Genomic DNA, 54,872 nt, shown 5'->3' on the forward strand with positions numbered 1-54,872 from the left:
CACCTGATCGAGAACTTCCTTGCCAAACTCAAGCAATTCCGCGCCATTGCAACGCGCTACGACAAAACCGCCAGAAACTTCCTCGCAGGCGTCCACCTCACCGCCACCGCTATCTGGCTTAATTGACACCACACCCTAGTCTTGGCTGCGCAGACATTTTTGGTAACTATCTGGTAGCCCGGTTCGGCGGAAATAACCCGCCGCTCCGTGTTCGCGTCAGAACGGCACCAGATCGTCGAGAACCTGCTGGCCGACGCGCGGGGATTGCTCGGCGCTGATCAGGCCGCGCCCGCCATAGGATATCCGCGCCTCGGCGAGCTGATCGGCCTGAATCGTATTGTTGCTCGCGATATCCTGCGGCCGGCAGATTCCCGCAACGGTCATGACGCGCAATTCGTCGTTCACCCGCATTTCCTGGCGCGCCATCACCACAAGGTTTCCGTCGGGAAGAACCTGGGTGATCTCGCCGGCGAGCGACAGGGTGACGGCTTCATTGCGCTGAATCTGGCCGGTGCCCGTCGAGTTCCCGGCACCCGAGACCGAAACGAGGCTCGATGGATTGACCGCCTTGCCCAGTACGCGCGGAATCAGCCCCTCAAGCCCGAACAGATTGGGAATGCCCATGGATTCCGAGCCGGTGCGGCCCAGCGTCGTCTGATCCTTCAGCGTTGCATCGTCATTGATATTGACCAGGATCGTGATGATATCGCCGGCGCGCGACGCCCGCTGGTCCTTGAAGAAGGCGCGCGCCCCCCGTCGCCACAGGCTATCGGCGGCCGTCGGCGCCCGGTGCAGCGCCGGCATCGGCATACTGACCGGCCGCCAGTTCGGCGCCTGTGTCGGGTTTTCGATCGGCGACATCGACGGCGCATGGCCGACATAGGCGAGATTGGAAAATACCCCGCATCCGCCGAGCATCGCCGTTATCGACAGGGTCGCGATGCGGAGAACGATCCACGCCACTTCGGCAGGGGCAGGCCGGCCGGTCACGGCCGATCGCCGGTCAGGCCGTAATAGGGGATGGCGTTGCGCGCCCGCGCCGGCGTGCTTCCCGGCACCACATGCGCGTGATCGGGACCGTCGATGACCGCCTGGACGATTTCATGCGAGGACGGATTGAGCACCGGGATCACCGCGCCGCCGCCGCCCGCCGCCAATGCCACACCCCGCGCCGTAACCTCCAGCCCAGGCATCTCGACGGCGAGGCCGACTGTCGCGCCGCGCGCGATCAGTTCCGGGGTGCCGACCATGCGCCCGGATAGCGGCGTGCCGGCGGCGATGGCACGGTCGATCTGCATGCCGACCGCATGGGCGGGGTCGGTGATCGCGCCCGGCGGCACGTCGCTGCGCGGAATCCATGCCAGCCTGACATCGCCGCTGCCGAGCACCGCTCCGGGCAACAGCCCGTGAGCGGCAACGACAGCCTGGACCGCAGGCTCGGCCAGCCCGGCGATCCGCGCGCTCGCGGCGCTCATGCCCGGTGCATCGACGAGCAGTCGTGCTCGAAAATTCCCGCTCATCCGGTGATAGGCGATGCGGTTCACCAGAATCGCCGGCTGCGCGGCGGGGGGAATCATCGGCAGATTGTTATCGCCGATCTGGATCGCGACATGATCCGGCGCACCGGCAAGCCGCAGCGCCCGCCGCAGCGCCGCGACAAGCCGCGCGCGGCCGATCGGCGTGCCCGGCCGCTCGATCACGACCGATGCCGCCGCGTTCCCCGGCGCCCAGCGGACCCCGAACTGCACCGCGATCGCCGCGAGTTGCCGCGTGGCGATCAGGATGCGCGTGCCGGGCATCGGAGCCGGACCAAGCACCGCATCGGCTTGCCGGCCGGCGTTGCGGAACAGGTCCTTGAGCTTCACCACCGGCCGGTCGATCGACACCAGCCCGCGTGGAACGGGCGCCGCCGTTACCTCGGCACAAGCCACCGCATTCACCGTCAGAACAGCGGCGAACAGAACCAGGGCCGGAAACCGCTTGCGCATCATGCGATCACAGATGGGTGAGGGTGGACATCATCTGATTCGCGGCCGTGATGACCTGGCTGTTCATTTCGTAGGCGCGCTGCGCGGTGATCAGATCGGTGATCTCGCTGACCACGTTGACATTCGAATTTTCGACGAATCCCTGCAGCACCGTGCCGAAACCGGGAGCGCCCGGCACGCCGTTGACCGGATCACCGGAAGCCGCGGTCTGCACGAACAGATTGCCGCCCTGCGCCGACAGCCCGGCATCGTTGGGAAACGCCGCGAGTTGCAGTTGCCCCACGGTTTGCGGCGCGGTTTGCCCGGACAGGCTGGCCTGTACCTGGCCGGAGGCATTGATCGTCACATTGGTCGCATTGGCCGGCACCTGGATGCCGGGCTGCACCACATAGCCGTCGGCGGTGACGATCGTGCCGTCGGGGGCAAGGCCGAACGTGCCGTCCCGCGTATAGGCGGTCTGACCCGAGGGCAGGGTAACCTGGAACCAGCCATTGCCGGATATCGCGAGATCGAGCGTATTGCCGGTCTGCTGCAGATTGCCCTGTTGATCGATCCGGTAGATTCCGGCGGTCTTGACGCCGAGGCCGATCTGGGTTCCCGACGGCACGATGGTGCCGGCATCGGAACTGTTCGATCCGGCGCGCCTGAGATCCTGATAGAGCAGGTCCTGAAACTCGACGCGCTGGCGCTTGAATCCCGTGGTCGTCATATTGGCGATGTTGTTCGCGATGACTTCCACATTGGTCTGCTGAGCCTGCATGCCGGTGGCCGCGACATCGAGTGCGCGCATCCGTGATTTCCTAATTTTAGTGGTGATCGATCAACTCGTTGTCGCGCCAAGCAATTGGCTCATCGCCGTCTGATCGCGCGCCTGCTCGGCCGAGACGAATTGCGCGATCATCTGGAAATTCTGGCTCGCTTCCATCATCCGGGTGATTTCGACGATCGGCTTGACGTTCGAGCCTTCCAGCGCGCCTTGCACGATCCGCGGGTCCGGCGCGGGAAGTGGCGCGGTCGTCGCCCGGAACAGATTGCCGCCCTCCGCCTTCAGCGATTGCGGATTGGTGACGGTGACGACGCCGACCTGACCGATGATCCCCCGCGCCGTGCTGATCGTGCCGTCCGCCGCGATGGTCAGGGCGCCGCTTTGCGGCGGAACGGTGATCTTCTGTCCTCCGGTGTCGAGCAGGGGATTGCCGGCGGTGTCGGCAATCGTGCCGTTCGGCAGCAGGCCGAATTTCCCGTCGCGGGTAAGGCGCGGGCCATTCGGCGTCTGAACCGTGAAATATCCGCCGCCTGAAATCGCGAGGTCGAGCGGATTGCCGGTGCGATGAATCGGACCGGGGCGCGCATCGCGCCAGGTGCCGAGCGCCTGGGTATAGGCGAGGCTATGGCCGCCGGGCGGTGCGCTGATCCCGCGCATCCGGTCGATCCACGCGCCGGACTCGATATGCGTCGCCTCATAGCCAGGGGTCGAGACATTGGCGATGTTGTTCGCGATCACGTCCAGCGTGCGGGACGCCGTGATCATGCGCGAAAGAATGATGCTGGTGGTGTTGTTCATTCCTGTCCTGTCGCCGTTTTGGGACGAATCCTGCCTCTGCTGGCCGAAATGGAATGACATCAAAATCTTAACGATCGACTAAATTTTACAAACATAATTTGATGGCTCCGTGTCCTGCGCCCGGCGATTTTTCGCGAAAGAACACACTCATCGTAATCAAACATTAACCAATGGCTCCGATACTCCGCGTGACGAACGAGAGAGCGAGCGATGGCGAAAACCGCAACGAGGTCCAAACCGAATCAGGAAACGGCCAACCCGCAAACCGAGGGTGCGGCCGAACCCGCGCCGCCGCGCCGCCGCAGCACTCCTCTGCTGTTCGGAGCGCCTGCCCTCGTTCTGCTGCTTGTCGGCGGAGGGTTGTTTTTCAGCGGAATCATTCCGCACCTGTTCTACCATCATAAGCCGGCGCTGTTTTCTGGCCCGGTCTTCGTCAAGGTCCCGGAAATCGTCGCCAATCTGAACGTCCAGGCCGGTCAGGATTCCTATGCGAAACTGAAGGCGACCCTGGAATTGCCGAACGGTGCCTCCGCCCAGGCGGTGATGCACGACATGCCGCGCATCGTCGATGTGTTCCAGACCTATTTGCGCGCGATGCATCCCAGCGAATTGCGCGGCGCATCCGGCACCTATCGGCTGCGCGAAGCGCTGATCGACCGGGTTCGAATTGCCGCTGCGCCAAACATCGTCCGCGACGTTCTGTTCGAGGAGTTGATCGTGCAATGAGCGAACGTCCCGAGTCCGAACCGCCTGCAGCAATGCCGCTGCTCGGGCGCGACGAGATCGACGCCATTCTCGAAGCCGGCCGCGACTCCGGTGCCGGCGCACCGATCACCGTCGACCGGCTGATCCATGGCAACGCGGTGAGCTATGAGCGTCTGCCGATGGCTGATATCGTGTTCGAGCATCTCGCGCGAATCCTTGGCGGCAGCCTACGCAATTTCATCCAGGACAATGTCGAGGTCAGGCTTGCCAGCCTTGCTTCGCAGCGTCTCGCCGACAGTTTCGCCGCGATCGCGAATCCCGCGCTTCTCGCGGTCTTTCGTGCCCGCGAGTGGGACAATCTCGGCGTTATCGTCATCGAATCGGACATGATCTACAGTCTGGTCGAGATCATGCTCGGCGGCCGGCGTGCCGGGGCCGGGGAACCGGCATCCCGCAAACCGTTGACGTCGATCGAACGCAACGTCGCCGAGCGTCTGGTCCGTCTCATTCTGCACGATCTGGCCGCGAGTTTCGCGCCGCTCTGCACGGTATCTTTCGATTTCGAGCGGACCGAGACAGACCCGCGCTTCGCGACGATCGGCCGCGCCTCGGGTGCCACGCTCACGGCGCGGATATCGCTGTCCCTCGCCAATCGCAGTGGCTCGATCGGTATCATCCTGCCCTACGCCACGCTTGAGCCGGTGCGCGAGTTGCTGCTTCAGCAATTCATGGGCGAAAAATTCGGCCGCGATTCGATTTGGGAATCGCATCTCGCCGAAGAGCTCTGGCACACCGATGTCGAACTCGAAGCGATGCTCGATGAACAAACGATGTCGCTGGGCGCCGTGATGGCGATGCGGGAGGGGGATGTGATGCCGATCGGCCGTCCGAAAGGCTCGGCGATCCTGCTTCGCTGCGGCGATGTCGGCCTGTTTACCGCTTATGCCGGCGTCCGCAACGGGCGAATCGCCGCCGAGATCGATCACAGGCTCGACCGGGTGGTACGATGACCGGCGAAATTCTTGGCGCAGCGGAATGGATTTTCGAATGCGTGCTGCTCGCGGTCATGATCGCGACCATCATTTACGCGAAGCGGCTCGATCGCCTGTTGCGGCAGATTCGTGGCGATCGGGCCGCCTTGCAAACATTGCTCGAACAGATCGGCGTGTCGATTGCCGCCGCCGTTGCCGCGACCGACCGCTTGAAGATCCAGTCCGGCGAAACATCCGCCAGAATCGCGTCCGCCTGCGCCGCTGCCGACCGAACCAGTGAAATGCTCGAACAACTTATCGATCGCGCAGTCCAAGTCGGAAAGCCGCAATCGCGGGAGAGGAGCCGTTCGCCCTCCGCGTCATGCACGACAGAACAATCGGCTGCCGGGTTGAAGAGCCGGACCGAGCGCGATCTCGCCCGGATGCTGGCCGATGTCTCGTTATCCTAGTGTGGTGGTTCTGAAGGTCCTGCGCACGCGCGGCGACGATTTCAGGAATTTCAAAACCAAAAACCACACTGGAATCATATATTTTCTGGCGCCCTCTCGATTCGGAAGTTCGCATTGTGCCGGGTTTTGATGATAACGAACTTTCGGATCGGGACACTAGCCGCATGAAAGAATGGCTAGGGCGCGGAACCGGAGCCGGCCGGTTCCGATTGTTGCCGATTGCGATTTTCTGCCTTGGAGCCGCCATCGTTTTGAAGTCGGCAGGCCTGGTGCGCGCGGCGGTGGCGCAGAATGTACCCGATAAGCCGGCGGCCATGGCCGCGTTGCCGAGCGCTCCCGCGCAAGGCGTATCGCCGCCGTCGATGCGCGTGACCAACTGGACCGACCGGCCGCCACCGCCGCCAATATGCAAGCCGAATCCGTTGGCCGAAACCGGAGAACGCAAGATCCTGCTCGATCTGAAGCGTCGGGAAGCGGCACTCGATGCGTGGGCCGCCGCGCTTGACCGGCAGGAGCAGGAACTTGCGGCGACGAAGGCGGCATTGCGCCGGCAGATCGCTTCGCTGAAACCGCTCGCCGCCAAACTCGCGGCGACCAAGGCACAGCACCGATCGGTCGATACTGCGCGCTGGAATGCCCTGGTCGCGACCTACGCGGCGATGGAGCCGCGCAGCGCCGCGCGTATTTTCGACGGGCTCGATCCCGCGGTGGTCCTCAATGTGCTTCGCCGAATGAATAGCCGCAAATCCGCATCGATTCTGGCCGTCATGGTGCCTCGGAAAGCCCGCGTCATCACCGAAAAAATGGCCGGCATGTCCCCGGCAACGACCACGATGAAAGCCGCCGTCCTGCTCCCCGATGGCGCACCGTGACATCCCGGCGCCTCTCTCGATCATGGCGTGCACGGGTCGCTTTCGCCTTCTTGCTGGTCGCGACCGGATTCGCTCATGCTCGAACGGTCCAGCCGGTCTGGTTCAGGATTCTGCTCCCGGCCGATCAGTCCCCCGCGACCATCGGGCGGGCCGCGTTTCGCCTTGGGCCGGATGCGGTGCTGGTATTTGCCGCGAAACTGCCGGTCGGTCGGTCGGCATTGCGACAGGCCGCCAAATCGCCGGACGCCGAAGTAATTCATCTCCCCGACGCCACTGTGTTGCGCCTGCCGCTCGCACGCGGGCAGAGAATCGGTATCGAAGCAGGCAAAAGATCGTTTCGTATTCTGATCGACGCATCGGCTCGGACCGCCCTTATCGCGCCCTCGATCAGTCATGGGCAGATCGGTTTGCCGGCCACGGCGGCGGGTCCAACGATCGTGCTCGCAAATCCGCGCACCGGCACGCCAATTCTTGTCGGCACCGTGACCGATCGCGGGGCCCTCCGCCGCCGATTGCAAGGGCCAGGCTACGCGGTCATTCCGGCATGGCGTGGCGTTGTCGTCGCCGCCGCGTCCGATGAATTGCGTCTTGTCAGGGGGCAAGCCGGGTTCGTGCTGCGCGCCGCCGCATCGGCGCCACCTCTGCCGATCGGCACGCCGCCGGTCCCCGCGTCGCTGCTCGACAGCGTGCCCGCGGCGACAGGCGGTCTCGGTTTGCCGCGCGCTACCGTGGTTGCCCTGCGCCGGCGGATGGAATCGGCGCAGCGGCGTCTGGCGGCGGCGCCCCCGCTCGATCGTCTCGCGGCGGCGCTGCGCCTCGCGCGCATTCTCCTGGCACTCGGGCTCGGGCCCGAAGCGCATGGCGTGCTCACCGATCTGCTGCGGCACGATCCGGCGGCGATCGACGATCCGCATCGCCGCGCTCTGCTTGCCGTCGCCGATGTTCTGTCGTTCCGGCCGGTCGCGGCACTGGCCGCATGGCCCAAGGATCAGCCGACTATCGATCGGACGGATCTCTGGCGCGGCCTGGCGGAAGCCGAGCGCGGCAAGACGAATCGCGCGGCCCGGTTGCTCTCTCGCGCGGTGTCTCGATTGCTCGACCAACCACCATTGCCGCGCGCGCAAATCGCGCCGCTCGCGGCGGAGGCGCTGGTCGCCGGCGGCAGGCTTGCCGCGGCGCAGTCGCTGTTCGCGGCCTTGCCGCACGAACGCAGGCTCGCGCTGGCACGCGCCGAAGCGCTTCAGGCGGCGCAGCATCCCCGCGCCGCGCTCGCCGCCTTCGATGTGCTGATCCACGGGCCGGATCAGCGCACAGCCGGGATCGCGCGATCGCGGTCGATCCTGCTGCGCTACCGCCTGCACCAGATCGGCGCGCATGATGCCGCGGCGTCGCTCGCCCGTCACATCTATGACTGGCGCGGCACCCGTCATGAACTCGACATGCGCATCGCCCTGGCACGATTGCGCGCCAAGGCGGCCGAATGGCCGCGTGCCCTGATGGGGTTGCGCCGGGCCGAGCGGTTGTTTCCGGCCGGTCGGTCCCGCATCCAGCACGTTCGCCGCGCCCTGTTCGGCGAACTGGTCACCACCGGCGCGCTGGATCGGCTGGAACCGCTCGCCGCGATCGCGGTGATCCAGAACGATACCGGCCTGATCCCGCAAGGCAGCGCCGGCTCCGCGATCCTGCGCATCCTGTCCCGCCATCTGGTCGCGCTCGACCTGCCCGATACCGCGGCGCCGGTCATGCGCCAGTTGATCGCCCGCGCATCCGGCGATGCGAACCGTGCCCGTCTCGGCCTCGCCCTCGCACGGATCGAGATCGACGCGGGGCATCTGAAACAAGCCCAAACCGCGCTCGATTCGACTAACGCCAGCGATATCGACCCCAAGCTGGTTGCGGCGCGCCGTTTGGTCGCCGACGAGATCGCCGCGCGGCAGGGCGGATCGGCTTCGCTCGCGTTCCTGGTCAAATCGGGCAACCCCCGCGCGCTCGCGCTTTCCGCGCGGATCGCCGCCGCGCGGCATGACTGGAAAGCGGCGCAGGCCGCCTTGCGGCGGCTTGCCGCCATCGAGATACCGCCGGCCGGACCGCTCGATACCCATACGTCCCGCATCGTGACCCAATGGGCCAGCGCCGCGTCCCAGGCCGACGATGCACGGACGCTGGCACGGTTGCGCGCGGCCTATCAGTCACGTCTGCCACCGGGGCGAGACGCCGCCTTGTTCGATACGATCACGGCGCCGCCGCTCGTGCGGGGAATCGCCTTGTCGGCGGCACTGCACCAGATCGCCGCGATCGAGCGCGCCGGCGCGGCGCTCGCCCCGGTGCCGGCGAAACCGCCGAAGCATTGACCCTCCCGCAGGGGCAATCTTTATGCCCATATCCCGGTGGATTGAAAGGAGACCGTGCCGGCATGGCGCATCATCTCGCACTCGCCGTCCTCCGGGCGCTCGGTGACGCCTTGTCGATGGGCTGGGACATTCTTTGGGCCCTGATCCTGGGGTTTTTCCTGTCGGGCGTGGTCCAGGCGGTGGTGACCAAGGGCGAAATGAGCCGGTTGCTGCCCGATTCGCGGCCGCGCACCGTCGTGATCGCCTCGCTCCTCGGCGCCGCCTCGTCATCCTGTTCCTATGCCGCGGTGGCCCTCGCGCGCTCGATTTTCCGCAAGGGCGGCGATTTCAACGCGGCGATGGCGTTCCAGTTCGCCTCGACCAATCTGGTCATCGAACTCGGCATCATCCTCGCGGTGCTGATCGGCTGGCAATTCACCCTCGCCGAATTCATCGGCGGCCCGGTCATGATCGCGCTCATGGTCTTTCTGCTGCGCCGGGTCATGACCGCGCGCCGGATCGAGATGGCCCGCGCCGAGGCCGAGCACGGCCGGCAGGGCCGCATGGAGGGTCACGCGGCGATGGACATGTCGGTCGGCGGCGACCTATCGATTCTGGCAAGGGCGGTTTCGCCCAAGGGCTTCACCGCGATCAGCCATTTCTACGTGATGGATTGGGCGAGCGTGTGGGTCGATATCGCGGCCGGACTGCTCATCGCGGGCGCGCTCGCGGCGTGGGTTCCGCACCACGCCTGGCAATCGCTGTTTCTGGTCCACGATCCGATCGCTTCCAAGCTGATCGGTCCCCTGGCCGGCCCGCTGGTCGCGGTGATTTCCTTCGTCTGCTCGGTCGGCAACGTGCCGCTCGCCGCCGTGCTGTGGAATGGCGGCATCAGCTTCGGCGGCGTGGTCGCCTTCCTGTTCGCCGATCTGCTGATCCTGCCGATCCTCGACATCTACCGCAAATATTACGGCCTGAAGGTCGCCGCCCTGCTTGCCGCGGTGTTCTACGCCGTCATGGTCGCGACCGGCTATATCGTCGAACTCGGCTTCGGCGCCGCCGGGCTGATCCCCGCCGGGCGGCACACCCGGTTCGGCGCGGGCCATATCGGCTGGAACTACACGACGATTCTGGACATTCTGTTTCTGCTCCTGTCTTGCATCCTGACCCTGCGGTTTCTCCGCACCGGCGGGCCCGGCATGCTGCGCATGATGTCCGCGCCCGCCGAAGGGCAGAATCACGGCCATCACCACCATCACCATCACGGCTGAGGACGATCCGCATGAACCTGCCCACCTCCCGTCGCTGGCTTCTGGCATCCGGCGCCGCTCTCGGCGCGGTGCCGCTTCTCCCTGCAACCGTCCGCGCCGAGACCGCGCCAAAACGCCTCGTCGCCGGAACCGGCAGCCTTGAGGTGGATGGAAAACCCGCCCGCGTGTTTCGCCTCACCGGGCCAGATGGACGCCCCGGCATCACCCTCGAACCGGGCGAGCGTTTCGCCGTCGATCTGGTCAATCAGGCCGGGGGCCGCACCATCATCCACTGGCACGGCCAGTTGCCGCCCTGGACCGACGATGGTTTCCCCTGGCCGCAAACCCCGCCGATCGCGCCGGGTGCCACCAAAAGTTACGATTTCGCGCCGATCCCCGGCACGTTCTGGATGCATTCGCATCAGGGATTGCAGGAGCAGGGCCTGATGGCCGCGCCACTGATCGTCCGCGATGCGGCGGAATTGCGCGAGGACCGGCAGGACATCGTGCTGCTGCTGCACGATTTCAGCTTCCGCGCGCCGGATGAACTGCTTGCCGGCCTGATCCGAACCACACCGGAACAGGCGCACGCAATGGCGCGGCAAATCGAAAACCTGTCCTCGCCGCAACCGCCGTCACGATCGGCCGGCCAATCCGGCATGACGGCCATGCCCATGAACGGCATGCACATGGGCTCCGGCATGGCGATGGACCTGAACGACATCGCCTACGACGCCTATCTCGCCAACGACCGCACATTGTCGGACCCCGAGATCGTCCGGGTGGGGAAGGGCGGCCGGCTCCGGCTCAGGATCATCAACGGCGCTTCGGCGAGTCAGTTCTGGATCGATCTCGGCAGCCTCGCGGGCAGGGTGGTCGCCGCCGACGGCCATCCGGTTCACCCGGTGCCCGGCTCACGCTTCCCGATCGCGATCGCCCAGCGGCTCGATATCCTGATCGATTTGCCGCGTCACGGGGCATTCCCGGTTCTGGCCCAGGTCGAGGGCAGGCGGGACCGCGCCGGCATCGTCCTCGCAACCCAGGGCGCGCGGATCGGGCGCATTGCCGCGCTCGCGCCGCACCCGGCCAAGCCGGTCGATAACACGCTGGAAGCACGGCTTTCGGCCATGCGCCCGATCCGGCCGCGCCGGCCCGATCGCGTGCACCGCATCGTGCTGTCGGGCCGCATGACGCCCTTCGCCTGGGCGCTGAACGGGCAATACTGGCCGAAGATCGAACCGCTGATGCTGACCAAAGGCCAGCGGGTGGAAATCGAACTGGTCAACCGCTCGATGATGGCGCACCCGATGCATCTGCACGGCCACGCTTTCCAGGTGATCGCGCTCGACGGTAAACCGATCGCCGGCGCGGTGCGCGACACGGTTCTGGTGCAACCGAGGATGGGCAGCGTGCGGATCGCGTTCGATGCCGACAATCCCGGCCGATGGGCGTTCCACTGCCACAATCTCTATCACATGATGACGGGAATGATGATGGAGTTCCGCTATCACGGCATCGTCTGATCTGGGCCGGCATTACAGCACCAGCGCCGTGCCGTCGCGTAAAATCGCCTCGGCTTCCCCCGTGTAGCCCGTTGCTCCATGCAGAATCAGGCCGGGCAGCAGCGCGTCCGGCCCGCGCGCGCCTTTGCGCGCCTGGACGATGACCAGCTTCGCCGCTCGTCCGGCGCGCGGCCAGAGCGGCAGAACGCGGCAGGCGCCGCAGCCCGCGTCCCGCAGAACCGCGTAGGTATCGCTCAGCGATGAAGCCGGCAGGATCAGGGTGATGCTCCCGCGCGCACGCAGAACGGCGGCGAGTGCGCCAACCCAGGCGGCGAGCAGCCCCGCCGGCGCGCGATGAGCGAGCCGGCGGCCCGGATCGGGCGAGGCGGTATCGGCGACATCGCGCCAGGGCGGGTTGGCGAAGGCGTGGTGGAACCCGACGGCGAGCGGCAGTCGCGCGATATCGGCGGCGACGGCGCCGATCCCGTCAAGCCCGTTGGCATGGAAATTCGCCGCCGCGAGACCGGCAAGCGCGGGATCGCGCTCGACTCCCACGCCGGCAAGCCCCGCCACCCGATGGCCGAGGCAGAGCAGACCGGCGCCGGCGCCGGTTCCGGCCTCGATCACCCGCTCGCCCGGCCGGGCCGGTATCGCGGCGGCGAGCAGCACCGGTTCGATCCCGGTTCGGTGGCCCGACGCGCTCTGGCGATAGCGCAGCCTGCCACCGAGCAGCGTCCCTTCGGTGACGATCACTCTTCGCCGGCTTCGCGCAGCACCCGGCGCGCCCGCTCGGCATCGGCGGCACTCACCGCGATCCGGCGCGGAAACATGCCGATATTGCCCTCCACCGCCGCGATGTTCTGATCGAGCAGAACCGGCGCCAGCCCGGCGTCGCGCAGCAGCGCCATCAGGAAACTCAGGCGGATCGTATCGGTCGAGGCGACGATGACTTCCATGCGCGGCTTGCTCCCTCTCGCCTTGACCCTCGTCGCGGCAGGCCGATATGCTGTATCCGTCGCAACAATATGACAAGGTTGAACCCGGCTGTGGATGGCTTGCTGACGTCGGAGCACGATGCCGTAACCGTGATCGCGCCTGCCGGCGGGGATGCCCTGCACCGGCTCGCCGCCTTGCTCGATGCCGATCTCGCCGCCACCAACGACACGATCGTGGCGCGCATGGCCAGCGAGGTCGATCTGATCCCGCAACTGGCCGCCCATCTCATCGCCGCCGGCGGCAAGCGGCTGCGCCCGCTACTCACCCTGGCCGCGGCCCGGCTCTGCGGCTATCAGGGCGACCGCCATATCCGCCTCGCCGCCTGCGTCGAATTCATCCACACCGCGACCCTGCTGCACGACGACGTGGTGGACGAGAGCGATCTGCGCCGCGGCCTCGCCAGCGCGAATGCGGTGTTCGGCAACAAGGCGTCGGTGCTGGTGGGCGATTTCCTGTTCGCCCGCGCCTTCGAGCTGATGGTCGCCGACGGTTCGCTGGAGGTGCTGCGCATCCTGAGCAGCGCCTCGGCCACGATCGCCGAGGGCGAAGTGCTGCAACTCTCGACCCAGAACGACCTCGGCACCGATATCCCGCGCTATTTCAGGGTGATCGAGGGCAAGACGGCAGCCCTGTTCGCCGCCGCGTGCGAGGTCGGGGCGGTGGTCGCGCAGCGCGATCCGGCGCTTTGCGCCGCCCTTGCCGCCTATGGCTCGGCGCTCGGCATGGCGTTCCAACTGGTCGACGATGCGCTCGATTACGCCGCCGACCAGGGCGAACTCGGCAAGACGGTCGGCGACGATTTCCGCGAGGGCAAGCTGACCTACCCGGTGCTCACCGCTTACGCCGCTGGCGACGCGGCTGAACGCGCCTTCTGGCACCGCACGATCGAGCTTGGCGAGCAGACCGGCGCCGATCTCGCGACCGCCCTCGACCTGATCGGCCGGCATGATGCGATCGGCCGGACGATCGACCGCGCCCACGGCTTCGCGAACGCGGCCAAGGCCGCCCTGGCGATCTTCCCCGACGATCCGGTACGGAGTTTGATGATGGACGCGGCGGACTACGCCGTCTCCCGCCGGCACTGACGCAAATCCCGCTGCCCAAAGCCTCCGCCAACCGCGGCACGCTCGGCCCCTTGCCGGGCCGCCCGTGCCGCTGCGTCCATGTCGTCCTCCTCTCAATGCAGATTTGCAGGGAAAGAAAGTTAGGAGAACGCCTCTTTTGTTCGATTTGGGAGGATCAATAGCGGCCACCGTAGCAACTCGGTTGGGACGACGTTCGAGGATACCGGTCCAACCTCGTCAGCGAAGGCGGTGCGAGGTTTGGTCGTGGCTTATTCAGTATGGTTTTCGCGAAACGATGTGCTATATTTGTATAGCGCACGATCTTCAGGAGAGGTGCCATGCTCGCTATCCGATTGCCGGAAGATATCGAAAAGCGGCTGGACGCACTGGCTAAGGCGACCGGTCGTTCCAAGACCTTCTATGCCCGCGAAGCGATCCTTGAGCACTTGGCCGATCTGGAAGACCTCTATTTGGCCGAACAGCGCTTGATCGACATCCGGGCCGGGCGAACCAAAACCATTCCGCTGGCCGATGTGATGAAGCAATATGGCCTGGAGGATTGAGTTCGATCCGGCTGCAAAGAAAGAACTGGATAAACTTGACCGCCAGGCCGCCCGACGGATCGTGAAATTTCTGTTCGAGCGACTATCCGCGATCGACGATCCAAGGAGCCTCGGCGAAGCTCTGAAAGGCTCGAAGCTTGGCGAATTCTGGAAATACCGGGTCGGCGACTATCGCATTATCGCCGATATCCAGGACGGTGCGGTGTGCATCCTGGTCGTTTGCTCAGGCAACCGGCGTGGCGTTTACAAACGATAGGCAGATCTTAAACCGAATCCCAATGACAAAACGCTGTTTGCGGGCGTCATTTGCCGGCATCGGTATCAGGATAGAGCCGGTCAGGCGTAGCGCCGCTTCCGGGTTTCGGTGCTCTGGAACTGATCCAGAAAATCGCCGTATTTCTCGATATGCGCGGCAAGCCCCAGCGTGTGCTCGCGTACCCGCCGCGCCGCCAGATCCGCGTCCCGCGCTTCCAGCGCGGCCACGATGTTCATGTGATCGACGATCGAGCGCTGCGCCCGGTCGCCCTGGCGCATCGTCACCGAACGGATCGCCCGCATATGGATGAACAGGTTCTCGACCAGCTCCGACATCAGCACGCAGCCGCTCATTCGAATGATCGTCTTGTGAAAGATCATGTTGGTCTGGGAATATTCGCTGATATGGGTGGCGGGATTCTGCTTCCTGAACTCGGCGATCGCGCGCAGCTCGGAAAGCTCCTCCGGCGTCGCCCGTTCGCAGGCGAGCCGCGCCGCCATGGCCTCGATCGCCGACCAGACGGTGATCATCTCGATCATCTCGCGCTTGTTCTTGCGCACGACATAAATACCCCGGCGCGGCACCGAGCGGACGAACCCCTCCTGCTCGAGCAGACTCAGCGCCTCGCGGATCGGCGTGCGGCTGACCCCGAGATCGCGCGAGAGCTGGCGCTCGTCGAGCCGGACCTCCTCGGGGTGGTCGTAGATATCCATATTGGTAATCGCGTGCTTGATCGCGTCGGTCGCGAGCCGGCGCAGCCCGACGCTGGCTTCGAGCGGCTCGACCTTGATCTGCGGCAACTGGGGCGTGTCATCCATCGGAACGTCTCCTGATCGTGACACGATGCGCCATTCGCCGCGAATTTAGAATGGGCTTTTGCATGGCATGTATAATATGCACGAAAAATTTAACGATGCCCACCCCGTTTCGGGGTGGCTGCTAAGAAATTCCCATCGCCGTCCGCATGAAGGCGCGCTTCAGCCGGGGCATCCGGTTGACCGCGGCGAGGCCGAGATCGCGCGCGAGTCGCACCGGCGGCAGATCGGTCGAGAACAGCCGGTCGAGCCCGTCGGTCGCGAGCAGCATCAGCAGATTGTCCGGCCGGCGCGCACGCTGGTAGCGGGCGAGCAGACCGGGCGTGCCCGGATCGTCCGCCGCGTCGATCAGCCGCGCCAGCGCCATCGCGTCGCGCAGGCCGAGATTGAGCCCCTGTCCGGCGATCGGGTGGATGCCGTGCGCCGAATCGCCGACCAAAGCGAGCCGTGCCGCGAAATAGCGATGCGCGTGCAGCGCAGAGAGCGGATAGGTCCAGCGCCGTCCGACCAGCCGGATCGCGCCGAGATGATCGCCCAGTCTGCGCGCGACCTCGGCGGTGAACCGCGCATCGTCCAGCGTGCCGAGGCGGGATGCGGCCGCATGGCTGTCGGTGAACACGATGGCGGAGATATGCGCGCCATCCTCGGCGTCGCTCATCGGCAGTTGCGCGAAGGGTCCGCCGGGCAGGAAATGCTCCAGCGCCACGCCGCGATGCGGCCGCCCGTGGGCGATCGCGCAGACCACCGCGCTCTGCCGATAGGCGAAGCGGGTCACCGGAATGTTCGCCTCCGCCCGCAACTGGCTCGCCCGCCCGTCGGCGGCCACCACCAGCCGCGCCCGGAACGCCTCGCCATCCGCGAGGGTGATGGCGGCATGATCGTCCGACCGGACCACCGAAGCGTCCGACGGCGCGCGCAGGATCAGGTTTTCCGCTTCGGCGAGCCGGCGATTGATCGCCATCCGCAGTGACCGCGCCTCGACGATCCAGCCGAACGGATCGTCGCCGACATCGCGATGATCGAAATTCAGGAACAGCGGCGATGCGGGCCGTCCCGGCTTGCCGTCCGATACGCGGATCTGCTCGATCGGGCAGGGCGCGAAGGGCAGGGTGTCCCATAATCCGGTCTCGTCGAGCAGCGGACGCGAGCCCTGGGCGATGGCATAGGCGCGGCCGTCGAAATCCGGGTGCTCCATCGGCGGCAGCGCCGCCCGGTCGACCAGCAGGACCGAGCGCCCTGCCTGCGCGAGCCGCAGCGCCAGCGCGGCGCCGACCGGGCCGGCGCCGATGATCGCGATATCGGTGTCGCGCATTCCGGTCACGACGCCGTCGCGAGGGCGCTGAACTTCCAGTCGAGCGGGGTGAAATCGATATCGTTGTTGGTGAAGCCGCGAATCCGCTGCGCGGCACCCGATTTCTTGTCGTTCGCGGCCAGAACCAGCCGGTCGCACCATTTCGCGATGTCGGTCGGGGTCCAGAAAAACCGCATTTTCGGTTTCGGCACCAGGGTGCCGGCGCCGCCGGCTTCCAGCAGCCAGGCCACCGCGTCCGAACAATTCTGATGCACCAGGCTGTATTCGCCGGCCTTGGCGTGGCCTTTCGCCGAAAGCGTCTGCCGGCCCTGATGGATCGACTGGAACGCGGCCTCCATCCGGGTTTCGTTAAGCAGTTTCGTGCCGTTGAGATTGAACTTGTATTTCGCCTCCGCGCTGCGTCCCTCGGCGGTCTTGTCGCTGACGAACCGGCTTTGCACCTCTTTCAGCTTGTCGTCGGGCACCAGCAGATTGCCGCGCTCGTCGGTGGCGTGGGCGACCGCGTCGCGTGCGGCTTTCTGCGCCTTGTTGCCGTAACCGACCTGAAGACTGTGCGAGGTGGTATGGCGCAGCGCCTGCCGGGCCCGGCCATGCACATCGTCGCCGCCGGGCCACCAGCTCAGATAGAAATCGCGATCCGCCGCACCCGAAAACCTGACCTGGATCGAGGCGTGGCCGACATTGCCGAAGCCGAGCACGCCCAGTTTGCGAAAGCGCCAGACATAGACGGTGACCGTCACGATACCCTCCAACCGGAAACGACCGGACCGCGTTCGTTGCAGGTTATGACGCCCGCCTTGGCCGGGCAAGCCCGGTGCGATGGGATGAAATGGCCGCGATCGCCACATCATTGCATATAAATTCGCCAATTCAAGTCTAAAAATTATGCTGACTTTTGGGCCGGCGAATAGAATGAAGCTTTTGTAAGCGATTGGATCGTCGAGTCTCGTTGGCATGGAATCTGCATCGATTGATCCGGGCGGCGCTGGTGCGCCGTATGACGGTCGCTGAGACCCAATGGAGACGACACGACAATGGCACTGATCCCTTCCCCCGCATGGCTCAATACCGGCGACAATGCCTGGCAGCTCACCTCGGCAACGCTTGTCGGACTGATGAGCATGCCCGGCCTGGTCGTTCTCTATGGCGGCATCGTCAAGAAGAAATGGGCGATCAACTCGGCCTTCATGGCGCTCTATGCCTTCGCGGCGGTGCTGATCGTCTGGATGCTGTGGGCCTACAACATGTCGTTCGGCAAACCCTGGCTGAACATCGGCAGTCTCGGGGCGTTCCTCGGCCATCCGGGTCAGATCACCTCCGCCTGGAACGAGGAAAAACAGGCGATCATCCCCTCCGCCGCCGCCGGCATGCCGCCGCTCGGCTATGGCATGGCGACCCTGGTTTACTTCCAGTTCGTGTTCGCCGCGATCACGCCGATCATTCTGTGCGGCTCGGTGCTCGGGCGGATGAATTTCAAGGCTTGGATGATTTTCGTGCCGCTCTGGACGACCTTCATCTATTCGGTCGGCGCCTATTCGCTCTGGGGCGGCGGCTGGCTCGGCCAGATGGGCGTGGTCGACTACTCGGGCGGCTACGTCATCCATCTCGCCTCGGCGGTATCCGGCTTCACCGCGGCGGCGATCATCGGTCCGCGCCTCGCGCGCGACCGCGAGAGCTTCCATCCGAACTCGCTGCTGATCACCCTGGTCGGCGCCGGCATCCTCTGGCTCGGCTGGTCGGGCTTCAATGGCGGTGACCCGTATTTCGCCAACGCCGATGCCGGGGCCGCCGTTCTCAACACACATACCGCTGCGGCGACCGCCCTGCTGACCTGGATCGTGCTCGATGTGTTCGCTTTCGGCCTGCCCTCGGTGCTCGGCGCGGTGAACGGCATGATCGCCGGACTCGTCGCGATCACGCCGGCGGCGGGCTACGTCAATGGCACGGGCGCGATCATCCTCGGTCTCGCCGCCGGCTCGCTGCCCTGGCTGACCTGGAACAAGGTCGGCAAGATGGGCTTCATGCGCAAGGTCGACGACACGCTCGGCGTGATTCACACCCATGGAGTGGCCGCCATCGTCGGCGGGCTCGGCACCGGCATTCTCGCCGACCCGAAAATGATCGAATACCTCGCGACCGGCAAGGACACCGCGGTCAACGTGACCGGCTGGTTCTACGGCAATTTTCACCAGTTCGTCCTGCAGCTCATCGGCGCCGGTTTCATCATCGCGGTCAATATCGTGGGCACCGTCATCCTGCTCAACCTGATTCGCCTCGTGGTGCCGCTGCGGATGGACGAGGAGATGCTGAAAATGGGCGACGAAGCCGCCCATGGCGAGGAAGCCTACGCGATCTTCGCCGACGGCCAGCGCGGCGTGCCGGTGATGGGCGACTGACACGCGACCTCATCGCCACGCGATGCCAAGCCATCCAGGGTCGCCGACCCTGGATGGTTTTTCTTATGTGCCGGCGGCTCGCAAACGGTTTATCTACAGCCGGAAAACCGCCCGCTGCCCGGCGGTTCCGGGTGTCCGGTCATTTTGTTTTGTCGAATCAGGCGGATTCGGGCTACAGTTCAATCCGAACCGCATTGCCGGAGCCTGATTTACCGATGTCCGCGACCACCGATGCCCGCCGCTTCCTCTCGCCCGCCCTGAAAGCGCGCTTCGCCCGGCATTTCGCCGAGATCGCCGCCTTGTTCGCGGTGCTGGCCGGGCTGACCGTGCTGATCGCGCTCGCGACCTATCATCCCGGCGATCCGTCTTTCGATACCGCCTCTACCCTGCCGCCCGCCAATCTTGCCGGAAGGTTCGGCGCCGGTCTGGCCGATGCGCTGCTCCAGGGCTTCGGCGTCGCCGCGGTGCTGCCCGGCCTGGTCCTGCTCGCCTGGGCCTATGGCCTAGTGAACCGGGGCGGCATCGGCCATTGGCGGATGCGGCTGGCCGCCACTTTGGTCGCGATGCCCGCGCTCGCCGCCGCGCTCGGCGCCGCCCATGCGATCGACCCGCGCTTGATGCCCGACTGGCCGGTGCCCGCCGGCCTCGGCGGTGCCGCGGGTGCGCTGCTCGGCGGGTTCGGCGCCTCGGTCGCGCATTCCGCGCTCGGCGTGATCGGGCGCGGTCTCGCCCTGGCGAGTTCGGCGCTGATTGGCCTTGCCTCCACGCTCTACGCCTTCGGGCTGAGCCCTGGGGAATGGCGCGCGGCGGGCCGGGGTGCGGCCAAAGCGGCGCGGATTTCGGCCCGGCAGAGCGGCCGGGCGATGCGCGGCGCGCGCAGCGGCGCCGGCGCGGTTTCGGCCTGGCTCGCCCCGGTGCTCAACACCCCGCCGATGACCGAGGCGCTCGACCCCGAGGAACGCGCGGCCCTGCTTGTGCCGCTGCATGACCGGCCAGGGCATGAAAGATTGGGGCATGAAAGATTGGTGGCGGCTCCGACAAAATTGACCAGGGCCGCGCCCGCGAAAAAGGCGCCGCCGAAGCAGGAGCGCCTGCCTTTGCCGGAAACCGGCTGGCGGCTGCCGCCGATGGAACTGCTCAAGCCGGCGCCGCAGCGCGCGACCACCGGCCCTTCGGCCGAGGCGCTGCAATCCAACGCACGGCTCCTGGAAACCGTGCTCGGCGATTACGGCGTGCAGGGGCGGATCGTGGAAATTCGCCCCGGCCCGGTCGTGACCCTCTACGAACTGGAGCCGGCGCCGGGAATCCGCTCCGCGCGGGTGATCGGCCTCGCCGACGACATCGCGCGCAGCCTGTCGGTGCTCGCGGTGCGCATCGCCACCGTGCAGGGCCGCAACGTGATCGGCATCGAGGTGCCGAACGCCAAGCGCGAGACGGTGTTTCTCTCTGAACTGATGGAAGTCGCGGAGTGGGGCGGCCATTCCGGCAAGCTCGCCCTGGCGCTCGGCAAGGATATCGGCGGCGTGCCGGTGATCGCCGATCTGGCGCGGATGCCGCATCTGCTGATCGCCGGCACTACCGGGTCGGGCAAGTCGGTCGGCGTCAACGCGATGATTCTGTCGCTGCTGTACCGGCTGTCGCCCGAGCAGTGCCGGCTGATCCTGATCGATCCGAAAATGCTGGAACTCTCGGTGTATGAGGGCATCCCCCATCTATTGGCGCCGGTCGTCACCGAACCGGCGAAGGCGGTCGCGGCGCTGAAATGGGTGGTGCGCGAGATGGAGCGCCGCTACCGCGCGATGAGCGGGCTCTCGGTGCGCAACATCGCCGGCTATAACGACCGGGTGAACGAGGCGCTGTCGCGCGGCGAGGTGGTGACGCGGCGGGTGCAGACCGGCTTCGACAGCGAGACCGGGCGGCCGATTTTCGAGGACCAGCCGCTGGCGCTCGAAGCCTTGCCGCTGATCGTCGTCGTGATCGACGAAATGGCCGATCTGATGATGGTCGCCGGCAAAGAGATCGAGGCGGCGGTGCAGCGCCTCGCGCAAATGGCGCGCGCGGCGGGCATTCACGTCATCATGGCGACGCAGCGACCCTCGGTCGATGTCATCACCGGCACGATCAAGGCGAATTTCCCGACCCGGATCAGTTTCCAGGTGATTTCCAAGTTCGACAGCCGGACCATTCTGGGCGAGCAGGGTTCGGAACAGCTCCTCGGCCAGGGCGACATGCTCTACATGGCCGGCGGCGGGCGGATCACCCGCGTCCATGGGCCGTTCGTCACCGACCGCGAGGTCGAGGACGTGGTCGCCTATCTGCGTGAGCAGGGCGAGCCCGACTATGTCGAGGCGGTGACCGAAGCGATCGAGGAGGATGCGCCGGTGATGCCCGGACTCGCCGCCGCCGAAGCCGGGGAGGGCGGGTTGTATCAGCAGGCGGTTTCGCTGGTCGCGCGCGAGGGCAAGGCGTCGACCTCCTTCATTCAGCGCCATCTGCAGATCGGCTACAATCGCGCGGCGCGGCTGATCGAGCAGATGGAGAAAGAGGGCGTGGTCGGCCCCGCCAACCATGTGGGCAAGCGCGAGGTGCTGATTACCGGGGGCCGCGACGACTGATTTTGCTCCTGCCGTGATCGTTCACGATCGGGAGCATGTGGCGGCGGCGCTGGCGGTTGGGTTGCCGGTCACGCTGCTCTCGCCGCCCGGATTCGCGCTGTATGCCGGGTGTCTGTGGTGGCAGGCGCTGCTGGAACAGGCCGGATTCACCGGGTTTTCGCTGCTCGACTGCGCCGATGCGCCGGGCCGGGCGATCGAAGCGTTGCGGCTTGGTCTCCACGGTATCGTGCTCGATGCGGAGCCGGTCATTTTCGCGCGGGTGGCGGCGATCGCCGCCGAATCCGGCGCCATTCTCCTTGATAAGCCGCCGCCGTCGCTCGATCTGGCACAGCGGGGCGCCGATCGGCGTCTTGCCGGCTGGCTTGGTGGCGCAGGCGAATTCGGCTAGCACATTGACGCCTCTGACATTCCAAGGGAGATCGACATGCGCGTGACGCAACGGGTGAGGAAAATTCTCGACTGGTACGAGAGCGACAATCCGGGCAGCAAGGGCAATCTCGCGCGCATCCTGATGCAGGGCAAGCTCGGCGGCACGGGCAGGCTGGTGATCCTCCCGGTCGATCAGGGGTTCGAGCACGGGCCGGCCCGCAGCTTCGCGAGCAACCCGGCCGCCTATGATCCGCATTATCATTTTCAGCTCGCCCTCGATGCCGGGCTGTCGGCCTATGCGGCGCCGCTCGGCATGATCGAGGCGGCGGCGGGCAGCTATGCCGGGTCGATTCCGACCATTCTCAAGCTGAATTCGTCGAACAGCCTGGCGACCGAGAAGGACCAGGCGGTGACCGGCTCGGTATCGGACGCGCTGCGGCTGGGTTGTGCGGCGATCGGCTTCACCATCTATCCGGGCAGCGAATATCAGTTCGAGATGATGGAGGAGTTCCGCGAGCTGGCCGAGGAAGCGAAATCGGTGGGGCTGGCGGTGGTTTTGTGGTCGTATCCGCGCGGGCCGAACCTCGACAAGAAGGCCGAAACCGCCGTCGATATCTGCGCCTATGCCGCGCATATGGCGGCACTGCTGGGCGCACATATCATCAAGGTGAAGCCGCCGACCGAGCATATCGGGCTGGAAGCGGCGAAAAAAGCCTATGAGAAGGTCGATATTTCGACCCTTGCAAAGCGGGTCGAGCATGTCGTGCAGTCCTGCTTCGCCGGGCGGCGGCTGGTGGTGTTCTCGGGCGGCGAGGCCGGAACTGCGGACGTGCTGATCGAGACGGTGAAGGGACTGCACGAAGGCGGCGCGACGGGCTCGATCATCGGGCGCAATTCGTTCACCCGCCCGCGCGACGAAGCGCTGGCGCTGCTCGCGCGGATTATCGCGATCTATCAAGGAAAGGCTTGAGCCAGCTTTATCTGGTCACGCCGCCGCGCATCGAGGTGGCGACCTTCCCCGATGCGCTGGCGGCGGCACTCGATGCCGGTCCGGTCGCCTGCGTTCAGTTGCGGCTGAAGGATGCGGCGGAGGATGAGGTCAGGCGGGCGATCGACGCGCTGCGCCCGGTCGCGCAGGCGCGGGATGTGGCGTTCCTGGTGAACGACCGCGCCGATCTCGCGGTGGAGCTAGGGTGCGACGGCGCCCATCTCGGCCAGGAAGATCTGGGCCCAGGCGGCGTCGCGGCGGCGCGGCGGATGCTGGGCGGCCTCAGCCTCGGGGTGACGTGCCATTCATCGCGGCATCTCGCGATGGAAGCCGCCGAGGCGGGCGCGGATTATGTGGCGTTCGGTGCGTTTTTTCCCACCGCGACCAAGCAGGCCAAGACGCGCGCGGAAGTGGATATCATCGCGTGGTGGGCGGACGTGATGGAGGTGCCGTGCGTCGCGATCGGCGGGATCACGCCGGAGAATTGCGCCCCCCTGGTCGAGGCCGGGGCCGATTTTCTTGCGGTGGTCGGGGCGGTGTGGAATCATCCCGATGGCCCCGCCGCCGGGGTGCGGGCGATGCTGGCGGCGATGACGTTAGCTGAAAATCCAAAAAGTTAATCATGATAACTGTCTCTTGTTTCACGTGAAACAAAGGGACCAAACCGGACCTAATTGGGGTGGACGTTTCGGATGGGGCTGGCATTCGATGGATGAGATGGCTGGGCAGGGCTGGAAGGATCGTCTCGCCGCATTCGATGCCGCCGGGCTTTCGGACGAAGCCTTGAGGTTTCTGCAGGTCGAGGCTTTTCAGAAACCGGACGATTTCGACATCGCGCTCGCTCTGGCCGGGCGATGCAAGGATGCGGGCCAGTTCGCCGATGCCGCCGCCGTGTTCGTGCCGTTCACTCAATCAAATGACGGGGTGTTGCGATTTCGCGGCCTGCTGGAACATGCGGATTGCCTGCGCCGTCTGGGAGATTTTCGCGCGGCCGAGGCGGAGATTCGCCGGGCGATGGCGCATGATCCCGGCAGCCATTGGCCGGTGCAGGCAATGGCGGAACTCTACGCCGCCGAAGGCCGCGATTCCGAGCGCCTGCCGCTGATCGAAGCGCACTACGCCGGACTTCGGCCGGACGGAAAGGCGGAGATCGCGCGCTACGCCTCGGGAATGCGGGCCTATTGGCACTTCAACGAGACGCGGGGCCGGCCGGGATGGCGCCCGCATATGTCCGGTCGGGTGGCGGCGCTTGCCCGTGCGGGGCTCGTGATGATGGTTAAGGATGAAGCCGATATCATCACGCAGCATCTCGATCACTATCATGCGTTGGGGTTCCGTGCCTTTTGCGTGCTCGACAACGCCAGCACCGACGAAACCGCGAAACTGATCGCCCGGTTTCGCGAAAATCATGCCGACAGCATCGTTTTATACGTCCATGATCCGGTTGTCGGTTATTATCAATCCGATAAAATGGCCATGTTTCAGGCGATTCTGCCACAATATGCAAAGCTCGCGGGCACGGTGCTGGAGTGGCTGTTTTTCGTCGATGCCGATGAATTCATCGCGTTTGCTGGCGAAGATGACGTCCGAGCCGTTGCCGAGTTCGATGCAATCCTGAATGATCCGGCGGCAAAAATTCTTGTATTTCATTGGGTCAACGGCGCGTCGTCCGATTTGATCGAGGCGATGCCCGAAAATGCCGATCCGTTCGCCATATTCACGCGTTTCAATTCCCGCCTCCTGCCTGTGGTGCCAAAAGTCGCGCTCCGGGTTGGATCGGGCTTGTTACCGATGATGGGCAATCATTTTGTTGCAGAATATGAAGGCGATTCGAACGGCGTAAGATCCATGGCGCTCAATGACTTTTACATGTGCCACTTTCCGCTTCGATCGATTGAGCATGTGCGGAAGAAAGTTTTGAATGGCGGCAGAGCGTTTCGTGGCGCGACAGGTTTAGAAGCGCATGGTAACCATTGGCGTGAGCGTTATGGGCTGTATGAAAAATTCGGTGAGCCGGTTTTACGACAAATGTTAGAAAATCATATTAACGAAATCAATTGAAATCGAAAATCCAGTATTCGTGCTCCGACAAAAATCGCTGAAAACAATGCAACCAAGTCACAAAACTCTTTGTTGAGGTAACTGGCAGTGGCCGATGGCACCACGATCTACATCACCGGCGGCAGTCACCTGGAGGCCATTGGGCGGGGCACACCACTCGTCGGGAGTGAAATATCGGTCAAGGCGTTCAGCTTCTTCGACCTGAATTTCCAGCCTGGTGTCGTCTATTCGGATGGACACTTCGTATATAATCAAAAACTTGTCGATGCTCTGGCGAACGAAGTCGCCCGGCGACCGCCCGATTGCATTGTCGCGGCGATCGGCAACAGCAACGATTTCGAGATCGGCGCGATAAAAATGCCGGCGCCGTTCGATTTCGTCGATCCCGACGATGACGGCGATGGAAGCGAGTTGGCGGGGCAATTGGTGCCGCATGACATCCTGGTGAAGCATTTCGCCCACATCCAGCGGCTGGCGATGGAGTTCATCGGCTGGGTCCGGCCGTTTTACGGCGGTCCAGTGATCGTGCCTTCGGTGCCGCCGCCGATCGCGTCGCAGGAGCGGCTCGCCGCGTTCATCCCGCCATCGTGGCGGGAGGACATGGAGAAAAACGGCCTGAATTCGCCGGCGTTTCGCAGAAAGCTCTGGAAAACCAACACGAAGGCGATGGAGCAGGAGGCGACGAAGGCGGGCGCCATCTATCTGCCTCCGCCGCTAGCCTGCTTCGATACAGACGGATCGCTTTCCGAACGATTTGTTTCAGATGCATTTCACGGCAATGCGGATTATGGCAGGCTCATCGTAGAGCAGGTTCTCGATCGGTTCAAATCGTCGGAGCAATAAACAAATGGGCGATCATCCATACAAGCATCGGCCTGACTATTGCTTTTGGCGGCCCTCGATCGCGGCGACCGACTTCAGGACGGTCGATCCGGTCGTCCGTGGTAAATTCAAACTCGGGAAAAATCACAAAATTGCCACCGCCGGAAGCTGTTTTGCTCAGCACATCGCAAGATATCTGCAAATTGCCGGGTATAATTATTTCGTGGTCGAGCGGCCACACCCGGCGTTCGCCGGATGGTTCACCGATGATTACAATTACGGCACGTTCAGCGCGCGGTTTGGCAATCTTTATACGAGCCGCCAGCTCCTGCAACTTCTGGAACGGGCGTATCAGCTTTTCTGTCCGTTTGAGGATGTCTGGACGAACGAAAGCGGCCGGTTTGTTGATCCGTTTCGCCCGCAAATTCAGCCGGGTGGGTTTTCATCAATCAAGGAACTACAACTCGATCGCAAACAGCATTTTTCGGCGGTTCGAACCATGGTCGAGGAACTCGACGTATTTGTATTCACCCTGGGTCTCACGGAGGCGTGGGTTGGGCGTGACGATGGCGCGGTTCTTCCCCTTTGCCCTGGCGTCGCCGGCGGTATTTTCGATGGAGCGAAGTACGAATATCGAAATTTTTCGGTCAGCGATGTAACGAGCGATCTGCGGAACGCGATAGACTTCATCCAGGACAGAAATCCCCGAGCCCGCTTTATTCTGACCGTGTCTCCGGTGCCTCTTGTCGCCACGATGGAAGACCGAAGCGTTCTTGTTTCAACGGCATATTCAAAAGCGGTGTTGCGCGTGGCGGCCGATGTCGTCGCGAACGAGAGCGACAGCATCGCCTATTTTCCGTCATTCGAAATCATTACCGGGCAACATGCCGGCAACACATATTTCGAACCCGATTTGCGTTCGATCAGGCCGGACGGCGTTGCACACGTCATGGGACTGTTCGCGAAGCATTATCTTGATGATGGTGAAAATTCCGACGAAAAACCGGATTCGGCAATCGACGAGCAGATGGCGAATCATCGGCAGCGCATGACGGATCTCGCGAAACTCATCTGCGAGGAAGAATCCCTGAACCGGCAATAGTTGTTATTTACGAAATTTCGCCGTGATGTGATGCAGGCGATTAGGGTGGCGGAAGCGGCGGCGATTCTGGATTGTGTCAGAAGCCGCGCGGTGGTGCGGTTGCGTTTTGCGTGGGCGAGGCTGGATCGAGGGCGGCGCGGAGGCGGTTCTTGGCATCGGACAGGCGCGCGCGGGCGGATTGGGCGTCAAGGCCGCGGCGGAGCATGATTATGGCGGTTTTCGCTTCGAAGCCGGCGTCGCGCAGGGCGGCCTCAGCGGTTTGGGGATCGCAGTGCGCGATCGCGGCGACGATGCGAATCGCACGGGCGCGCAGCTTGGCGTTGGTCGGCTTGAGATCGACCATGTAGGGGCCGAAGGTCTTGCCGAGGCGGATCATCACGATGGTCGACAGCGCGTTGAGCGCGATTTTCTGGGTGGTGCCGGCGGAAAGCCGGGTCGAGCCGGCGAGAATTTCGGCGCCGGTTTCGACGATCACCGCGATATCGGCTTCATCCGCGATCGGGCCGGGGCTGTTGACGATGCAGCCGGCGAGCGCGCCGCGAGATTTCGCCGCTTCGATCGCAGCGCGGGTGAAGCGCGTGCCGCCCGAGGCGGCGATGCCGACGAGAGCGTCGTTCGGGCCGATATCGTGGCTGGCCAGGATGGCGGCGGGCGCCGCAACATCGTCCTCCGCGCCCTCGACCGCGCCGGCGATTGCTGAATCGCCGCCGGCGACGATCGGGACGATGATGCCGGGCGGCAGCGAGAAGGTGGGGCCGCATTCCACCGCATCGAGCACGGCGAGCCGGCCGGAGGTGCCGGCGCCGGCATAGAACAGCCGGCCGCCGGACGCGAGTTTTTCGAACACCGCGTCGATCAGGGCGGCGAGGGCGGGGGCTGCATCGCGCAACGCGGCCTGGGCGCGAACCTCCTGGTCGAGCATTGCGCCGAGGATGGCGCCGGTGGTCCGGCAATCGAGATCGCCGAGCTCCGCGCGCACGGTTTCGGTCGGCGGCAGGGTCATGGCCGGAAGATCACCGGACCAGCATTGGTCCCAGCGGCCGGCCGGCGAAAAGATGGACGTGGAAATGCGGGACTTCCTGGTGGCTGTCCGGCCCCATATTGGCGAGCAGCCGATAGCCGCTCTCCTCGAAGCCGAGCATGTTCGCGACATGGCCGACGGCGCGGATGAAGCCGGCGATTTCCGCGTCCGGCGCGCCGGCGGAAAAATCGGCGAAGGAGATGTAGGGCGATTTGGGAATCACCAGAACATGGTGCGGCGCCTGCGGGTTGATGTCGTGAAAGGCGAGGCACCATTGGTCTTCATAGACCTTGCGGCAAGGGATTTCGCCGCGCAGGATTCTGGCGAAGATGTTGCTGTCGTCATAGGGCGGTTTGCCGGACACGCCGGGCTTGGGATTGACGGTCATGGGATTTTCCTCGTTTCGGCGATGGCGAGCATGACGGGGCGGGCGGATTTTTCGGCGATGCCGGAAATTCCCTCGCGGCGTTTCAGTTCGGCCCAGACATCCTCGGGGCGCAGGCCGGTGGAGACCCACATCACCAGGAGATGATAGAGCACATCGGCGCTTTCGGCGATCAGCGCGTCCCGGTTGCCGGCGACCGCCTCGATCAGGCATTCGATCGCTTCCTCGCCGAATTTCTGCGCCACCTTGTTGGTGCCGCGCGAGAGCAGGCGGGCGGAATGGCTGATCAGCGGATCGGCCGATTTGCGCGCGATGATGGTGGACCAGAGACGATCGAGCACGCGCGCATCCGGCGCGTCCGGCCTGAGGTGCGGCACCGGCGGCAGGGCTGCCGGCCTGGATTTGCGCGAGGACGCTGCCTTGGTTTTGGTTTTGGTCGCCTTGGGTTTGACGGGCTTTTTCGCCATGAAATTCCTTTCAACGCGCCCTATTGCCGTTTGCGGTGCCCGGAGATGGATTGCTTCGCGGCGCTCGCAATGACGGGCGTGGTGACGGGATCGGGCGGACCGGCAATCCGGCGCCGGCCAGCGCCGCTTTCACCGCGGCGATGGTGAACTGGCCGAAATGGAACACGCTGGCGGCGAGCAGGCCGGTCGCCCCGGCGCGCGCGCCCTCGACGAAATGATCGAGCGTGCCGACGCCGCCGGAGGCGATCACCGGAATGGTGACGGCACCGGTCGCCGCGCGGAGGAGCGGGATATCGAAGCCCTGGCCGGTGCCGTCCCGGTCCATCGAGGTGAGCAGGATTTCGCCGGCGCCGCGCGCGGCCGCCTCGGCGCACCAGGCGATGGCGTCGATCCCGGTGCCGCGCCGCCCGCCATGGGTGAAGATTTCCCAGGTGCCGTTGCCGGTGGCGCGGGCATCGACCGCGACGACCACGCATTGGCTGCCGAATTTGCGCGCCGCCTCGTTGATGAAATCCGGCCTTGCGATGGCGGCGGAATTGATGCTGCATTTATCCGCCCCGGCGAGCAGCAGGCGGCGCATGTCCTCGGTCGTCCTGATGCCGCCGCCGACGGTGAGCGGCAGGAACACGCGCGCGGCGGTGCGCGAGACGACATCGAGAATGGTGTCGCGATTCTCGTGGCTCGCGGTGATGTCCAGGAAGGTCAGTTCGTCGGCGCCCGCCGAATCGTAGACCGAAGCCTGCTCGACCGGGTCGCCGGCATCGCGCAGCGCGACGAAGTTCACGCCCTTCACCACGCGGCCATCCTTCACGTCCAGGCAGGGGATGACGCGCAGCTTCAGCATGGCGGTTTCAGCATCAGGCGGCTTCCGCCAGGGCGGATGCGGCATCGAGGCTGCCGTCGTAGAGCGCGCGGCCGATGATCGCGCCGGTAAGGTTTCTGGTGCGGGCGGCGGCTTCGCGGAGGCGCAGAATATCAGCGATTCCGGCGACGCCGCCGGAGGCGATGACCGGGATGGCAATCGTGTCCGCCAGCGCCTCGGTGGCGGCGAGATTGAGGCCGGCGAGCATGCCGTCGCGCGCGATATCGGTGTGGATGATCGCGGCGATCCCGGTGTCTTCGAGCCGGTGGGCGAGATCGGTCGCGGTGAGGCGCGAGGTTTCCGCCCAGCCCTCGGTCGCGACCATGCCGTCCCGCGCGTCGATGCCGACGACGATGCGGCCGGGGTATCTGGCGCCGGCTGCGCGGACCAGTCCGGGATTTTTGACGGCGGCGCTGCCGAGGATGACGCGGGAAATGCCGAGGGCGAGCCACGCCTCGATCCCCACCATGTCGCGGATACCGCCGCCGAGCTGCACCGGGACAGAGACCGCGCGGAGAATCGCCCGCACCGCATCCCCGTTCACCGGGCGGCCTTCGAAGGCGCCGTCGAGATCGACCACGTGGAGCGCGCGAAATCCTGCCGCCTCGAAGGCGCGCGCCTGCGCCGCCGGGTCTTCGGCGTAGATCGTGGCCTGATCCATCGCGCCGCGCTTCAGCCGCACGCAGGCGCCGTCCTTGAGGTCGATCGCGGGATACAGGGTCAGCGCCATGGGGGACACACCCTACGAGCCCGCTTGCAGCAGCTTGTAGTAGTAATGCCCGGCGACCGTGCGGCCGTCGGCGCGGGCATAGGCCGGATGGGTGCCCCAGCGGATGAAGCCGGCGGCTTCGTAAAGCGCGATCGCCGCAGTCTGGGTTTCCCGGACATCGAGATTGAGCACCTGATAGCCGAGCGACCGGGCGCGGTCTTCCAGCCGGCTCACGATCAGCCGGGCGAGGCCGTGGCCACGCGCATAGGGTGCGACGAAATTATGCATGAGCGTGGCGCCGAACGCCTGCGCCTCGTTGTTGCGCGGCGGGCGGACGAGCTGGGCGGCGCCGTAGATCGTGCCGTCCATCCGCCCGACGAACAGCTCGCGCTCGGGCACCAGGATCACGCCGCGGAAATACTGTTCCAGCGCCGCGCGGCCGGGTGGCTTAAGCCAGCCGAAGCCGCCGCCGTCGATGATCGCGGCGTCGGCCGCTTCGCACAGCGCCTGCATGTCGTCGTCGGCGATCTCGGCGAGGCGATCGACCGCCAGCGTGTCCGGCGGAGGGAGATCCTGGGTTTGGGCTTTGCTCATTGCGGGGTCCAGCGCAGGAAATTGGCGAGAATGGTCAGGCCCACCTCCTGACTCTTTTCGACATGGAACTGGGTACCGGCGCGATTGCCGGAGGCGACCATGGCGACGATTTGCGTTCCATAATCGGTGGTGGCGATGACGTCCTTGGTGTTCGACGCGAGCGCATAGGAGTGAACGAAATAGGCGTGATCGCCGGGCTCGATGCCTTCCAGCAGCGGGTGCGCGCCGGGTGTGAAGGACAGCTCGTTCCAGCCCATATGGGGCAGGCGCAGCCCGTCCGCCGCGATCGGGGCGATGTCGCCCTCGATCCAGCCGAAGCCCTGAGTGATTTCGTGTTCCAGCCCGCGCGCGGCCATGAGTTGCATGCCGACACAGATGCCGAGGAACGGCGCGCCGTTCTCGACCCGGCTGAGCATGGCGTCGCGGAGCCCCGGTTTCGCCGCGAGGCCGCGCGCGCAATCGGCGAAGGCGCCCTGGCCGGGCAGGACGATGCGGTCGGCCCGTGCCACCGCATCCGGTTCGTCGGTGATCGCGATCCGCGCGCCGATGCCGAGCCGCGAGGCCGCGAGTTCGAGCCCGCGTGCGGCGGAGGCGAGGTTGCCGCTGCCATAGTCGATGACCGCGAGATTCACAGCACGCCCTTGGTGGAGGGGACAGCGCCCTGGGCGCGCGGGTCGGGCTCGGCCGCCACGCGGAGCGCGCGCGCAGCGGCCTTGAACGCGGCTTCGGCGACGTGATGGGCATTGCTGCCGGCGCGGCGGGTGAGATGCAGGGCGAAGCCGCCATTCACGGTCAGGGCGCGGAAGAATTCCTCGACAAGCTGGGTGTCCATGTCGCCGAGCATCGGGCGTTCGAACGTCATGTCGAACACCAGGAAGCCGCGCCCGGACAGGTCGATCGCCGCCTCGCACAGCGCCTCGTCCATCGGGGTCGCCGCGAAGCCGAAGCGGGTGATGCCGGATTTGTCGCCCAGCGCCTGGCGGATCGCCTGGCCGAGCACGATGCCGGTGTCCTCGATCGTGTGATGCGCGTCGATATGCAGGTCGCCCTCGGCGCGGACCGCGAGGTCGAGCATGGCGTGGCGGCCGAAGGCGGTGAGCATGTGGTCGAAAAAGCCGATGCCGGTGGCGATTTCGGTGCGGCCGGTGCCGTCGAGATCGAGGGCAAGTTCGATCGCGGTTTCGGAGGTCTTGCGGGTGATCTCTGCGGTGCGGGCCATGGGGGCTGCCTAGCCCAAATCCCCCGCTCCGCCAATGATGCGGAGCCGGTTATCAGGAAATTGACTCAGCAAAACGTAGCGTCAGCTCGTAATGCGGCGCGCGTCTTGTGGCGCGAAGCCCCTGGCGCGGGACGCGCCTTATGGCGCGATGGCGCGGATGCCCCTCCGTTGCGCTTCCAGCGATCCTTCGGATTGCCGGAACCTTGCGCAACTCCGCCCATCCGGCGACTGAGGGCAGTAATGGTTCAATGGTTGATCTGTTCGAGGGCCAAGCCCCTGGTGGAGGGCCCGAGCGCGATCATGACGATGCCGACGATCATCGCGATGCCGATGAACACCGCGACGCCGGGAACGCCGTAATCGGCGAGCAGGATGCCGATCGCGAGACCGGCGAAGGCGGCGGCGATCCGGCTCCAGGAATAGACGAAGCCGACGGCGCGGGCGCGGATGCGCGTGGGGTAAAGCTCGGGCTGGTAGCCGTGATAGGCGAAGGACATCACGTTGGAGGCGAGGGTGAACAGCACGCCGAGCACGATCAGCACCGGCGGCGCGGAGGACTGGGCGAACAGTGCGATCACGATGCCCATCACCAGCAGTCCGCCGATGATCTGGGTCTTGCGTTCCAGCCTGTCGGCGAACAGGGTGCCGAGCAGCGGGCCGAACGGATTGGCGATGGCGATGATGAACGCGTATTCGAGACTCGCGGTGACATGGATGCCGCGATGGATCAGCAGCGTCGGCACCCAGGCGGCGAAGCCGTAGAAGCCGATCACCTGGGCCATGTTGAAGATCGACAGGATGATCGTGCGCTTCAGATAGAGCGGGCCGAAAATCTCGGCGAACGAGCCGGTGCCGGCTTCCTCGGGCGCTGCCGGCTGCGGTGGCGGCAGGGCGATTTTTTTCTCCGCGGCGACTTTCCGCTCGATCTCGGCGACGATTGCCTCCGCCTCGGCGATCCGGCCGTGGCGGGCGAGCCAGCGCGGGCTTTCGGGAATGCCGCGCTGCAGGAACCACACGACCAATGCGCCGATCGAGCCGCGCCGCGATGTCAGCCGATTGCTGTCCAGACATTTTTGCTCCCCGCTTTCGAGTCGCCCGCCAATGGCGAGCAATTTTTCGATCTTTATCGTTAAGCCAGCACCCGCGACGATTGGCAAGGGAATCGATCCCCCGGCCCCGGATTCGGCATCGCAGTCATGCCGCGCTTGCCGGAAGCGTCGGGCGATGCCATCTCCGCGCTCATGACGAATCCGAACGATCCGGTCGGCTGGCATGGCACGACCATTCTCTGTGTGCGGGCGGGCGGCTCGGTCGCCATGGCCGGCGACGGCCAGGTGAGCCTGGGCAATACCGTGGTGAAGGGCAATGCGCGCAAGGTGCGGCGCATCGGCGGCGGCGCGGTGCTCGCCGGGTTCGCCGGCGCCACCGCCGACGCCTTTACCCTGCTCGAACGGCTGGAAGCCAAGCTGGAGCGGTTTCCCAACCAGCTCGAGCGGGCCTGTGTCGAGCTCGCGAAGGACTGGCGGACCGATCGCTATCTGCGCCGGCTGGAGGCGATGATGGCGGTGGCCGATAAAGTGCATTCCTACACGCTGACCGGCAATGGCGACGTGCTGGAGCCGGAGGACGGGATCATCGCGATCGGCTCGGGCGGCAACTACGCGCTCGCCGCCGCCCGCGCGCTGCTCACCGTCGATGGGCTCGCCGCTGAGGAGATCGCCCGCCGCGCAATGGCGATCGCCGGCGACATCTGCATCTACACCAACCATAACGTGATTGTTGAAACCCTGTGATCGACAGCCCCACCTATACCCCGCGCGAAATCGTCTCCGAGCTCGACCGGTTCATCGTCGGCCAGGACGACGCGAAACGCGCCGTCGCCATCGCGCTGCGCAACCGCTGGCGCCGCCAGCAATTGCCGGAAGCCATGCGCGAGGAGGTCGTGCCGAAGAACATCCTGATGATCGGCCCGACCGGCTGCGGCAAGACCGAGATCGCGCGCAGACTGGCGAAGCTCGCGCAGGCGCCGTTCATCAAGGTCGAGGCGACCAAGTTCACCGAAGTCGGCTATGTCGGGCGGGATGTGGAGAGCATCGTGCGCGATCTGGTCGAGGTGTCGATCAACATGCTGCGCGAACTCAACCGCAAGGGCGTGCAGGCGCGCGCCGAACTCGCCGCCGAGGAGCGGCTGGTGACCGCTCTGGTGGGCGAGGGTGCCGCGGCGGAAACCCGCAACCGGTTCCGCCGGATGCTGCGCGACGGCGAACTCGAAGACAAGGAAATCGACATCGAGATCGCCGAAGCCCCCGGCGGGGTGATCGGCCAGATGGATATCCCCGGTATGCCGCCGGGTGGGGCGATCAATCTCGGCGACATGATGAAGTCGATGTTCGGCCGCCAGCAGGGCCGCAAGCGGATGAGCGTGGCGGCGGCGCGACAGGCGCTGAACCGCGAGGAGGCGGACCGGCTGCTCGACACCGAACAGCTCGTCGCCGATGCGCGGTCGCACGCCGAGAATCACGGCATTGTCTTTCTCGACGAGATCGACAAGATCTGCGCCCGCACCGAAGGCGGGTTTCGCGGCGGCGATGTCTCGCGCGAGGGGGTGCAGCGCGATTTGCTGCCGCTGATCGAAGGCACCACGGTTTCGACCAAATACGGGCCGGTGAAGACCGACCACATCCTGTTCATCGCCTCGGGCGCGTTCCATGTGGCGAAGCCGGCGGATCTGCTGCCCGAATTGCAGGGGCGCCTGCCGATCCGCGTCGAGCTGGCGTCGCTGACGCGGGAGGATTTCCGGCGGATTCTGACCGAGCCCGAGCATTCGCTGCTCAAGCAGTATGTCGCGCTGATGGACACCGAGAAGGTCCATCTCGACTTCACCGACGATGCGGTGGATGCGATCGCCACCCTCGCCGCCGATATCAACGACCGGGTCGAGAATATCGGCGCGCGGCGGCTGGCGACCGTGCTGGAGCGGATGCTGGAGGAGATCAGCTTCGCCGCGACCGACAAGGCCGGGGAGAGCATCACGGTGGATGCGTCGCTGGTGCGCGAGAAGGTGGCGCCGCTCGCTGCCAAAGGCGATCTCAGCCGGTTTATCTTGTAGCGCCGGCCGATAGAGAACGCGCTCAGGCGATCAGGTCGATCGCCTCGGCGAGTTTGATGTCGCGCTCGGACAGGCCGCCGGCGTCGTGGGTGGTCAGGGCGATCGAAACCCGGTTCCACACATTCGACCATTCCGGGTGGTGGTCGTGCTTCTCGGCGAGCAAGGCAACGCGGGTCATGAAACCGAATGCTTCGGAAAAATCCCGGAACTTGAACGACCGCTCGATCGCGTCGCGGCCCTTGGCCAGGATCCAGTTCGGCAGAAGATCGACCAGCGCGGCACGCTCGGCCTCGGTCAGCTTGGCGATCATTTTTTTGCTCCTTCAATACTGAGAATCGCGGTAACGGCTTCGCGCAGCGCGGGGATGATCTCCGCCTCGAACCAGGGCCGCCGCGCCGCCCAGGCACGGGTGCGCCAGGACGGATGGGGCAGCGGAAACCGGGCCGGCAGGAAATCCCGGTAGCCGAGCACCCGCGCTTCGAGCCTGCCCTTGCCGAGATAATAGGCCTGGGCGTAGCTACCCACCAGAAGGGTCAGGCGAAGTGCGGGCAGCGCGGCGGAAAACCGCGCCTGCCAGAGCGGCGCGCATTCGGGGCGCGGCGGCGCATCTCCGCCGCGCGGGAGGCGCCCCGGATAGCAGAAGCCGATGGGCAGGATGGCGATTCGGCTGGTGTCGTAGAACGAAGCGCGATCGAGGCCGAGCCAGTCGCGCAGCCGGTCGCCTGACTTGTCGTTCCACGGGATGCCGGTTTCATGAACCCGCGTGCCCGGTGCCTGGCCGACGATCAGCAGACGGGCGGTGGCGGAGGCGCGGACGACCGGCCTTGGCCCGAGGGGAAGTGCAGGGGCGCAGACCGTGCAGGCCCGCGCCTCGGCGATCAGCGCGTCAATCCTTGACGATGGCGCGATGGGCGGGGTGATAGGTTTTTGCATTGTCGGGCTCGACATGCAGATACAGGATCATCTTGCCCGCGCCCAGGAAATCGATGCTGCACGGGATCAGCCCGCTCGCGTAGAAGCGGAACCGGTTCTGTTCGAGCATCAGATGCGCCCCGTCCGGCGCCAGCGTGACGGTCTGGCCGGGCTTGATCCTGATCGCGCCGATCGCCTTGCCGGTGCGGTCGAGCAGAACCGTCCGGTGCGCGACCGGGCAGCTCGTCGAGACCAGGGTATCGGGGGTCAGCCCGTCATTATGGATGGTGAAGAAGCCGGGCGTCGATTTGCCGGCCTCGCGGGTCACGCGGGTCCAGCCCTGGCCGACCGTGATGCCGGGCATGACGTTCGCCGCAGTCTGGGCGAAGGCAGGGGCGGCGAGCGCGGCGAGCGCGGCGAGAACGAGGCCGAAGATGAGATGTTTCAGATGGGTCATGAAATCGTTTCGTATTTCTCGATCTGCCAGGATTCGGGTTCGGTGGCGGCGAGGCGATACCATTCCGCGACCAGCGAATGAGCACGCACTGCCTGCACATAGGCTAGTGCCGGTTTCGAGAGCGGCGGGGCGTAGGTCAGGAAGCGTGACGCCACCGGCGCGAACATCACGTCGGCGCCGGTGAAACCGGCACCGAACAGGAACGGCCCGTTCGCGCCGAAACGCGCGCGGGTTTCGGTCCAGATCGCCTCGATCCGGGCGATATCCGCGAGGCTGCCGTCGTTTTGGCCGTGCCCCGGAAAGGTCCGGCAGCAATTCATCGGCATGGCGAGGCGCAGCTCGCGGAACCCGCTATGCATTTCCGCCGCGATGGCGCGGGCATGGGCGCGGGCGATGCGCTCAGACGGCCAGAGCGCGGGGGCGATCTCGGCGCAGTATTCGAGAATGGCGAGGCTGTCCCAGATTTTGGCGCCGTCATGCTCCAGATAGGGCACGAAACCGGAGGGCGAGACCGCGCGGACTTCCGGCGTGACGCCGCCCTTGAGCGGAATCACCTCGGCCTCGGCGGGAAGGCCGGACAGCCGGACCGCCAGCCAGCCGCGCAGCGACCAGGAGGAATAGCGCCGGTTGCCGATGTAAAGAGTCGCGGGTTCAAGGGTCATGCGCGATGGTTAGCCTGGATTCGCGCGTCCCGCCATATCGCGCCTCTGAGCGAGGCGATCGACCCGCGCCTCCGAGTCCAGCGTGCGGGCGATGAAGCCCGCGATATCGGCCGGAACCGGGGCGGACAGGCCGGGCCAGGCCAGGACCGACAGCAGAATCCTGGTATGGCCCAGCCCCGGATAGATGCGGGTATCGACGGTCGCTCCCGCCGCGCGCAGCCTTTCGGCGAGCTGGGCGGTATTTGCCGGGGATACGCGCCGGTCCTTCGCCCCGGTCAGCAGCAGGCAGGGCGGCGCCGAGGAATCGGCATGGGTGACCGGCTGGGTGTTCGCGAGATCCGGTTCGGGCGCGAAGATTTTCTGGTAGGCGGGGCGGGTGAGCGGCAGGAAATCGTAGGGCCCGGCAAGCCCGATCGCGCCGGCGAGAGAGGCCCGGTCATATCCAGCTTCGGCCAGATAGGCGGGTGCCAGGGCCAGCATCAGCGCGAGATAGGCGCCGGCGGAATGCCCGGCGATGAAAATCGCGCGCGGATCGCCGCCATAGCCGTCGATGTCGCGGGCGATCCAGGCGGTCGCCCGTGCCGCGTCCTGGATGAAAGCGGGGTAGCGCACCGCCGGATAGAGCCGGTAATCGGCGATCGCGACGATCAGGCCGAGCCGGGCCAGGGCGGCGCCGACGAACCGGTATTCCGACCGCTCGCCGCTCTGCCAGGCGCCGCCATAGAAGAAAACCACGACCGGCAGAGCCTGGCGCTGCCGCGTGGGGCGGTAGATGTCGAGCAGGTGGCGCGGATCGGGGCCATAGGCGAGGTCGCGCACGACGCTGGTGCCATAGCGCGGCGCGATGGCGTTCAGCAGGTCGATCCGCGATGGCAACCCGATCATCGCCGCATCATAGGACCGGCATAATTTGCCCGGCAATAGCTGCCGGCACGGCAAGACCGATTTGGCAAATCCCGCTGGAAATCGCGGCATTTCCGCCGCAGCGTGCCTGGCACGATCCCTGCACTGCCCGATGCGCCAACAGCCTGATCGGAGCGGACATCATGATCATTCCCACCCAGGGCGCCGGAGCCCAGCCCATCGCCTATGGCGGCGGCATGAAACCCGCCAGCCAGCCCGGTTTCGGCGCGGCGCTGACCGCGATGCTGGCACAGATGCAGGCGACCGCGCCGGCGCCGGGGCTGGCGGTTCATCAGGCACATAAGCACGGCCATGGCGCCGCGATCGATCATGCCGGAGGGTCGATCGCGCCGCCGAAATTGGGGTAATTTTATCTTTCTGACCGGAACTTTTTCGAGCGTCGTCATCGCGTGACGCGTTTCGCGATGGCGGTCGTGCTGGCAGGCGCATTGGCGGCGGGCGGAAATCCGGCTATCCGCCTTCCATGCCGATCGACGAAGTGCTGTCGCCGCGACGCTGGGCCGGATTCGACCTGTCCCGGCCGCTGGTGATGGGGATTCTCAACGTCACGCCCGACAGTTTTTCCGATGGCGGGCGATTCGCCGTGGCCGAGGCCGCGATCGCCGCCGGACGGGCGATGCGCGAGGCCGGGGCCGACATCGTCGATATCGGCGGCGAGAGCACGCGGCCCGGCGCCGAAGCGGTGACGTCGGAGGAAGAATCGGCGCGGGTCGTGCCGGTGATTCGAGCTTTGGCTGAAGACGGGATCGCGATCTCGATCGACACCCGCAACGCGGCCACGATGGCGGCAGCGCTCGATGCCGGGGCGCGCATCGTCAACGACATCTCCGGGCTGCGGCATGATCCTCGGGCCGCGTCCCTGGTCGCGGCGCGGGGCTGCCCGGTGGTGCTGATGCATATGCGCGGCACCCCGGCGACGATGGGATGCCACGCCCATTACGCCGATCTGGTGCGGGAGGTGATCGATGAACTCGCGCAGCGGCGGGATGCGGCGCTGCAGGCCGGCATCGCGCCCGAGGCGATCGCGCTCGATCCCGGTTTCGGCTTCGCCAAGCAGGGCAAGCAGAATGTGGTTCTGTTCCGTTCGCTCGGCCGGTTTCAGGCACTCGGCCACCCGCTGCTGGTCGGCGTGTCGCGCAAGCGCTTCATCGGCGCGCTCGCGGGCGAGGCCGATCCGGCGCGGCGCGATGCCGGATCGATCGCCGCCGCCCTGTTCGCCGCGAACCGGGGTGCGGCGATCCTGCGCGTTCACGACGTCGCCGGCACCGCCCAGGCCCTGCTTATGTGGCGGGCGCTGGGGGATGAAGCCAGACATTTTGAATGATATTCACCAACGTCCGATCTGCGCCCATCCCCGCCATTCGTGGTCCCGGAAGGTCTATTTAGATGCAGTCACAGGATGGCGTTGCCACACGGGCGCGCTCATGCTCAAGTAGCCATCGCTAACCAGCGAAACTGGAAAATCACCTAATCCGTCCCCATTTTTGGGTACGTAAATTCCAAGGGATTGTTGCTAAATGCGGTCTTCGCACAAGGCCGCCGGTTCAGGTCCATCGGCCACTTGCGTTGGCTACGATTTGGCCATTTAATCAGTGTAGGGGTAACGTTCATTTCTGTTTTGGGAAACTTCCACCGATGACCCAGTTCTCTCCGCTGCTCGGGAGTATGAGGCTTGGTTTGTGACTTGGTCCGCTGATTCCGTGGACTGCGTTGTGTTTATGCCTCCCGTGCCAGGCGCAGTCCCTGACGCACTACAACCTTGGCTCAGGGTGTTTTCCGCCGCCCCCCCGCTCGTACCAGGGGCCTGTTGCGGGGCTTGGTCCCGGTCCTGTCGCACAAGCATTTGGGCCTGTCGGGAATTATACTGCCACGATTACGGCCCAGCCAGGGCGCCTGGAGTTGAAGCTCTCGGCGGGAGCGCCGCCGCGAGAAGGTCAGATAGGCCTTCCTGCACCCCAGGGAAGTCCACCTGTCATAGAAGACGTGCTCCCGGCACTTGAAGCCTTAAACTCGTATGCTGAACAGCTTGTCGTGGGATGCAATCCCGCACGTATTGGACTCGTTTTGAACTTGAGCAGAATGGAGAAATCAGTCCGTGAGGCAGTGGCTAGTTTCCAGAAGAGCTTACCAATCTCGGGGCAGTTTCCGGAGAGCGTAACTGATTTGAGTTTTACTCTCAACCTTCCGCGTACCGTGCCGTTGAGCGACTCAACCAACCCCGTGGTTAATAGGCTTTGCCGATGGAGCGTAGCTCGGCGTCAGTTAATGATGGTTACGATAAATATGGGCGGGGTTACGGCGATTCCCGTATTGACGATGAACGAGTCGTTTGCCTCGACACTTCAGGTTGATATAAACTCAACACCACAAGTAGTTGCTGGAACCATCGCAACCTGGACTCCCGAATTGGCGCGTGAAGTGCTCACAAAAATGAAAACAATAGCCTTACCGATATTCGAAAACGGCTATAATGGGCTGCTGGACTCATGAGTGCCGCAATGCCAACCTTGTTTGACACCTCGTCGTCAACTCCGAAATGGGGGGCCATGGATAAAAGTGTCGGATCGAGTGGCGATGATATGCTTTCGGATTGGCGCCCCCGCTTTGACACGGCTGCAAATCCTCAAATTTTAGCCGAGTGGGTTCGGCGCCTTAACCTGCCCGGCGCAGAGCAAGTGCAGGGTCTCCCACAAGCGTATTTTACATCTCATGAATCAATTTCGAGTTCCGCTACGACAATAGAAATTAATGTCTCCAACGGCATTAGCATGTCGTCATCCGAATTTATCAGGATAATCCAAAATAAGACATACGTAACTGTCAGTTGTTCGTCCCGCGCCCTTGTAGACGATTTGACACTCCCAGATTTCAACATGGCTTGGTCAGAGGCGTCCGATGCAACAACGCCATTTGCGATCTTTCGGGCTAAAATCTGCGCTTGGTCACGGCTTGAGATTGATTGGGACGGCGAGGACGGGGTAGTTCCGTCGAGCGTTGTTATCACTCATGCGCTGGACTTTATTGACGTTCTAGAGAAGTCATGGATGCCAGTCCCCTCCATCTATATCGCTGGTGACGGAGAAGTGGGCTTTCGTTGGACGAACAATAACGCACGCGCCTCTGTCTCGTTCTTGGACGATGGTCATATTGTGGGGTTCTGTCCCGAATATTGTGGACTACCTGCTGTAGAGGTCGATACCCCTTACATTTCATCGCAGCCGAATCCTCTTGTCACGCGGCTCTTGGCTTCGATACGAGTCCGCTTCGGCTAACCATGTGCTGGACCTGTCGCTCGGATAAACTGTCGCGCTGTAAGGGCGAATTTGGTGCGGTGGGTGCAGACGAGATGCTGGCTCGTCTTATTCACTCAAAAAACTACCCTGAACCTATCTCGAAGGAGTTCGAATGGGTTAGACGCTCCCATCTATTTCCAGATTCTAGACGGCCTATTGATAACACCTGTGGAAACTCAGACGGTGTATCTGTAGATCGCGTGATTAACTTAACAGACGATGACATTTGGCAAAGAAGTTGCGCCCTGATTAGCGGGAAATCCGATAGGCAGCCCAAAGGGGCACTTCTCGCGTTAGCATCTAAGCTTCGTGATACAACTCTTGAAGGCCTAACGCTTGAGCAGCTTGTTTACATCTATGACGACCCGAAGCCGGGCAATCCCCAACACTCAGTGATTCGGGGGAATGATTAAATTTCGCGTCCACGACAAGACGAACTTCGGTCGCGCGTAAGCGACGCGTTCCAAAGGCTCAGTAGCAGTCCGTCTGACCCATAAGTTTTGTTTTTTGGTTGCCCCCATACTGCCCAATAATCGAAGTACTGTACCCTGGTTGAAGCCTGGGGTCTCGTGTCGCTTACTCCTGGTCAATAGCTTAGCCATTGGGCCTGACCGTCTGCTTATCGCTGTTGCCCACTCCAAACCGGCCATTCCGCTTCGGCCCGTTCCTGCCCTTCGGCCCCCGATCAGAGGGGTGTCCGAGAGGGGACGAAACCTAATGTAAACCGTGCCACACCCCGCCGATTGGGTGGTTTTGCGGTAGGTCGACGAATCTCATCCGTGCTCGCATTCTGAGCACAGCGGGCACTTCAGTAGCCGGCTTCCTTCTGGTGACGAACCGCCAGGATGGCGGCGGTTTCCCCGTCGAAGCGGTACAGGACGACGTAGCCGCTATCGCCGAAGTCAATCAGCCATTCCCGGAACTCCGGTTCCATGTCTTCGATGGGGCGGCCGATCTGCGGCTGGTGCGCCAGAATTTTTGCTCCGGCCCGGATCGCCCTTACGGCGCGGCGTGCCGCCTCGGCATTCCTGGAAGCCAGAAAGCGGTAGAGCCGTTGAACGTCAGCCAGGGCCGGCGGCGTCCAGATCAGCCGTGGCACTTAGGGGGTTCCGCATCCTCGCTGGCTTCCAATTTCGCCAGCCACGCATCGGCTTCGTCGAGCGTCAGATGCCGGCCGTCGGCCCGATAGTCGTTCCAGGCGCGCAGCGCATCCTCCTTGACCGTTTCGCGCTGTTCCTCGCGTTCGACATATTGCCGGATCGCTTCGCGCATGATCCAGTGCGCCGATCTCCGGCGCAGGCCGGCAAGGTGCTGGACCCGGTTTTTCAGTTCGTCGCCGATCTTGACGGATGTGGCCATGGCTCGCTCGATATCGAAAAGTATTACCTTTCGATACTATAGTGTTGTCAAACGTTGTTGTCCATCTGGCACCGCACGATTCGGGTCACGAACGGAAACGTAAATTGAAACAACCCGCACACCCGCGGTCTTGATCCGATCCGCGAACGGGGGTTCAAGCAGGCCATGAACCATTTTCCACCAAAGCCGGTTTCGCGCCGCCTGTTCGGCACCGACGGGATTCGCGGCCGCGCCAATGTCGCACCGATGACGGCGGAGACCGCGCTGCGCCTCGGCCAGGCCGCCGGGCTGCTGTTCACCAGAGGCGATCATCGCCACCGGGTGATCATCGGCAAGGATACCCGGCTCTCCGGTTACATGCTGGAACCGGCGCTGACCGCCGGCTTCATCGGCGCCGGCATGGACGTGACCCTCGCCGGCCCGCTGCCGACCCCGGCGATCGCGATGCTGACGCGCTCCCTGCGCGCCGATCTCGGCGTGGTGATTTCCGCCTCGCACAACCCGTTCGAGGATAACGGCATCAAGCTGTTCGGGCCGGACGGCGCCAAGCTGTCGGACGCGACCGAGGCCGAGATCGAGGCGCTGATGGCCGAGGATATCGGCGACCGCCTCGCCGCCGCCGCGTCGCTCGGGCGGGCGATGCGCCTGGTCGATGCCGGCGGGCGCTATGTCGAATCGGCGAAATCCAGTCTGCCGCGCGGCCTCAGGCTCGACGGGCTGCGCGTGGTGCTCGATTGCGCCAACGGCGCGGCCTACAAGGTCGCCCCCGCCGCGCTGTGGGAACTCGGCGCCGAAGTGATCCCGCTCGGGGTCGAGCCGGACGGGTTCAACATCAACCAGGGCTGCGGTTCGACCGTGCCGGCGCATCTCTCCGCCGCCGTGCTGGAGCACCGCGCCGATCTCGGCATCGCCCTCGACGGCGACGCCGACCGGGTGATCCTCGCCGACGAGCACGGCACGATCATCGACGGCGACCAGGTTCTCGCTCTTATCGCCCGCTCTTTCCTCGCCGAGGACCGGCTCGCCGGGCCGGGGGTGGTCGCCACCGTGATGTCGAATCTCGGGCTGGAGCGCTATCTCGCCGGGATCGGCCTCGCGCTGCACCGCACTCCGGTGGGCGACCGCTATGTCGCCGAGACGATGCGCGCGCACGGGCTCAATCTCGGCGGCGAGCAGTCCGGCCACGTCATCCTGTCGGATTTCGCGACCACCGGCGATGGCTTGATCGCGGCGCTTCAGGTGCTTGCCGTGCTGGTGCGCGAGGGCAGGCCAGCGAGTGCGGTGTGCCGTCTGTTCGAGCCGCTGCCGCAATTGCTGCGCAATGTGCGCTATGCCGGGGCGACGCCGCTGCAGGCGCCGCCGGTGCTCGCCGCGATGACCGAGGCGGAGGCGCGGCTTGCCGGAACCGGCAGGCTGCTGATCCGCGCTTCCGGCACCGAGCCGCTGATCCGCGTGATGGCCGAGGGCGAGGACGAGCGGCTGATCGCCGAGATCGTCGAGGGGTTGTGCGCGATGATCGCCGGGGTTGCCGCCGAGCCGGCCGCACCCTGACCGTTCGCCGGCGATGAGCCCGCCCCGGATGACTCTGCCCCGGATTCTGGCGATCGGCGGGTCCGACAGCGGTGGCGGGGCGGGGATCGAGGCGGATATCAAGACGATCACCGCGCTCGGCGGCTACGCGATGACCGCGATCACCGCCGTCACCGCGCAGGATACGCTGGGCGTGCATGATATCGTGCCGATTGCGCCGGAATTCGTCGCACGGTCGATCCGGCTGGTCGCCGCCGATCTCGGGATCGATGCGGTCAAGACCGGAATGCTCGGCAGCGCCGCCATGGTCGCGGCGGTAGCCGGAATTCTTGCCGAAATCGCGCCGGACACGCCGATTGTGATCGACCCGGTGATCGCCGCCACCAGCGGCGCCGCGCTGCTCGCGGCGGATGCGCGCGCCGTGCTGCTGGACCGGCTGATGCCGATGGCGGCGCTGATCACCCCCAATCGCGACGAGGCGGCGATTCTGAGCGGCCACGCGGTCGAGACTCCGGACGATGCGGTCGCCGCCGGGCGCATTCTGTGCGGGCGCGGGGCGCGGGCGGTGCTGGTGAAGGGTGGCCATTTCGCCGGCGACGAGGCGGTCGATTTTCTGGTGAGCGGCGACGAAGTGACGGAGTTTCGACAGCCGCGCATCGTCTCGCGCCATACCCACGGCACTGGCTGTACGCTCGCCTCGGCGATCGCGCTCGGTCTCGGCGCCGGCCTGGGGCTGCGCGAGGCGACCGGGCAGGCGCGGGATTTCCTGCAAAAAGTTCTGCTTGCGGCGCCCGGTTTCGGCGCTGGGCAGGGGCCGCTCGGCCATGCGGCGGTTATGACCGCGCCGGGGGCTTGCAAGGCGCCGTGATCGGCATGATGTGAGGGGCGCAAATTATTCAGGAGGTTTCGGTTATGAAAACGCTTTACCACGCGCACGGCCACGCCACCGGCGGCCGCACCGGCCATGCCGAGACCGAGGACGGCAAGGTCAAGATCGACCTCAGCACGCCGAAGGAGCTTGGCGGCGACGGCGGCGCGGGCACCAACCCGGAGCAGCTTTTCTCCCTCGGCTATTCCGCCTGTTTTCTCGGCGCGCTGAAATACGCGGCCGGGCAGGAGAAGGTGAAAATCCCGGAAGACGCGAAGGTGAGCGCCGATATCGGCATCGGCCCGCGCGACGACGGCAAGGGGTTCGGCATTACCGCCCATCTCAAGGTCTCGATCCCCGGCATGGAGCGCGCGAAAGCCGAGGACCTGGTGAAGAAGGCGGAAATCGTCTGCCCCTATGCGCACGCCACGCGCGGCAATGTCGAGAGCAGGTTTACCGTCGCCTGATAGGCGTTTCTTAACTTTTTGCCGGTAGTCTCGGCGCCATGGACGGTTCATCGGACATGGCGGCGGGAAGCGGAGCGTGACGACCCATATCGTCATGCTCGTCTGGTCGGGCGCGATCACGCTTTGCCTGTTCGGTGCGGCGCTGAGCGATATCGCGACCCGGTCGATTCCCGATCATCTCAGCCTGATCGTGGCGGCGCTGGCGGTGCCGGTCCGGCTGATCGACCGGAACCTGCTGGCCGGGCTGATCGTCGCTGCCGTCGTTTTTGTCGCCCTGACGCTCGCCTGGACCTTGCGCGCGCTCGGCGGCGGGGATGTGAAACTCTGGTCCGCCTGTTCGCTGCTCGTCCCGCCCGCCTGGGTGGCTCAGGTCGCTTTCTCGCTTCGCGTTCTGCTGATCGGCGGTTTCGTCGCCATGGCCTATCTGGCGTTGCGGCGCTTCGCCCGCTCTTCGCGCCCGGTCGCGCCCGGAGACCGGCTGTTCCGGCGGCTCTCGCTCATCGAATCCTGGCGCGCCCGGCGCGGCGGCTCGATTCCCTACGGCGTCGCCATCTCGCTCGCCGCTCTCCTCACGCTCTGGCCGCGCGCGCATGGCTGATCGCGCGGGACGATCCGCACCGGCACGCGAAGCGCCATGAGCGAGCTGGCATCGCCGCGCGGCGCGGTGCCGGCGCCGAACCGCCTGGGCCGGCCGGACCAGCTCACTGTCCTCGGCTTCGTGACCGACGCGGCGAGCGAGTCGGTGCTGAAGGATGGTCTCGGCGATCTCGCCCAGAACGGCATCGCCAATAGCTGCGATATCAGGCGGGGTTCGGTGAAAGCGGCGATTTCGGCGATGATGCGGATGCCGGCGCCGCAGATCCTCGTCGTCGATATCGGCGGCGACGACCGGCCGCTGCAGTCGCTGGCCGAACTCTGCGACGTGATCGAACCTTCGGTGACCGTGCTGGTGCTCGGCGATATCGACGATGTCGATCTGTACCGGGCGATCAGCCGGCGGATCGGCGCGGCCGATTACATTTTCAAGCCGGTCACCCGCGAAATGGTCGCCCGCTATTTCGCGCCGTTGATCACCCATGATGCGGCGATCGGCGATCAGGCGCGCGGCGGCCGGGTGATTGCGATCACCGGCGCGCGCGGCGGGGTTGGCGCGAGCAGCATCGCCTGCGCTCTGGCCTGGTTTCTCGGCGTCGATGCGAATCGCCATACATTGCTGCTGGACGCCGATCCCTTCATCGGCGTGACGGCCGATCTGTTCGGCATCGAGGCCGGGCCCGCGCTGTTCGATCCGATCGCCGACGACCCGGCTCTCGGGTCCGATGCGATCGCCGAAGCGGCCAAGCCGGTCCGGAATCGGCTGTCGGTTCTCGGCGCGGTGCCCGATCCGGGATGCAATCCGGCCGCTGCGGACGGGGCCGCGCGGCGGCTGATCGAGGCGATGCGGTTCCGCTTCAATTTCGTCGTCGTGGATCTGCCGTTCCTGCCGATTCCGTCGCACCGGGAATTGCTCGAACTTGCCCATCATCGCGTCATCGTGCTCGATCCGAGTGTCGCGGGCCTGCGCGATACGCTGCGCCTGCTCGCGATTCCGAACGGGGCGGGCCAGCCGCAACGCCCGACGATTCTGCTCAATCGCGAGGGGCGGCCGGGCGGGTTGCGCCGCAAGCACATCGAAGACGCGCTGAAGCGCAAGGTCGATATCGCGATCCCCGACATGCCGAAGCAATTTTCGCACGCCGTCGAAGGGTTCGGCGCCGTGCCAAGGGTTTTCGGCCGCGCGATGCTCGATCTCGCGCGCGAGGCCGGTTTCGAGCCGGGCCGCAAGACCGATCGGGCGGGATAGATCGCTCCATGCACGACAATGTGCGGAAAATGAATAATACCAAATCTCATGAATCTCGACTCATGAGATTTGGTATGCGCGCGGGTTGGCGGGCGGCGCGCGCGAACATAAAGAGCGAATACCATGGGTCGCGATCAGCGAGACATGGTATAATCTGGATGAGCAATCCAGAACCGCTCTGAATGGAACTCATTTGCCACGCGCCATGCGAATGCGCGCCTTCGCGCACGCGGTCTCGCGATTGTCTGTTGCGGGTGTGGTCGGTGATGGTTGTTCCGCGGGACACTTGACCGTCAGGCCGCGATGGCCCGATAAGCCGGGTGCGCGTCGAGAGCCGAGGTCCGATGGCAGAGTGGTGATGCAGCGGACTGCAAATCCGCGTATGCCGGTTCGATTCCGGCTCGGACCTCCACGCCCGATCTTGCGTGCGCCGATTGCCTGACATTTCGCATCCTTCTACGCTTCGCCCTGGATCGCGTGACGGCAAGCCTCGGGAGGGCGACAGCCATGGAAAGCACCTATGCCGCGCGTTACGCCGGATGGCGGACCGACCCGGAACGCTTCTGGGCGGAAGCGGCGCGGTCGATCGACTGGATCGCACCCTATGAGCGGGTGTTCGACCCACAACGCGGGCCGTTTGGAAGCTGGTTTCCCGGCGGCCGGCTCAATACCGCCGCCAATTGTCTCGACCGCCACGTCGCCAAGGGGGCCGGCGAGCGGATCGCGCTGATCTGGGACAGCGCGATGGAAGGCCGCGTCACGCGCCATACCTATCGCGAATTGCGCGACCGGGTCGCCAAATTCGCAGGCGCGCTCGCCGCGCGCGGGGTGGCGAAGGGCGACCGGGTGGTGATCTACATGCCGATGGTGCCGGAAGCGGCGATCGCCATGCTCGCCTGCGCGCGCCTGGGTGCGGTTCATTCGGTGGTGTTCGGCGGTTTCGCCGCGCCCGAACTCGCCAGCCGGATCGACGGGGCAAAGCCGAAACTGATCGTCGCCGCGTCCTGCGGACTGGAACCGGGGCGGGTGGTCGACTACACGCCGATCCTCGATGCGGCGCTCGGCCGCGCATCGCACCGGCCGGATGGCTGCCTGATTTTCCAGCGTCCTGCCGCGCCCGCCGCGTTGGTGGCGGGCCGCGACGAGGATTATCTGCAAGCCGAGGCAGAGGCCGCGCCGCACGATCCGGTGCCGGTCGCCGCGACCGACCCGCTCTATATCCTCTATACCTCGGGCACGACGGGACGGCCCAAGGGTATCGTGCGCGACAATGGCGGCCATGCGGTCGCGCTCGCGGCCTCGATCCCGCTGATCTACGACGCGCATCCGGGCGAGGGTGCGGCGAGCGACGTGATGTGGACGGCGTCCGATGTCGGCTGGGTGGTGGGGCACAGCTATATCGTCTACGCGCCGCTGCTCGCGGGCGTCACCTCGGTGATGTACGAAGGCAAGCCGGTCGGCACGCCGGATGCCGGGGCGTTCTGGCGAGTCTGCGCCGCGCACGGCGTGAAAACCCTGTTCACCGCGCCAACCGCGCTGCGCGCGATCAAGCAGCAGGATCCGGACGGCAAGCTGCTCAAGGCTCACGATCTGTCGCGGCTGGAGGCGCTGTTTCTGGCCGGCGAGCGCTGCGATCCACCGACCGCGGAATGGATCGCGGCGCTGCTGGGCAAGCCGGTCATCGACAATTGGTGGCAGACCGAGACCGGCTGGCCGATCACCGCGCGGTTTCGCGGGCTCGGCCTCACGCCGTTCAAGCCGGGCTCGGGCGGCAGGGCGTGTCCGGGCTATGACGTGCAGGCGCTCGATGCCGAGGGTGGCGCGATGACGCCGGGCGAGGTGGGGGCACTGGCGATCAAACTGCCGTTGCCGCCCGGCTGCGCGCCGACGCTCTGGCAGGACGACGAGGGGTATCGCCGAGCCTATCTCGATGCGTTTCCGGGGTGGTATCGCACCGGGGATGCCGGCATGGTCGACGCGGATGGCGATGTCTGGGTGATGGGACGGACCGACGACATCATCAACGTCGCCGGGCACCGGCTTTCGACCGGGGCGATGGAGGAAGTGCTTGCCGCGCACCGGGATGTCGCCGAATGCGCGGTGATCGCCCGGCACGATCCGGTGAAGGGCGAAGTCCCGCTCGGTCTCGTCGTGCTGAAATCCGGCGTCGATCGGGATGAGGCGGCGATCGCGGGCGAATTGGTGGCGCTGGTGCGCGAGCGGATCGGGCCGGTGGCCGCGTTCAAGACCGCGATCGTGGTGCCACGCTTGCCGAAAACCCGGTCGGGCAAGATTCTGCGCGCGACGATGAAGCAGATGGCGAATGGCACGGCGCCGGTGGTGCCCCCGACGATCGAGGATGTTTCGGTGCTCGACCAGATCGCGACCAGGCTGGCGGGGCAGGGATAGGGAAGACGGTCAGGAGCGCCGCCTCGAGAATGCCGACGCGATCTCCAAACCAGCAGAAGACACGGAAATCATGGTTTCAGGCGATACCCGGTGCGGAATATCCACCAGAGCAGGGCAACGCATATCACCATGAATACCGCGGTGAATGCCAGGCTGGTCCCGACCCCGATATCGCCGGTTCCGTAAAAGCTCCAGCGGAAGCCGCTGATGAGATAGACGACGGGATTCAGCAGGTTGATCGTCCGCCAGGGCTGCGGCAGCATGTCGATCGAGTAGAAAGCGCCGCCCAGGAAGGTCAGCGGCGTCACCACCAGCGCCGGTATGATGGCGAGCTGTTCGAAATTCTCGGCCCAGATGCCGACGATGAAGCCGAACAGGCTGAACGCGATCGCGGTCAGCAGCAGGAACGCCACCATCCAGCCGGGATGCAGGATGCGTACGGGCACGAAGAACGTCGCCGTCGCGAGAATGATGAGTGCGAGCAGGATCGACTTGGTCGCCGCCGCGCCGACATAAGCGAAGACCGCTTCCGTGAAGGAGAGCGGCGCCGAAAGGATCTCGAAAATCGTCTTGGTGAACTTGGGAAAATAGATGCCGATCGAGGCGTTCGAGATGCTCTGCGTCAGCAGCGTGAGCATGATGAGGCCGGGGACGATGAACGCACCGTAGCCGACCCCGCCGACATGCTGTATCCGCGAGCCGATCGCGCCGCCGAATACGATGAAATAGAGCACGGTCGTGATCACCGGCGTCGCCACGCTTTGCCAGATGGTGCGCCGCATCCGCGCCATTTCGGTGCGGTAGATCGCCCACATGCCGGCACCGTTGAGAAATGGTCCGCTCATGCCGCGCGCTCCACCAGATTGACGAAAATGTCCTCGAGCGAACTCCGGCTCGTGTCGAGATCCTTGAAATCGATCCCTTTCTCGCCGAGCCGCCTGAGCAGCGTGGGGATTCCGGTATCCTCGGCATTGGCGTCGAAGCTGTAGACGAGATGCTGGCCATCGGCCTCAAGCTCGAGAGACCAGCCGGCGAGTTCGGGCGGGATCGCCTCCATCGGATGCTGGAGCGCGAGGGTCAGCCGCCGCTTGCCGAGCTTGCGCATCAGATGGGTCGTTTCCTCGACCAGCAGAAGGCGGCCGTCGTCGATGACGCCGACGCGATCGGCCATTTCCTCGGCTTCCTCGATGTAGTGGGTGGTAAGGATCACGGTCACGCCCTTGTCCCGGAGCTTGCGCACGAGCGTCCACATGTCGCGCCGCAGCCCGACATCCACGCCGGCGGTCGGTTCGTCGAGAAACAGGATATCGGGCTCGTGACTGAGCGCTTTCGCGATCATCACGCGCCGCTTCATCCCTCCCGAAAGTTCGATGACGCGGCTGTTCCGCTTATCCCAGAGCGAGAGGTCGCGCAGCAGGGATTCGATATAGGCGGGGTTTGGCCGCTTGCCGAACAGGCCGCGGCTGAAGCTGACCGTGTTCCAGACCGTGGCGAAGATGTCGAGCGCGATTTCCTGCGGCACGAGCCCGATCCGCGAGCGGGCGGCGCGATAATCCCGCGCGATGTCGTGACCATCGACGAGCACCTGCCCCGACGTCATCGTGACGGTGCCGCAGACGATGCTGATGAGCGTCGTCTTGCCGGCGCCGTTGGGGCCGAGCAGCGCGAAGATCTCGCCTTTCTCGATCGCGAGATCGACTGCCCGCAAAGCTGTGAATCCGTTTTTGTATGTCTTGGCGACGGCACGGACCGATAGGATCGGCGGCATATACGCTCCTTTTTGCGGACGGCATGCTGCCTGCCGCACCGTGCTGCCACGTCCGGCCGTTTCCGTCTCCGGCCGTATAGTGGCGCTCCCGGCGCACGAGTTCAAGATTGCCGCCGGCGCATCCCGAACCCGATCATCGTCCCGGATTCGGGATCGTCATGCCAGCCCAGATGTCTGCTCGGTCATTTTGTCTGACATTTGCGATCGCGCGCTGACGTGCCGGGGTTCCCGATGACCCCGTGTCATGCACCGCGCCTCGTCGCTAACATTCGGAAATGGTCTTCTTGCCGTGCAGAATGGCGGCCGGGCTCATGCTGAGTTCGGTGACGCCAAGTTTGATCAGAACCGGAATCAAATCCGGCTCCGCGGCGGCTTCGCCGCAGACGCCGACCGCCTGCGCCGCAGCGATGAGGCGGGCGATGATGTCGGCACCCGGATCGATGAACACCGTCCCGAGACGGCCATCCACGCCGATCGGAGTGCCGGCCGCGACATACGGCAGGGAATCGCAGCCAAATACGGCGGGAATGCCGTGGGTGCGGGCCATGATCGCCGTATGCGCGGTCGCCGCGCAAGTTCCGCCGCCCGTCCGGCGGCAGGGATCGCCAGCCGCTCGGCGCTGATCGGTTCCATGAAGAACGGAAAGGCGGGACCGAGCGCGCTACCGTCGCTGGCCCCAATGCCCGCCAGGGCGCCGATCGGACTTTCCGAAACGGACATAAACATTTGTTCGGGTCTGGGTGCCTCGCTATCATCCTCGAGGAGGCGGCTGACCGCATCGATCGCGGCTTCGGCGTCGCTACCCTCGGCGCGGACGGTGATCCTGTCGCCCTCCCTGATCGACAGCAGCATCAGCTTGACCGAACTGCGCGTGCTCGCCGCGTCCGCGCCCCGGCGAATTTCCACTGCCGTGTCGAACGACTTGGCGAGCTTCACCAACTGCGCGACCAGTCGCGCATGCAGGCCTTCGCGCACCCGGACGGTGATGTCGCGCTCCATGAGCAGTGTCATGCCAACGATCCACGGTGGGCGGCAAAATCCATGTTTCGTCTCCTCGCTGCGTCGCCTCATTCGGGTTCGGATCGCGATGAGGTCACGGGAATGAAATAAATGTAATAGAAATTGTCAAAATGTTTGCACCTTCGGGCGTCTCCATTGGCACAACCGAACCTCCGAATCGGGATGCTGGCGTTTTTGCCAGGAAGGCTGTATCGCGGCGATGAGTCGTCCCGGCCGGAAGTGGGTTGACGCCGCGGTGGCGGTCGAACGGCCTTGGCGGTCCGGCGAGACGGGAAGCCAGGCCGCGGCAGGGCATATGCGAGGATTGCAATGAACGTAGCGCTTATCGTGGCTGCAGGACGGGGTACGCGTTTTGGAGGCACGATTCCGAAGCAGTATCGCGAACTCGCCGGCTCGCCGGTCATTCGCTACACGATTGCCGCCTTCTGCCGCCATCCCCAAATCGATGCGGTCCAGGTCCTGATCCATCCATCCGACCTCAAATTCTACACGGATGCGACCAGCGGGCTCGATCTGCTGCCGCCTCTGATCGGCGGCAATACGCGGCAGGAATCCGTGCTGCTCGGCCTTGAGGGGATTATCGATCTCAATCCGCGCAAGGTGATCATTCACGATGCCGTGCGACCCTTCGTGGAGCAGGAAACGATTTCCGCGGTCCTGAATGCGCTCGACCGGGTCCCTTGCGCGATTGCCGGCCTAAAGGTCGCCGACACGCTGAAACAGTGCGGCCAGCCGGAGGGGGTCAAAACGATCGACCGGACCGGCATCGTGCGCGCGCAGACCCCTCAAGGGTTTCGTTATCACGACATCCTGGCGGCACACCGTCAGATCCATGCGGCGAATCCGCTCAATCTCGACATGACCGACGATGCGATGGTCGCTGAACACGCCGGCATGCGGATCGAGGTGGTTCCGGGTACCGACGACAATTTCAAGATCACCACCGAGGCAGATCTTCAACGCGCGACAGCGATCCTGGAACGCGGACATCGGGAGACCCATACCGGCTGGGGATTCGATTCCCAGCCTTTGCGCCAAGGCGGCCACATGACGATGTGCGGGATCATGCTCAGGCCGCGAGCGGGCATGAACACGGCCGATCGCGCCGATATCGGGCTCAACGCGATCACGCGCGCCGTGCTCGGTACGGTCGGCGGGCTCAGGGAAGAGCCGATAAGCGGCTTCACTTTCCGCAATATCCGGTTCCAGAATTCGGAGGTCCTCATCCGCAAAGCCGTGTCGATCGTCGCGATGGCGGGCGGCAAGATCGAGCATATCGACCTCACCCTGATCACCGATTGGGAGGAGATCACGGACAGCATCGCCGACATGGTGGCCCGCTCGGCATCCTTGCTGTCCATCCCGCAAGGGCGCGTCTCGATCAAATGCATCGAAACCGACGATATGGGGTTTTTTTTCCGGCGTGACGCGATCGCGGCCCAGTGCCTGGCGACCATCAGCTATCCGGCCGATCTGCCTGGTCAGGCTCCGTCGCGGCCATCGCCTGCACCGAGCCGCCGCACCGCGGTGGCCGACCGGATCGGGTCGTAACGATCCGCTCGGCCGGACGGCCTAACCGCGCAGGATCTCGATGGTCTGGCCGGGGTGCAGGATTTCCAGAAGCGAGGCCGCCGGCAGGGGGGTGACGCAGATCTCGCCGAGCCGTTCCGCGACGGCGGCACCGTTGAAGCTGAAGGTGAGATGGCCGAGATCCTGCGCCTTGGCCCAGGCGCGGTCGCCGAGGGTGGTAATCCCGCCCTCCTTAATACAGGCCGAAACTGAAGACCCAGCCGAGCAGAACGGCGATCCGCCCGGTGATCTGCCGGCTCAGCAGCGCGGAATGGTGCCGGCGGCGATCTGGGTGCCGACCAGAACCCCCACCACCTGGGCGATCACCTTGCCGAGGCCGGACTCGACGCGGACGGGGGAGAATGGGCTGTCGTTCATCGCGCGCTCCTCAGCCGAGTTCGACGCCCTGGCGGC

At 65.1% G+C, this 54,872-nt stretch carries 60 protein-coding genes, 1 tRNA gene and 3 pseudogenes; 33 read left to right on the plus strand and 31 right to left on the minus strand.

All coding sequences use genetic code 11. The annotated features are described in order from the left end of the window. A pseudogene (locus tag AiwAL_RS05235) lies at positions 1-126 on the plus strand (IS5/IS1182 family transposase); the annotation flags it as partial. Between the two features lie 90 nt (positions 127-216). On the opposite strand, the gene flgH reads toward AiwAL_RS05235, so the two are convergent. From flgH to AiwAL_RS05255, 4 genes are read right to left on the minus strand one after another with little or no spacing between them, the layout of a single operon-like run. After that, a complete protein-coding gene (flgH, locus tag AiwAL_RS05240; RefSeq protein ID WP_262312241.1) occupies positions 217-990 on the minus strand; it encodes a flagellar basal body L-ring protein FlgH in 774 nt (257 codons plus the stop codon). Continuing rightward, positions 987-1,991 (minus strand): flagellar basal body P-ring formation chaperone FlgA, encoded by a 1,005-nt coding sequence (flgA, locus tag AiwAL_RS05245; RefSeq protein ID WP_262312242.1) that lies wholly within the window; start codon positions 1,989-1,991, stop codon positions 987-989. The genes flgH and flgA overlap by 4 nt, the downstream gene beginning before the upstream one ends. Before the next feature lie 4 nt (positions 1,992-1,995). Next, the gene (flgG, locus tag AiwAL_RS05250) at positions 1,996-2,778 is read right to left on the minus strand and encodes a flagellar basal-body rod protein FlgG (RefSeq protein ID WP_235702928.1); all 783 of its coding nucleotides are present in this window, start codon (positions 2,776-2,778) and stop codon (positions 1,996-1,998) included. Between the two features lie 30 nt (positions 2,779-2,808). Beyond that, the gene (locus AiwAL_RS05255) at positions 2,809-3,552 is read right to left on the minus strand and encodes a flagellar hook-basal body complex protein (protein ID WP_235702927.1); all 744 of its coding nucleotides are present in this window, start codon (positions 3,550-3,552) and stop codon (positions 2,809-2,811) included. 210 nt (positions 3,553-3,762) lie between these two features. Between AiwAL_RS05255 and AiwAL_RS05260 the strand changes: the two genes are divergently transcribed. From AiwAL_RS05260 to AiwAL_RS05290, 7 genes are all read left to right on the plus strand, one after another. Next, positions 3,763-4,278 carry a flagellar basal body-associated FliL family protein gene (locus AiwAL_RS05260; protein WP_235702926.1) on the plus strand — a complete coding sequence of 172 codons (516 nt, stop codon included), beginning with the start codon at positions 3,763-3,765 and terminating at the stop codon, positions 4,276-4,278. Then, a complete protein-coding gene (locus AiwAL_RS05265; protein ID WP_235702925.1) occupies positions 4,275-5,267 on the plus strand; it encodes a FliM/FliN family flagellar motor switch protein in 993 nt (330 codons plus the stop codon). The genes AiwAL_RS05260 and AiwAL_RS05265 overlap by 4 nt, the downstream gene beginning before the upstream one ends. Continuing rightward, positions 5,264-5,698, plus strand: coding sequence for a hypothetical protein (locus AiwAL_RS05270; RefSeq protein ID WP_235702924.1), 435 nt, complete (start codon positions 5,264-5,266; stop codon positions 5,696-5,698). The genes AiwAL_RS05265 and AiwAL_RS05270 overlap by 4 nt, the downstream gene beginning before the upstream one ends. Positions 5,699-5,949: 251 nt before the next feature. After that, the gene (locus AiwAL_RS05275; protein WP_262312243.1) at positions 5,950-6,570 is read left to right on the plus strand and encodes a MotE family protein; all 621 of its coding nucleotides are present in this window, start codon (positions 5,950-5,952) and stop codon (positions 6,568-6,570) included. Next, on the plus strand, positions 6,567-8,921 hold the full coding sequence (locus AiwAL_RS05280; RefSeq protein WP_262312244.1) for a hypothetical protein: 2,355 nt from the start codon (positions 6,567-6,569) through the stop codon (positions 8,919-8,921). The genes AiwAL_RS05275 and AiwAL_RS05280 overlap by 4 nt, the downstream gene beginning before the upstream one ends. A gap of 62 nt (positions 8,922-8,983) precedes the next feature. Continuing rightward, positions 8,984-10,171 (plus strand): permease, encoded by a 1,188-nt coding sequence (locus tag AiwAL_RS05285; protein WP_262312245.1) that lies wholly within the window; start codon positions 8,984-8,986, stop codon positions 10,169-10,171. An 11-nt stretch (positions 10,172-10,182) separates the two neighbouring features. Continuing rightward, a complete protein-coding gene (locus AiwAL_RS05290; RefSeq protein WP_262312246.1) occupies positions 10,183-11,673 on the plus strand; it encodes a multicopper oxidase family protein in 1,491 nt (496 codons plus the stop codon). Between the two features lie 12 nt (positions 11,674-11,685). On the opposite strand, the gene AiwAL_RS05295 is transcribed toward AiwAL_RS05290, so the two are convergent. Next, the gene (locus tag AiwAL_RS05295) at positions 11,686-12,405 is read right to left on the minus strand and encodes a tRNA1(Val) (adenine(37)-N6)-methyltransferase (RefSeq protein ID WP_262312247.1); all 720 of its coding nucleotides are present in this window, start codon (positions 12,403-12,405) and stop codon (positions 11,686-11,688) included. Then, positions 12,402-12,608 carry a DUF2007 domain-containing protein gene (locus AiwAL_RS05300; RefSeq protein ID WP_235702918.1) on the minus strand — a complete coding sequence of 69 codons (207 nt, stop codon included), beginning with the start codon at positions 12,606-12,608 and terminating at the stop codon, positions 12,402-12,404. The genes AiwAL_RS05295 and AiwAL_RS05300 overlap by 4 nt, the downstream gene beginning before the upstream one ends. Before the next feature lie 90 nt (positions 12,609-12,698). Between AiwAL_RS05300 and AiwAL_RS05305 the strand changes: the two genes are divergently transcribed. The 3 genes from AiwAL_RS05305 to AiwAL_RS05315 all read left to right on the plus strand — a co-directional run bounded on the left by AiwAL_RS05305 (position 12,699) and on the right by AiwAL_RS05315 (position 14,531). Beyond that, positions 12,699-13,733 (plus strand): polyprenyl synthetase family protein, encoded by a 1,035-nt coding sequence (locus tag AiwAL_RS05305; protein WP_235702937.1) that lies wholly within the window; start codon positions 12,699-12,701, stop codon positions 13,731-13,733. A 317-nt stretch (positions 13,734-14,050) separates the two neighbouring features. Continuing rightward, the gene (locus tag AiwAL_RS05310; protein ID WP_235702917.1) at positions 14,051-14,275 is read left to right on the plus strand and encodes a DUF6290 family protein; all 225 of its coding nucleotides are present in this window, start codon (positions 14,051-14,053) and stop codon (positions 14,273-14,275) included. Further along, the gene (locus tag AiwAL_RS05315; protein ID WP_262312248.1) at positions 14,259-14,531 is read left to right on the plus strand and encodes a type II toxin-antitoxin system RelE/ParE family toxin; all 273 of its coding nucleotides are present in this window, start codon (positions 14,259-14,261) and stop codon (positions 14,529-14,531) included. The genes AiwAL_RS05310 and AiwAL_RS05315 overlap by 17 nt, the downstream gene beginning before the upstream one ends. 80 nt (positions 14,532-14,611) lie before the next feature. On the opposite strand, the gene AiwAL_RS05320 is transcribed toward AiwAL_RS05315, so the two are convergent. From AiwAL_RS05320 to AiwAL_RS05330, 3 genes are all read right to left on the minus strand, one after another. After that, on the minus strand, positions 14,612-15,349 hold the full coding sequence (locus AiwAL_RS05320; RefSeq protein WP_262312249.1) for a GntR family transcriptional regulator: 738 nt from the start codon (positions 15,347-15,349) through the stop codon (positions 14,612-14,614). A 121-nt stretch (positions 15,350-15,470) separates the two neighbouring features. Next, positions 15,471-16,658, minus strand: coding sequence for a UbiH/UbiF/VisC/COQ6 family ubiquinone biosynthesis hydroxylase (locus tag AiwAL_RS05325; RefSeq protein ID WP_262312250.1), 1,188 nt, complete (start codon positions 16,656-16,658; stop codon positions 15,471-15,473). Between the two features lie 5 nt (positions 16,659-16,663). Next, a complete protein-coding gene (locus AiwAL_RS05330; RefSeq protein WP_235702913.1) occupies positions 16,664-17,398 on the minus strand; it encodes a hypothetical protein in 735 nt (244 codons plus the stop codon). 294 nt (positions 17,399-17,692) lie between these two features. Between AiwAL_RS05330 and AiwAL_RS05335 the strand changes: the two genes are divergently transcribed. The 8 genes from AiwAL_RS05335 (at position 17,693) to AiwAL_RS05370 (ending at position 27,011) form a co-directional block, all read left to right on the plus strand. Continuing rightward, on the plus strand, positions 17,693-19,054 hold the full coding sequence (locus tag AiwAL_RS05335; protein ID WP_235702912.1) for an ammonium transporter: 1,362 nt from the start codon (positions 17,693-17,695) through the stop codon (positions 19,052-19,054). A gap of 215 nt (positions 19,055-19,269) precedes the next feature. Beyond that, a complete protein-coding gene (locus tag AiwAL_RS05340) occupies positions 19,270-21,669 on the plus strand; it encodes a DNA translocase FtsK (RefSeq protein ID WP_235702911.1) in 2,400 nt (799 codons plus the stop codon). A gap of 13 nt (positions 21,670-21,682) precedes the next feature. Beyond that, positions 21,683-22,057, plus strand: a complete 375-nt coding sequence (locus AiwAL_RS05345; RefSeq protein ID WP_235702910.1) for a hypothetical protein — start codon at positions 21,683-21,685, stop codon at positions 22,055-22,057. Positions 22,058-22,093: 36 nt separating this feature from the next. Continuing rightward, entirely contained in the window at positions 22,094-23,008 is a 915-nt protein-coding gene (locus AiwAL_RS05350) for a class I fructose-bisphosphate aldolase (RefSeq protein WP_235702909.1), read from the plus strand. Continuing rightward, positions 23,005-23,646 (plus strand): thiamine phosphate synthase, encoded by a 642-nt coding sequence (gene thiE / locus AiwAL_RS05355; RefSeq protein ID WP_235702908.1) that lies wholly within the window; start codon positions 23,005-23,007, stop codon positions 23,644-23,646. Before AiwAL_RS05350 ends, thiE begins: the two co-directional genes overlap by 4 nt. A gap of 25 nt (positions 23,647-23,671) precedes the next feature. After that, complete coding sequence (locus AiwAL_RS05360; protein WP_262312315.1) at positions 23,672-25,087, plus strand: glycosyltransferase family 2 protein; 1,416 nt, start codon at positions 23,672-23,674, stop codon at positions 25,085-25,087. Positions 25,088-25,174: 87 nt separating this feature from the next. After that, positions 25,175-25,930, plus strand: coding sequence for a hypothetical protein (locus AiwAL_RS05365; protein ID WP_262312251.1), 756 nt, complete (start codon positions 25,175-25,177; stop codon positions 25,928-25,930). A gap of 4 nt (positions 25,931-25,934) precedes the next feature. Further along, a complete protein-coding gene (locus tag AiwAL_RS05370; RefSeq protein WP_235702904.1) occupies positions 25,935-27,011 on the plus strand; it encodes a GSCFA domain-containing protein in 1,077 nt (358 codons plus the stop codon). A 76-nt stretch (positions 27,012-27,087) separates the two neighbouring features. On the opposite strand, the gene AiwAL_RS05375 is transcribed toward AiwAL_RS05370, so the two are convergent. The 9 genes from AiwAL_RS05375 to AiwAL_RS05415 form a co-directional block, all read right to left on the minus strand. Then, positions 27,088-28,014 (minus strand): N-acetylmuramic acid 6-phosphate etherase, encoded by a 927-nt coding sequence (locus AiwAL_RS05375; RefSeq protein ID WP_262312252.1) that lies wholly within the window; start codon positions 28,012-28,014, stop codon positions 27,088-27,090. Between the two features lie 10 nt (positions 28,015-28,024). Continuing rightward, the gene (locus AiwAL_RS05380) at positions 28,025-28,420 is read right to left on the minus strand and encodes a histidine triad nucleotide-binding protein (protein ID WP_235702902.1); all 396 of its coding nucleotides are present in this window, start codon (positions 28,418-28,420) and stop codon (positions 28,025-28,027) included. Beyond that, positions 28,417-28,884, minus strand: coding sequence for a phosphoribosyl-ATP diphosphatase (locus tag AiwAL_RS05385; protein WP_262312253.1), 468 nt, complete (start codon positions 28,882-28,884; stop codon positions 28,417-28,419). The genes AiwAL_RS05380 and AiwAL_RS05385 overlap by 4 nt, the downstream gene beginning before the upstream one ends. A gap of 10 nt (positions 28,885-28,894) precedes the next feature. Then, positions 28,895-29,728, minus strand: coding sequence for an imidazole glycerol phosphate synthase subunit HisF (gene hisF / locus AiwAL_RS05390; protein WP_262312254.1), 834 nt, complete (start codon positions 29,726-29,728; stop codon positions 28,895-28,897). A gap of 13 nt (positions 29,729-29,741) precedes the next feature. Beyond that, positions 29,742-30,476 carry a 1-(5-phosphoribosyl)-5-[(5-phosphoribosylamino)methylideneamino]imidazole-4-carboxamide isomerase gene (gene hisA / locus AiwAL_RS05395; protein ID WP_235702899.1) on the minus strand — a complete coding sequence of 245 codons (735 nt, stop codon included), beginning with the start codon at positions 30,474-30,476 and terminating at the stop codon, positions 29,742-29,744. Between the two features lie 12 nt (positions 30,477-30,488). Next, a complete protein-coding gene (locus AiwAL_RS05400; RefSeq protein ID WP_235702898.1) occupies positions 30,489-31,049 on the minus strand; it encodes a GNAT family N-acetyltransferase in 561 nt (186 codons plus the stop codon). Next, a complete protein-coding gene (hisH, locus tag AiwAL_RS05405; protein ID WP_235702897.1) occupies positions 31,046-31,681 on the minus strand; it encodes an imidazole glycerol phosphate synthase subunit HisH in 636 nt (211 codons plus the stop codon). The genes AiwAL_RS05400 and hisH overlap by 4 nt, the downstream gene beginning before the upstream one ends. Then, entirely contained in the window at positions 31,678-32,268 is a 591-nt protein-coding gene (gene hisB, locus AiwAL_RS05410) for an imidazoleglycerol-phosphate dehydratase HisB (protein ID WP_235702896.1), read from the minus strand. Before hisB ends, hisH begins: the two co-directional genes overlap by 4 nt. Before the next feature lie 245 nt (positions 32,269-32,513). After that, positions 32,514-33,425, minus strand: a complete 912-nt coding sequence (locus tag AiwAL_RS05415) for an MFS transporter (RefSeq protein ID WP_235702895.1) — start codon at positions 33,423-33,425, stop codon at positions 32,514-32,516. Between the two features lie 84 nt (positions 33,426-33,509). Here AiwAL_RS05415 and hslV point away from each other — a divergent pair, with 84 nt between their 5' ends. Both hslV and hslU read left to right on the plus strand, forming a co-directional pair. Next, a complete protein-coding gene (hslV, locus tag AiwAL_RS05420; RefSeq protein ID WP_235702936.1) occupies positions 33,510-34,061 on the plus strand; it encodes an ATP-dependent protease subunit HslV in 552 nt (183 codons plus the stop codon). Further along, positions 34,058-35,377 carry an ATP-dependent protease ATPase subunit HslU gene (gene hslU, locus AiwAL_RS05425; protein WP_407932508.1) on the plus strand — a complete coding sequence of 440 codons (1,320 nt, stop codon included), beginning with the start codon at positions 34,058-34,060 and terminating at the stop codon, positions 35,375-35,377. The genes hslV and hslU overlap by 4 nt, the downstream gene beginning before the upstream one ends. Positions 35,378-35,399: 22 nt before the next feature. Here hslU and AiwAL_RS05430 read toward each other — a convergent pair whose 3' ends face one another. Genes AiwAL_RS05430 through AiwAL_RS05450 form a run of 5 tightly spaced genes read right to left on the minus strand, consistent with a single transcriptional unit; the run spans position 35,400 to position 38,293 of the window. Beyond that, on the minus strand, positions 35,400-35,687 hold the full coding sequence (locus tag AiwAL_RS05430) for a 4a-hydroxytetrahydrobiopterin dehydratase (protein ID WP_235702894.1): 288 nt from the start codon (positions 35,685-35,687) through the stop codon (positions 35,400-35,402). Continuing rightward, complete coding sequence (locus AiwAL_RS05435) at positions 35,684-36,310, minus strand: uracil-DNA glycosylase family protein (RefSeq protein WP_235702893.1); 627 nt, start codon at positions 36,308-36,310, stop codon at positions 35,684-35,686. The genes AiwAL_RS05430 and AiwAL_RS05435 overlap by 4 nt, the downstream gene beginning before the upstream one ends. Next, a complete protein-coding gene (locus AiwAL_RS05440; RefSeq protein ID WP_235702892.1) occupies positions 36,264-36,746 on the minus strand; it encodes a copper chaperone PCu(A)C in 483 nt (160 codons plus the stop codon). Before AiwAL_RS05440 ends, AiwAL_RS05435 begins: the two co-directional genes overlap by 47 nt. Beyond that, positions 36,743-37,408 (minus strand): glutathione S-transferase family protein, encoded by a 666-nt coding sequence (locus tag AiwAL_RS05445; RefSeq protein WP_235702891.1) that lies wholly within the window; start codon positions 37,406-37,408, stop codon positions 36,743-36,745. Before AiwAL_RS05445 ends, AiwAL_RS05440 begins: the two co-directional genes overlap by 4 nt. 9 nt (positions 37,409-37,417) lie before the next feature. Beyond that, entirely contained in the window at positions 37,418-38,293 is an 876-nt protein-coding gene (locus AiwAL_RS05450) for an alpha/beta hydrolase (RefSeq protein ID WP_262312255.1), read from the minus strand. A gap of 161 nt (positions 38,294-38,454) precedes the next feature. On the opposite strand from AiwAL_RS05450, the gene AiwAL_RS05455 reads away from it, so the two are divergent. The 4 genes from AiwAL_RS05455 (at position 38,455) to AiwAL_RS05470 (ending at position 41,604) form a co-directional block, all read left to right on the plus strand. Beyond that, complete coding sequence (locus AiwAL_RS05455; RefSeq protein ID WP_235702889.1) at positions 38,455-38,679, plus strand: hypothetical protein; 225 nt, start codon at positions 38,455-38,457, stop codon at positions 38,677-38,679. A gap of 116 nt (positions 38,680-38,795) precedes the next feature. Then, complete coding sequence (gene folP / locus AiwAL_RS05460) at positions 38,796-39,656, plus strand: dihydropteroate synthase (RefSeq protein WP_262312256.1); 861 nt, start codon at positions 38,796-38,798, stop codon at positions 39,654-39,656. Between the two features lie 755 nt (positions 39,657-40,411). Further along, entirely contained in the window at positions 40,412-40,822 is a 411-nt protein-coding gene (locus tag AiwAL_RS05465) for a hypothetical protein (protein WP_262312257.1), read from the plus strand. A gap of 56 nt (positions 40,823-40,878) precedes the next feature. Further along, the gene (locus tag AiwAL_RS05470) at positions 40,879-41,604 is read left to right on the plus strand and encodes a hypothetical protein (protein WP_262312258.1); all 726 of its coding nucleotides are present in this window, start codon (positions 40,879-40,881) and stop codon (positions 41,602-41,604) included. Between the two features lie 829 nt (positions 41,605-42,433). On the opposite strand, the gene AiwAL_RS05475 is transcribed toward AiwAL_RS05470, so the two are convergent. Then, a complete protein-coding gene (locus AiwAL_RS05475) occupies positions 42,434-42,724 on the minus strand; it encodes a type II toxin-antitoxin system RelE/ParE family toxin (protein ID WP_235702887.1) in 291 nt (96 codons plus the stop codon). Beyond that, entirely contained in the window at positions 42,712-42,984 is a 273-nt protein-coding gene (locus AiwAL_RS05480) for a CopG family ribbon-helix-helix protein (RefSeq protein ID WP_235702886.1), read from the minus strand. The genes AiwAL_RS05475 and AiwAL_RS05480 overlap by 13 nt, the downstream gene beginning before the upstream one ends. Positions 42,985-43,149: 165 nt before the next feature. Here AiwAL_RS05480 and glmM point away from each other — a divergent pair, with 165 nt between their 5' ends. From glmM to AiwAL_RS05515, 7 genes are all read left to right on the plus strand, one after another. After that, complete coding sequence (glmM, locus tag AiwAL_RS05485; RefSeq protein ID WP_262312259.1) at positions 43,150-44,535, plus strand: phosphoglucosamine mutase; 1,386 nt, start codon at positions 43,150-43,152, stop codon at positions 44,533-44,535. A 28-nt stretch (positions 44,536-44,563) separates the two neighbouring features. Then, positions 44,564-45,382 (plus strand): bifunctional hydroxymethylpyrimidine kinase/phosphomethylpyrimidine kinase, encoded by an 819-nt coding sequence (gene thiD, locus AiwAL_RS05490; protein WP_262312260.1) that lies wholly within the window; start codon positions 44,564-44,566, stop codon positions 45,380-45,382. A 44-nt stretch (positions 45,383-45,426) separates the two neighbouring features. Continuing rightward, positions 45,427-45,849, plus strand: coding sequence for an organic hydroperoxide resistance protein (locus tag AiwAL_RS05495; RefSeq protein WP_235702883.1), 423 nt, complete (start codon positions 45,427-45,429; stop codon positions 45,847-45,849). 76 nt (positions 45,850-45,925) lie between these two features. Continuing rightward, positions 45,926-46,447 (plus strand): prepilin peptidase, encoded by a 522-nt coding sequence (locus tag AiwAL_RS05500; protein WP_235702882.1) that lies wholly within the window; start codon positions 45,926-45,928, stop codon positions 46,445-46,447. A 36-nt stretch (positions 46,448-46,483) separates the two neighbouring features. Continuing rightward, a complete protein-coding gene (locus AiwAL_RS05505) occupies positions 46,484-47,692 on the plus strand; it encodes a histidine kinase (protein ID WP_235702881.1) in 1,209 nt (402 codons plus the stop codon). Between the two features lie 338 nt (positions 47,693-48,030). Beyond that, positions 48,031-48,104 (plus strand) — tRNA-Cys (locus AiwAL_RS05510). 95 nt (positions 48,105-48,199) lie between these two features. Continuing rightward, positions 48,200-50,101, plus strand: a complete 1,902-nt coding sequence (locus tag AiwAL_RS05515) for an AMP-binding protein (RefSeq protein ID WP_262312261.1) — start codon at positions 48,200-48,202, stop codon at positions 50,099-50,101. A 68-nt stretch (positions 50,102-50,169) separates the two neighbouring features. On the opposite strand, the gene AiwAL_RS05520 is transcribed toward AiwAL_RS05515, so the two are convergent. The 4 genes and pseudogenes from AiwAL_RS05520 to AiwAL_RS20350 all read right to left on the minus strand — a co-directional run. Beyond that, positions 50,170-50,946: an ABC transporter permease gene (locus tag AiwAL_RS05520; RefSeq protein WP_262312262.1), complete on the minus strand. Its 777-nt coding sequence runs from the start codon at positions 50,944-50,946 to the stop codon at positions 50,170-50,172. Then, on the minus strand, positions 50,943-51,869 hold the full coding sequence (locus tag AiwAL_RS05525; RefSeq protein WP_262312263.1) for an ABC transporter ATP-binding protein: 927 nt from the start codon (positions 51,867-51,869) through the stop codon (positions 50,943-50,945). The genes AiwAL_RS05520 and AiwAL_RS05525 overlap by 4 nt, the downstream gene beginning before the upstream one ends. Positions 51,870-52,131: 262 nt before the next feature. Then, entirely contained in the window at positions 52,132-52,416 is a 285-nt protein-coding gene (locus AiwAL_RS05530; RefSeq protein WP_262312264.1) for a putative PEP-binding protein, read from the minus strand. A gap of 269 nt (positions 52,417-52,685) precedes the next feature. Then, a pseudogene (locus tag AiwAL_RS20350) lies at positions 52,686-52,940 on the minus strand (HPr family phosphocarrier protein); the annotation flags it as partial. Between the two features lie 258 nt (positions 52,941-53,198). On the opposite strand from AiwAL_RS20350, the gene ispD reads away from it, so the two are divergent. After that, the gene (ispD, locus tag AiwAL_RS05540; RefSeq protein WP_262312266.1) at positions 53,199-54,440 is read left to right on the plus strand and encodes a 2-C-methyl-D-erythritol 4-phosphate cytidylyltransferase; all 1,242 of its coding nucleotides are present in this window, start codon (positions 53,199-53,201) and stop codon (positions 54,438-54,440) included. Positions 54,441-54,461: 21 nt separating this feature from the next. On the opposite strand, the pseudogene AiwAL_RS20355 reads toward ispD, so the two are convergent. Continuing rightward, positions 54,462-54,665: pseudogene (locus AiwAL_RS20355) on the minus strand (PTS glucitol/sorbitol transporter subunit IIA); the annotation flags it as partial. 51 nt (positions 54,666-54,716) lie between these two features. Beyond that, positions 54,717-54,836 carry a hypothetical protein gene (locus tag AiwAL_RS05545; protein WP_235702874.1) on the minus strand — a complete coding sequence of 40 codons (120 nt, stop codon included), beginning with the start codon at positions 54,834-54,836 and terminating at the stop codon, positions 54,717-54,719. Between the last annotated feature and the right edge of the window lie 36 nt (positions 54,837-54,872).

The sequence above is a fragment of the Acidiphilium sp. AL genome, from assembly GCF_025499445.1.
Lineage (GTDB): Bacteria > Pseudomonadota > Alphaproteobacteria > Acetobacterales > Acetobacteraceae > Acidiphilium > Acidiphilium iwatense.

Excerpts from the sequence above, each read along its gene's own strand:
- flgA (WP_262312242.1), bottom strand. The coding sequence starts at position 1,991 with ATGATGCGCAAGCGGTTTCCGGCCCTGGTTCTGTTCGCCGCTGTTCTG.
- flgG (WP_235702928.1), bottom strand. The coding sequence starts at position 2,778 with ATGCGCGCACTCGATGTCGCGGCCACCGGCATGCAGGCTCAGCAGACC.
- AiwAL_RS05255 (WP_235702927.1), bottom strand. The coding sequence starts at position 3,552 with ATGAACAACACCACCAGCATCATTCTTTCGCGCATGATCACGGCGTCC.
- AiwAL_RS05260 (WP_235702926.1), top strand. The coding sequence starts at position 3,763 with ATGGCGAAAACCGCAACGAGGTCCAAACCGAATCAGGAAACGGCCAAC.
- AiwAL_RS05265 (WP_235702925.1), top strand. The coding sequence starts at position 4,275 with ATGAGCGAACGTCCCGAGTCCGAACCGCCTGCAGCAATGCCGCTGCTC.
- AiwAL_RS05270 (WP_235702924.1), top strand. The coding sequence starts at position 5,264 with ATGACCGGCGAAATTCTTGGCGCAGCGGAATGGATTTTCGAATGCGTG.
- AiwAL_RS05285 (WP_262312245.1), top strand. The coding sequence starts at position 8,984 with ATGGCGCATCATCTCGCACTCGCCGTCCTCCGGGCGCTCGGTGACGCC.
- AiwAL_RS05290 (WP_262312246.1), top strand. The coding sequence starts at position 10,183 with ATGAACCTGCCCACCTCCCGTCGCTGGCTTCTGGCATCCGGCGCCGCT.
- AiwAL_RS05300 (WP_235702918.1), bottom strand. The coding sequence starts at position 12,608 with ATGGAAGTCATCGTCGCCTCGACCGATACGATCCGCCTGAGTTTCCTG.
- AiwAL_RS05310 (WP_235702917.1), top strand. The coding sequence starts at position 14,051 with ATGCTCGCTATCCGATTGCCGGAAGATATCGAAAAGCGGCTGGACGCA.
- AiwAL_RS05315 (WP_262312248.1), top strand. The coding sequence starts at position 14,259 with ATGGCCTGGAGGATTGAGTTCGATCCGGCTGCAAAGAAAGAACTGGAT.
- AiwAL_RS05320 (WP_262312249.1), bottom strand. The coding sequence starts at position 15,349 with ATGGATGACACGCCCCAGTTGCCGCAGATCAAGGTCGAGCCGCTCGAA.
- AiwAL_RS05325 (WP_262312250.1), bottom strand. The coding sequence starts at position 16,658 with ATGCGCGACACCGATATCGCGATCATCGGCGCCGGCCCGGTCGGCGCC.
- AiwAL_RS05335 (WP_235702912.1), top strand. The coding sequence starts at position 17,693 with ATGGCACTGATCCCTTCCCCCGCATGGCTCAATACCGGCGACAATGCC.
- AiwAL_RS05340 (WP_235702911.1), top strand. The coding sequence starts at position 19,270 with ATGTCCGCGACCACCGATGCCCGCCGCTTCCTCTCGCCCGCCCTGAAA.
- AiwAL_RS05350 (WP_235702909.1), top strand. The coding sequence starts at position 22,094 with ATGCGCGTGACGCAACGGGTGAGGAAAATTCTCGACTGGTACGAGAGC.
- AiwAL_RS05370 (WP_235702904.1), top strand. The coding sequence starts at position 25,935 with ATGGGCGATCATCCATACAAGCATCGGCCTGACTATTGCTTTTGGCGG.
- AiwAL_RS05375 (WP_262312252.1), bottom strand. The coding sequence starts at position 28,014 with ATGACCCTGCCGCCGACCGAAACCGTGCGCGCGGAGCTCGGCGATCTC.
- AiwAL_RS05380 (WP_235702902.1), bottom strand. The coding sequence starts at position 28,420 with ATGACCGTCAATCCCAAGCCCGGCGTGTCCGGCAAACCGCCCTATGAC.
- AiwAL_RS05385 (WP_262312253.1), bottom strand. The coding sequence starts at position 28,884 with ATGGCGAAAAAGCCCGTCAAACCCAAGGCGACCAAAACCAAAACCAAG.
- hisF (WP_262312254.1), bottom strand. The coding sequence starts at position 29,728 with ATGCTGAAGCTGCGCGTCATCCCCTGCCTGGACGTGAAGGATGGCCGC.
- hisA (WP_235702899.1), bottom strand. The coding sequence starts at position 30,476 with ATGGCGCTGACCCTGTATCCCGCGATCGACCTCAAGGACGGCGCCTGC.
- AiwAL_RS05400 (WP_235702898.1), bottom strand. The coding sequence starts at position 31,049 with ATGAGCAAAGCCCAAACCCAGGATCTCCCTCCGCCGGACACGCTGGCG.
- hisB (WP_235702896.1), bottom strand. The coding sequence starts at position 32,268 with ATGGCCCGCACCGCAGAGATCACCCGCAAGACCTCCGAAACCGCGATC.
- hslV (WP_235702936.1), top strand. The coding sequence starts at position 33,510 with ATGACGAATCCGAACGATCCGGTCGGCTGGCATGGCACGACCATTCTC.
- AiwAL_RS05430 (WP_235702894.1), bottom strand. The coding sequence starts at position 35,687 with ATGATCGCCAAGCTGACCGAGGCCGAGCGTGCCGCGCTGGTCGATCTT.
- AiwAL_RS05435 (WP_235702893.1), bottom strand. The coding sequence starts at position 36,310 with ATGCAAAAACCTATCACCCCGCCCATCGCGCCATCGTCAAGGATTGAC.
- AiwAL_RS05440 (WP_235702892.1), bottom strand. The coding sequence starts at position 36,746 with ATGACCCATCTGAAACATCTCATCTTCGGCCTCGTTCTCGCCGCGCTC.
- AiwAL_RS05445 (WP_235702891.1), bottom strand. The coding sequence starts at position 37,408 with ATGACCCTTGAACCCGCGACTCTTTACATCGGCAACCGGCGCTATTCC.
- AiwAL_RS05450 (WP_262312255.1), bottom strand. The coding sequence starts at position 38,293 with ATGATCGGGTTGCCATCGCGGATCGACCTGCTGAACGCCATCGCGCCG.
- AiwAL_RS05455 (WP_235702889.1), top strand. The coding sequence starts at position 38,455 with ATGATCATTCCCACCCAGGGCGCCGGAGCCCAGCCCATCGCCTATGGC.
- folP (WP_262312256.1), top strand. The coding sequence starts at position 38,796 with ATGCCGATCGACGAAGTGCTGTCGCCGCGACGCTGGGCCGGATTCGAC.
- AiwAL_RS05465 (WP_262312257.1), top strand. The coding sequence starts at position 40,412 with ATGGAGAAATCAGTCCGTGAGGCAGTGGCTAGTTTCCAGAAGAGCTTA.
- AiwAL_RS05470 (WP_262312258.1), top strand. The coding sequence starts at position 40,879 with ATGGATAAAAGTGTCGGATCGAGTGGCGATGATATGCTTTCGGATTGG.
- AiwAL_RS05480 (WP_235702886.1), bottom strand. The coding sequence starts at position 42,984 with ATGGCCACATCCGTCAAGATCGGCGACGAACTGAAAAACCGGGTCCAG.
- glmM (WP_262312259.1), top strand. The coding sequence starts at position 43,150 with ATGAACCATTTTCCACCAAAGCCGGTTTCGCGCCGCCTGTTCGGCACC.
- thiD (WP_262312260.1), top strand. The coding sequence starts at position 44,564 with ATGACTCTGCCCCGGATTCTGGCGATCGGCGGGTCCGACAGCGGTGGC.
- AiwAL_RS05495 (WP_235702883.1), top strand. The coding sequence starts at position 45,427 with ATGAAAACGCTTTACCACGCGCACGGCCACGCCACCGGCGGCCGCACC.
- AiwAL_RS05505 (WP_235702881.1), top strand. The coding sequence starts at position 46,484 with ATGAGCGAGCTGGCATCGCCGCGCGGCGCGGTGCCGGCGCCGAACCGC.
- AiwAL_RS05515 (WP_262312261.1), top strand. The coding sequence starts at position 48,200 with ATGGAAAGCACCTATGCCGCGCGTTACGCCGGATGGCGGACCGACCCG.
- AiwAL_RS05520 (WP_262312262.1), bottom strand. The coding sequence starts at position 50,946 with ATGAGCGGACCATTTCTCAACGGTGCCGGCATGTGGGCGATCTACCGC.
- AiwAL_RS05525 (WP_262312263.1), bottom strand. The coding sequence starts at position 51,869 with ATGCCGCCGATCCTATCGGTCCGTGCCGTCGCCAAGACATACAAAAAC.
- AiwAL_RS05530 (WP_262312264.1), bottom strand. The coding sequence starts at position 52,416 with ATGGCCCGCACCCACGGCATTCCCGCCGTATTTGGCTGCGATTCCCTG.
- ispD (WP_262312266.1), top strand. The coding sequence starts at position 53,199 with ATGAACGTAGCGCTTATCGTGGCTGCAGGACGGGGTACGCGTTTTGGA.
- AiwAL_RS05545 (WP_235702874.1), bottom strand. The coding sequence starts at position 54,836 with ATGAACGACAGCCCATTCTCCCCCGTCCGCGTCGAGTCCGGCCTCGGC.